The organism is Ruegeria sp. YKSF070 (assembly GCF_059612725.1).
Map to the genome: position 1 here is coordinate 110543 of NZ_JBXWRD010000003.1, position 56164 is coordinate 166706.

53 protein-coding genes and 2 pseudogenes (2 of these 55 cut by a window edge) are annotated in these 56164 nt (G+C 63.8%); 37 read left to right on the forward strand and 18 right to left on the reverse strand.

Going from position 1 to position 56164, the window contains the following annotated elements; translation table 11 throughout:
* Together AC2FL1_RS02575 and AC2FL1_RS02580 are read right to left on the reverse strand one after the other, a co-directional pair.
* Positions 1-85, reverse strand: the 5' end (the start) of a protein-coding gene (locus tag AC2FL1_RS02575; protein WP_496826558.1) for a benzoate/H(+) symporter BenE family transporter. Its footprint begins 1088 nt before the window's first position; 85 of the gene's 1173 nt are visible here — the first part of the coding sequence; the start codon lies at positions 83-85; its stop codon lies off the left edge, out of view.
* 88 nt (positions 86-173) lie between these two features.
* Positions 174-356: a DUF1674 domain-containing protein gene (locus tag AC2FL1_RS02580; protein WP_234144378.1), complete on the reverse strand. Its 183-nt coding sequence runs from the start codon at positions 354-356 to the stop codon at positions 174-176.
* A gap of 94 nt (positions 357-450) precedes the next feature.
* Between AC2FL1_RS02580 and AC2FL1_RS02585 the strand changes: the two genes are divergently transcribed.
* The 7 genes from AC2FL1_RS02585 to AC2FL1_RS02615 all read left to right on the forward strand — a co-directional run bounded on the left by AC2FL1_RS02585 (position 451) and on the right by AC2FL1_RS02615 (position 8914).
* A complete protein-coding gene (locus AC2FL1_RS02585) occupies positions 451-1722 on the forward strand; it encodes an RsmB/NOP family class I SAM-dependent RNA methyltransferase (protein ID WP_496875887.1) in 1272 nt (423 codons plus the stop codon).
* A gap of 87 nt (positions 1723-1809) precedes the next feature.
* Positions 1810-3531 (forward strand): heparinase II/III family protein, encoded by a 1722-nt coding sequence (locus AC2FL1_RS02590; protein ID WP_496875888.1) that lies wholly within the window; start codon positions 1810-1812, stop codon positions 3529-3531.
* A gap of 22 nt (positions 3532-3553) precedes the next feature.
* Complete coding sequence (gene purH, locus AC2FL1_RS02595) at positions 3554-5143, forward strand: bifunctional phosphoribosylaminoimidazolecarboxamide formyltransferase/IMP cyclohydrolase (protein ID WP_496875889.1); 1590 nt, start codon at positions 3554-3556, stop codon at positions 5141-5143.
* The gene (lspA, locus tag AC2FL1_RS02600; RefSeq protein WP_496875890.1) at positions 5143-5616 is read left to right on the forward strand and encodes a signal peptidase II; all 474 of its coding nucleotides are present in this window, start codon (positions 5143-5145) and stop codon (positions 5614-5616) included. Before purH ends, lspA begins: the two co-directional genes overlap by 1 nt.
* 50 nt (positions 5617-5666) lie before the next feature.
* The gene (locus AC2FL1_RS02605; RefSeq protein WP_496875891.1) at positions 5667-6185 is read left to right on the forward strand and encodes a DUF3035 domain-containing protein; all 519 of its coding nucleotides are present in this window, start codon (positions 5667-5669) and stop codon (positions 6183-6185) included.
* A 78-nt stretch (positions 6186-6263) separates the two neighbouring features.
* The gene (locus tag AC2FL1_RS02610; RefSeq protein ID WP_496875892.1) at positions 6264-7607 is read left to right on the forward strand and encodes a M16 family metallopeptidase; all 1344 of its coding nucleotides are present in this window, start codon (positions 6264-6266) and stop codon (positions 7605-7607) included.
* Positions 7604-8914, forward strand: a complete 1311-nt coding sequence (locus AC2FL1_RS02615) for a M16 family metallopeptidase (RefSeq protein ID WP_496826548.1) — start codon at positions 7604-7606, stop codon at positions 8912-8914. The genes AC2FL1_RS02610 and AC2FL1_RS02615 overlap by 4 nt, the downstream gene beginning before the upstream one ends.
* Positions 8915-9013: 99 nt before the next feature.
* On the opposite strand, the gene AC2FL1_RS02620 is transcribed toward AC2FL1_RS02615, so the two are convergent.
* The 3 genes from AC2FL1_RS02620 to deoC form a co-directional block, all read right to left on the reverse strand.
* Positions 9014-9826, reverse strand: coding sequence for an SDR family oxidoreductase (locus tag AC2FL1_RS02620; protein WP_496826546.1), 813 nt, complete (start codon positions 9824-9826; stop codon positions 9014-9016).
* Between the two features lie 27 nt (positions 9827-9853).
* A complete protein-coding gene (locus AC2FL1_RS02625; protein WP_496875893.1) occupies positions 9854-12187 on the reverse strand; it encodes an aldehyde dehydrogenase family protein in 2334 nt (777 codons plus the stop codon).
* Positions 12188-12273: 86 nt separating this feature from the next.
* A complete protein-coding gene (deoC, locus tag AC2FL1_RS02630) occupies positions 12274-13263 on the reverse strand; it encodes a deoxyribose-phosphate aldolase (RefSeq protein ID WP_496875894.1) in 990 nt (329 codons plus the stop codon).
* 200 nt (positions 13264-13463) lie between these two features.
* On the opposite strand from deoC, the gene AC2FL1_RS02635 reads away from it, so the two are divergent.
* The 8 genes from AC2FL1_RS02635 (at position 13464) to tdh (ending at position 23113) form a co-directional block, all read left to right on the forward strand.
* Positions 13464-14417 (forward strand): metal ABC transporter solute-binding protein, Zn/Mn family, encoded by a 954-nt coding sequence (locus tag AC2FL1_RS02635; RefSeq protein WP_496875895.1) that lies wholly within the window; start codon positions 13464-13466, stop codon positions 14415-14417.
* 3 nt (positions 14418-14420) lie between these two features.
* On the forward strand, positions 14421-15224 hold the full coding sequence (locus AC2FL1_RS02640; protein ID WP_496826539.1) for a metal ABC transporter ATP-binding protein: 804 nt from the start codon (positions 14421-14423) through the stop codon (positions 15222-15224).
* Positions 15225-15228: 4 nt separating this feature from the next.
* The gene (locus AC2FL1_RS02645) at positions 15229-16434 is read left to right on the forward strand and encodes a metal ABC transporter permease (RefSeq protein WP_496875923.1); all 1206 of its coding nucleotides are present in this window, start codon (positions 15229-15231) and stop codon (positions 16432-16434) included.
* A complete protein-coding gene (locus AC2FL1_RS02650) occupies positions 16431-17360 on the forward strand; it encodes a metal ABC transporter permease (protein WP_496875896.1) in 930 nt (309 codons plus the stop codon). Before AC2FL1_RS02645 ends, AC2FL1_RS02650 begins: the two co-directional genes overlap by 4 nt.
* 268 nt (positions 17361-17628) lie before the next feature.
* Positions 17629-19494, forward strand: a complete 1866-nt coding sequence (mutL, locus tag AC2FL1_RS02655) for a DNA mismatch repair endonuclease MutL (RefSeq protein ID WP_496875897.1) — start codon at positions 17629-17631, stop codon at positions 19492-19494.
* Positions 19495-19551: 57 nt separating this feature from the next.
* Positions 19552-20790 (forward strand): DNA recombination protein RmuC, encoded by a 1239-nt coding sequence (locus AC2FL1_RS02660; protein WP_496826534.1) that lies wholly within the window; start codon positions 19552-19554, stop codon positions 20788-20790.
* 95 nt (positions 20791-20885) lie between these two features.
* Positions 20886-22070 carry a glycine C-acetyltransferase gene (locus AC2FL1_RS02665; RefSeq protein ID WP_496875898.1) on the forward strand — a complete coding sequence of 395 codons (1185 nt, stop codon included), beginning with the start codon at positions 20886-20888 and terminating at the stop codon, positions 22068-22070.
* A gap of 14 nt (positions 22071-22084) precedes the next feature.
* On the forward strand, positions 22085-23113 hold the full coding sequence (gene tdh, locus AC2FL1_RS02670) for an L-threonine 3-dehydrogenase (RefSeq protein ID WP_496875924.1): 1029 nt from the start codon (positions 22085-22087) through the stop codon (positions 23111-23113).
* Between the two features lie 74 nt (positions 23114-23187).
* Here tdh and AC2FL1_RS02675 read toward each other — a convergent pair whose 3' ends face one another.
* Together AC2FL1_RS02675 and AC2FL1_RS02680 are read right to left on the reverse strand one after the other, a co-directional pair.
* Positions 23188-23922 (reverse strand): metallophosphoesterase family protein, encoded by a 735-nt coding sequence (locus tag AC2FL1_RS02675; RefSeq protein WP_496826530.1) that lies wholly within the window; start codon positions 23920-23922, stop codon positions 23188-23190.
* The gene (locus AC2FL1_RS02680) at positions 23919-24914 is read right to left on the reverse strand and encodes a LysR family transcriptional regulator (protein ID WP_496826528.1); all 996 of its coding nucleotides are present in this window, start codon (positions 24912-24914) and stop codon (positions 23919-23921) included. Before AC2FL1_RS02680 ends, AC2FL1_RS02675 begins: the two co-directional genes overlap by 4 nt.
* Before the next feature lie 105 nt (positions 24915-25019).
* Between AC2FL1_RS02680 and AC2FL1_RS02685 the strand changes: the two genes are divergently transcribed.
* Positions 25020-25403: a hypothetical protein gene (locus AC2FL1_RS02685; protein WP_496826526.1), complete on the forward strand. Its 384-nt coding sequence runs from the start codon at positions 25020-25022 to the stop codon at positions 25401-25403.
* A 52-nt stretch (positions 25404-25455) separates the two neighbouring features.
* Here AC2FL1_RS02685 and serA read toward each other — a convergent pair whose 3' ends face one another.
* Positions 25456-27051: a phosphoglycerate dehydrogenase gene (serA, locus tag AC2FL1_RS02690; protein ID WP_496826525.1), complete on the reverse strand. Its 1596-nt coding sequence runs from the start codon at positions 27049-27051 to the stop codon at positions 25456-25458.
* Between the two features lie 87 nt (positions 27052-27138).
* Positions 27139-28293, reverse strand: coding sequence for a phosphoserine transaminase (locus tag AC2FL1_RS02695; protein ID WP_496875899.1), 1155 nt, complete (start codon positions 28291-28293; stop codon positions 27139-27141).
* 362 nt (positions 28294-28655) lie between these two features.
* Here AC2FL1_RS02695 and serB point away from each other — a divergent pair, with 362 nt between their 5' ends.
* The 4 genes from serB to AC2FL1_RS02715 are packed head-to-tail and all read left to right on the forward strand — an operon-like array spanning position 28656 to position 30679.
* Positions 28656-29534, forward strand: coding sequence for a phosphoserine phosphatase SerB (gene serB, locus AC2FL1_RS02700; RefSeq protein WP_496875900.1), 879 nt, complete (start codon positions 28656-28658; stop codon positions 29532-29534).
* A 43-nt stretch (positions 29535-29577) separates the two neighbouring features.
* Positions 29578-29907, forward strand: a complete 330-nt coding sequence (locus AC2FL1_RS02705) for an ArsR/SmtB family transcription factor (protein ID WP_496875901.1) — start codon at positions 29578-29580, stop codon at positions 29905-29907.
* A complete protein-coding gene (locus AC2FL1_RS02710; RefSeq protein WP_496875902.1) occupies positions 29895-30329 on the forward strand; it encodes an SRPBCC family protein in 435 nt (144 codons plus the stop codon). The genes AC2FL1_RS02705 and AC2FL1_RS02710 overlap by 13 nt, the downstream gene beginning before the upstream one ends.
* Before the next feature lie 35 nt (positions 30330-30364).
* Entirely contained in the window at positions 30365-30679 is a 315-nt protein-coding gene (locus tag AC2FL1_RS02715; protein ID WP_496826519.1) for a YciI family protein, read from the forward strand.
* A gap of 6 nt (positions 30680-30685) precedes the next feature.
* Here the strand turns inward: AC2FL1_RS02715 and AC2FL1_RS02720 are convergent, their stop codons facing one another.
* Positions 30686-31684, reverse strand: coding sequence for an asparaginase (locus tag AC2FL1_RS02720; RefSeq protein WP_496875903.1), 999 nt, complete (start codon positions 31682-31684; stop codon positions 30686-30688).
* 180 nt (positions 31685-31864) lie between these two features.
* On the opposite strand from AC2FL1_RS02720, the gene AC2FL1_RS02725 reads away from it, so the two are divergent.
* The 4 genes from AC2FL1_RS02725 to AC2FL1_RS02740 all read left to right on the forward strand — a co-directional run bounded on the left by AC2FL1_RS02725 (position 31865) and on the right by AC2FL1_RS02740 (position 34644).
* Positions 31865-32404, forward strand: coding sequence for an invasion associated locus B family protein (locus AC2FL1_RS02725; protein ID WP_234144352.1), 540 nt, complete (start codon positions 31865-31867; stop codon positions 32402-32404).
* 35 nt (positions 32405-32439) lie between these two features.
* Complete coding sequence (locus tag AC2FL1_RS02730; RefSeq protein WP_496875904.1) at positions 32440-32826, forward strand: lysozyme inhibitor LprI family protein; 387 nt, start codon at positions 32440-32442, stop codon at positions 32824-32826.
* Positions 32827-33014: 188 nt separating this feature from the next.
* Positions 33015-34196 (forward strand): dual-specificity RNA methyltransferase RlmN, encoded by a 1182-nt coding sequence (gene rlmN, locus AC2FL1_RS02735; protein WP_496826516.1) that lies wholly within the window; start codon positions 33015-33017, stop codon positions 34194-34196.
* A 64-nt stretch (positions 34197-34260) separates the two neighbouring features.
* Complete coding sequence (locus tag AC2FL1_RS02740; protein ID WP_496826514.1) at positions 34261-34644, forward strand: hypothetical protein; 384 nt, start codon at positions 34261-34263, stop codon at positions 34642-34644.
* A gap of 2 nt (positions 34645-34646) precedes the next feature.
* Here the strand turns inward: AC2FL1_RS02740 and AC2FL1_RS02745 are convergent, their stop codons facing one another.
* Complete coding sequence (locus tag AC2FL1_RS02745; RefSeq protein ID WP_496875905.1) at positions 34647-35762, reverse strand: cystathionine gamma-lyase; 1116 nt, start codon at positions 35760-35762, stop codon at positions 34647-34649.
* 249 nt (positions 35763-36011) lie between these two features.
* On the opposite strand from AC2FL1_RS02745, the gene AC2FL1_RS02750 reads away from it, so the two are divergent.
* Positions 36012-36221, forward strand: a complete 210-nt coding sequence (locus tag AC2FL1_RS02750) for a hypothetical protein (protein WP_496826510.1) — start codon at positions 36012-36014, stop codon at positions 36219-36221.
* Between the two features lie 15 nt (positions 36222-36236).
* On the opposite strand, the gene AC2FL1_RS02755 is transcribed toward AC2FL1_RS02750, so the two are convergent.
* Positions 36237-37079 (reverse strand): LOG family protein, encoded by an 843-nt coding sequence (locus tag AC2FL1_RS02755; protein WP_234138607.1) that lies wholly within the window; start codon positions 37077-37079, stop codon positions 36237-36239.
* A gap of 88 nt (positions 37080-37167) precedes the next feature.
* Here AC2FL1_RS02755 and AC2FL1_RS02760 point away from each other — a divergent pair, with 88 nt between their 5' ends.
* The 4 genes and pseudogenes from AC2FL1_RS02760 to dapD all read left to right on the forward strand — a co-directional run bounded on the left by AC2FL1_RS02760 (position 37168) and on the right by dapD (position 39538).
* The gene (locus AC2FL1_RS02760; RefSeq protein ID WP_496875906.1) at positions 37168-38088 is read left to right on the forward strand and encodes a threonine/serine dehydratase; all 921 of its coding nucleotides are present in this window, start codon (positions 37168-37170) and stop codon (positions 38086-38088) included.
* A gap of 94 nt (positions 38089-38182) precedes the next feature.
* Positions 38183-38317 (forward strand): annotated as a pseudogene (locus AC2FL1_RS02765) (GntR family transcriptional regulator); the annotation flags it as partial.
* 6 nt (positions 38318-38323) lie between these two features.
* A pseudogene (locus AC2FL1_RS02770) lies at positions 38324-38536 on the forward strand (hypothetical protein); the annotation flags it as partial.
* A 174-nt stretch (positions 38537-38710) separates the two neighbouring features.
* Positions 38711-39538 (forward strand): 2,3,4,5-tetrahydropyridine-2,6-dicarboxylate N-succinyltransferase, encoded by an 828-nt coding sequence (dapD, locus tag AC2FL1_RS02775; RefSeq protein WP_496875925.1) that lies wholly within the window; start codon positions 38711-38713, stop codon positions 39536-39538.
* A 64-nt stretch (positions 39539-39602) separates the two neighbouring features.
* Here the strand turns inward: dapD and AC2FL1_RS02780 are convergent, their stop codons facing one another.
* Positions 39603-41174 (reverse strand): choice-of-anchor L domain-containing protein, encoded by a 1572-nt coding sequence (locus AC2FL1_RS02780; RefSeq protein ID WP_496875907.1) that lies wholly within the window; start codon positions 41172-41174, stop codon positions 39603-39605.
* Between the two features lie 155 nt (positions 41175-41329).
* Here AC2FL1_RS02780 and AC2FL1_RS02785 point away from each other — a divergent pair, with 155 nt between their 5' ends.
* Positions 41330-41677 carry a DUF8846 family protein gene (locus AC2FL1_RS02785; protein WP_234138622.1) on the forward strand — a complete coding sequence of 116 codons (348 nt, stop codon included), beginning with the start codon at positions 41330-41332 and terminating at the stop codon, positions 41675-41677.
* A gap of 6 nt (positions 41678-41683) precedes the next feature.
* Here AC2FL1_RS02785 and AC2FL1_RS02790 read toward each other — a convergent pair whose 3' ends face one another.
* From AC2FL1_RS02790 to AC2FL1_RS02800, 3 genes are all read right to left on the reverse strand, one after another.
* Positions 41684-42739, reverse strand: coding sequence for a transporter substrate-binding domain-containing protein (locus AC2FL1_RS02790; RefSeq protein ID WP_496875908.1), 1056 nt, complete (start codon positions 42737-42739; stop codon positions 41684-41686).
* 188 nt (positions 42740-42927) lie between these two features.
* On the reverse strand, positions 42928-44022 hold the full coding sequence (locus tag AC2FL1_RS02795) for a Hint domain-containing protein (RefSeq protein ID WP_496859605.1): 1095 nt from the start codon (positions 44020-44022) through the stop codon (positions 42928-42930).
* Position 44023: 1 nt separating this feature from the next.
* Entirely contained in the window at positions 44024-45598 is a 1575-nt protein-coding gene (locus tag AC2FL1_RS02800) for a Hint domain-containing protein (RefSeq protein ID WP_496875909.1), read from the reverse strand.
* A gap of 305 nt (positions 45599-45903) precedes the next feature.
* Here AC2FL1_RS02800 and dapE point away from each other — a divergent pair, with 305 nt between their 5' ends.
* The 4 genes from dapE (at position 45904) to AC2FL1_RS02820 (ending at position 50449) form a co-directional block, all read left to right on the forward strand.
* The gene (gene dapE / locus AC2FL1_RS02805; RefSeq protein WP_496875910.1) at positions 45904-47046 is read left to right on the forward strand and encodes a succinyl-diaminopimelate desuccinylase; all 1143 of its coding nucleotides are present in this window, start codon (positions 45904-45906) and stop codon (positions 47044-47046) included.
* Positions 47047-47055: 9 nt separating this feature from the next.
* Positions 47056-47655, forward strand: a complete 600-nt coding sequence (locus tag AC2FL1_RS02810) for a TIGR04282 family arsenosugar biosynthesis glycosyltransferase (RefSeq protein ID WP_496875911.1) — start codon at positions 47056-47058, stop codon at positions 47653-47655.
* Positions 47656-47686: 31 nt separating this feature from the next.
* Entirely contained in the window at positions 47687-49945 is a 2259-nt protein-coding gene (rnr, locus tag AC2FL1_RS02815; RefSeq protein WP_496875912.1) for a ribonuclease R, read from the forward strand.
* 102 nt (positions 49946-50047) lie between these two features.
* Complete coding sequence (locus AC2FL1_RS02820) at positions 50048-50449, forward strand: globin domain-containing protein (protein WP_496875913.1); 402 nt, start codon at positions 50048-50050, stop codon at positions 50447-50449.
* Positions 50450-50455: 6 nt separating this feature from the next.
* Here AC2FL1_RS02820 and AC2FL1_RS02825 read toward each other — a convergent pair whose 3' ends face one another.
* Entirely contained in the window at positions 50456-51931 is a 1476-nt protein-coding gene (locus AC2FL1_RS02825; RefSeq protein WP_496826490.1) for an NAD-dependent succinate-semialdehyde dehydrogenase, read from the reverse strand.
* Between the two features lie 257 nt (positions 51932-52188).
* On the opposite strand from AC2FL1_RS02825, the gene AC2FL1_RS02830 reads away from it, so the two are divergent.
* Positions 52189-53406, forward strand: coding sequence for an aminopeptidase P family protein (locus AC2FL1_RS02830; RefSeq protein WP_496875914.1), 1218 nt, complete (start codon positions 52189-52191; stop codon positions 53404-53406).
* Between the two features lie 60 nt (positions 53407-53466).
* On the opposite strand, the gene AC2FL1_RS02835 is transcribed toward AC2FL1_RS02830, so the two are convergent.
* Entirely contained in the window at positions 53467-53808 is a 342-nt protein-coding gene (locus AC2FL1_RS02835) for a cupin domain-containing protein (RefSeq protein ID WP_496875915.1), read from the reverse strand.
* Between the two features lie 190 nt (positions 53809-53998).
* On the opposite strand from AC2FL1_RS02835, the gene AC2FL1_RS02840 reads away from it, so the two are divergent.
* Positions 53999-55078: a hypothetical protein gene (locus AC2FL1_RS02840; RefSeq protein ID WP_496875916.1), complete on the forward strand. Its 1080-nt coding sequence runs from the start codon at positions 53999-54001 to the stop codon at positions 55076-55078.
* Positions 55079-55080: 2 nt separating this feature from the next.
* A protein-coding gene (locus tag AC2FL1_RS02845; protein WP_496875917.1) for a hypothetical protein crosses the window boundary here: on the forward strand, positions 55081-56164 show its 5' portion. It continues 35 nt past the right edge of the window; 1084 of the gene's 1119 nt are visible here — the first part of the coding sequence; the start codon lies at positions 55081-55083; the stop codon falls past the right edge of the window.

Here is a 56164-nt window from a genome sequence, read left to right on the forward strand (position 1 = left end):
AGACGATCGGAAACGAACTGAAAAAACCGACGATAGCCACGACGAGGCCGGTCGAGACGGTTTGCATCGGAGGTCTGGAGGTCATGGAAACTCTCTGTCGCCCTTTGGGCCAATCTTGCCTTGCGGCAGAGAGTGCGGTCTGGGTCGCCGGGTTGCAACCCGGAACGCGCTGGTCAGAAGTCGATGGCGATGCCCTTTTTCTCCCAGTCGCCGTAACGGGCCGGGTCGGGTCCGTCGCGCCCTCCCAGCTCCTTGGGCAGCGGCTTGGCCTCGGCCTCGGCCTTGCGGCGGCGTTCCTCGGCCTCGGCGAGGGCGCGTTGGGCGGCGGGGGGCAGGTCTGTGCGCGGCTCGCTCATGGCTTTGCTGTTCCTTTCGGTCTGGTATCCTGATACACGCCCGCGTCCGCCCTTGGCAATGCGGGCGGATGGTCACAACCGGACGAGGCACCCCATGGCGGACAGCGCGACCCAGGCGCGGCAGAGCGCGATCTATCTGCTCGACCAGATTTTGGGCGAGGGGCGGCTGTTGTCCGAATGCCTCGGCGCCGGTGCACTGGACCGGTTGCCGCCCGAGGAACGCGCGCGCGCCCAGCGGCTGACGCTTGACACCCTGCGCGGGCTGGAACGTGCCGACCGGCTGCTGAAACCGCACCTGCAAAAGGCGCCGCCGCTGAGCGTGCGCAATGCGCTGCGGTTGGGGACAGTTGAACTGGCCCATGGCGAGGCCGCTCATGGCGTGGTGCATTCCATGGTCGAGATTGTCGGCCGCTCGCGCCGGCACGGGCGGCTCAAGGGGCTGGTCAACGCGGTACTGCGCAAGGTGGCCGCTGATGCGCCAGCTAACTGGGCGCGGCTACGGGTCCCGCGCCTGCCGCGCTGGCTGCGCGATCCGCTGGTTCAGGCTTGGGGCGCACCTGCCGTCGCGGCGATGGAGGTCGCGCATTTCGCGGGCGCTCCACTTGACCTGACGTTGAAACCCGGGGCGTCCGCGCCGGGCGGAGAGGTGCTGCCGACCGGTTCGGTGCGCCTGCATGATGCGGGGCAGGTCTCGGCCCTGCCGGGCTTTGCCACCGGTGACTGGTGGGTGCAGGATGCCGCCGCCGCGCTGCCGGTACAGCTCCTCGATCCGCAACCGGGCGAGATCGTGCTGGACCTGTGTGCCGCTCCGGGCGGCAAGACCATGCAACTGGCCGCCGCGGGGGCGCGGGTCACCGCGCTCGATATCTCCGAAGGGCGGATGGCACGCGTGCGCGAGAACCTCGCCCGCACAGGGCTGAGCGCCGAAACCGTGGTGGGCGATGCGCTGGAGCAGGGCGGCCAGTATGACGCGGTGCTGCTGGACGCGCCCTGTTCGGCCACCGGCACCATCCGCCGTCACCCCGATCTGCCGCTGGCCAAGGACGGGTCCGAATTCGGCGCGCTGATCGAGTTGCAGGCACAGATGATCGCCCATGCATGGACGCTGGTCAAACCCGGCGGGCGCATGGTGTTCTGCACCTGTTCGCTGTTGCCGGACGAGGGCGAGGTGCAGGTCGAAGAGGCGCTGACGCTCTATCCCGATATGGCTGTTGACCGCGCTGCGCTGGACCTGCCCGGCATCGACCCGGCCTGGATCACCGAAGAGGGCGGTCTGCGCCTGCGCCCCGATTACTGGCCCGAAAGGGACGGTATGGACGGCTTCTACATGGCTGTTCTGCGCAAGGCAGCCGACGGTCCGGAATAAACGGTGACTTGCGGCGACGGTGCCGCTATCCTCCGCCACAAACGCCAAAGAGCGTGAGAGGCAGAGCGTATGTTCGGTTCGCATAGCATGGCCAGCAGGTGGGCACGGTTCCAGAACCGTCTCTATGCGCGCCTCAGTCAGCGGCACAAATCGGTCCGCGCCTTTGTCTCGCAACCCGAACCGCGCACCATCGGTTCATATGCCCGGGGGCGGCAGCTGGTGGCGGGCAATCTGCTGTTTGCCGGCTATCTGGTCGAATCCCAAAGCAGCGGCCTGTGGGAGGTCGAGGCGCCTAACGGGGCCTTTGACGACGAGCGTCAGGGCTTTGCCTGGCTCGACGATCTGGCCGCCGTGGGCGACGTGCGTGCGCGTGAAAAGGCGCAGCGCTGGCTGTTGGGGTGGATCGAGGCGCATGGGCGCGGGCGCGGTCCCGGCTGGACACCCGAGCTGACCGGGCGGCGCGTCATCCGCTGGATCAACCACGCCCCGTTCCTGCTTCGCGGCGTCGAGCCGGAGCAAAGTCATGCGTTCTTTCGCTCGCTGGGCCAACAGACCTGGTTCCTGTCAAAACGCTGGCCCGGCGCCAAGCCGGGTCTGGGCCGGTTCGAAGCGTTGACAGGGGTCATCTATGCCGGGCTTGCGCTGGAGGGGTTGGAGGAACTGGCCGACCCGGCGGTGCGGGCGCTGGCGCGCGATTGCAACAGCCAAATCGACAAGGAGGGTGGTCTGCCCACCCGCAATCCCGAGGAACTGCTTGAGGTGTTTACCCTGCTCAACTGGGCCACCGCAGCGCTGCACGAGGCAGGACGCGGCGCGCCGCATGCGCAGACCGAGGCAATCGAGCGGATCGCACCGACCCTGCGCGCCTTGCGCCATGCGGATGGGCAACTGGGTCGTTTTCACGGCGGTGGGCGCGGGCTTGAAGGGCGGTTGGATCACGCACTGGCGGCCAGCGGTGTGAAGCCGGTCCATGCCGAGGGGCTGTCGATGGGCTATGCCCGCCTGTCGGGTGGGCGCACCAGTGTCATCGTCGATGCCAGTGTGCCGCCACGCGGTGCCGCCTCCTATAACGCGCATGCCTCGACCCTGGCGTTCGAGCTGACTTCTGGCCGCCGTCCGCTGATCGTCAATTGCGGTTCGGGCATCAGTTTCGGGGTGGAATGGCGCCGGGCCGGGCGCGCCACGCCGTCTCATTCCACCCTTTGCCTCGACGGGTTCTCGAGCGCACGCCTGGCCGACCCCGAGCGCGGCACCGGGCTGGAGGCACTTATCGAAGGCCCGACACAAGTGCCGGTCGAGATTTCGGAAATGACCGACGGTATCCGCTTTCAGGGCGGTCATGATGGCTATGCCAAGGTTTTCGGCCTGACTCATGCCCGCACGCTGGAGTTGAGCCATGACGGGCGCGGTCTGGTGGGCGAGGACATGCTGCTGGCGATGGACGATGGCGCCAAGCGCCGGTTTGACAAGGCGATGGACGCCTCGGTGCTGGCAGGGGTCGGATTCGACCTGCGCCTGCATCTGCACCCTGAGGTGGACGCGGCGGTCGATCTGGGGGGCGCGGCGGTGTCGATGGCCCTCAAAAGCGGCGAGATCTGGGTTTTCCGCCATGATGGCAAATATAAATTGTCATTGGAGCCAAGCGTTTATCTTGAAAAGACCCGCCTGAAGCCGCGCGCGACAAAACAGATCGTTCTATCCGGGCGCGCAATGGAGTATGCGACCCGCATCCGGTGGACGCTGAGCAAGGCGCAGGACACCGCGATTGCCATTCGCGACCTGAACCGGGACGAACCCGAATTCGACTGATCCGCATAAGGACCCCGAGCAAATGACCGACCTTTCCCCCGTGCGCCGCGCGCTTCTTTCCGTTTCCGACAAGACCGGACTGATCGAGCTGGGCCAGGCCCTCGCCGCGCGCGGGGTCGAGCTGTTGTCGACGGGCGGTACCGCCAAGGCGCTGCGCGACGCGGGCCTGACGGTGCGCGACGTGGCCGAGGTGACGGGTTTCCCCGAGATGATGGATGGCCGGGTCAAGACCTTGCACCCGATGGTGCATGGCGGCCTGCTGGCGCTGCGCGACAATGCCGAGCATGTGGCGGCGATGGAGCAGCACGGCATTTCGGGCATCGACCTGCTGGTCGTCAATCTCTACCCGTTCGAGGCGACCGTGGCCAAGGGCGCCGAGTATGATGATTGTATCGAGAATATCGACATCGGCGGCCCGGCGATGATCCGTGCAGCGTCCAAGAACCACGCCTTTGTCAACGTGGTGGTGGATGTCGCGGATTATGACGCTCTGCTGGCCGAAATGGCGGCCAATGACGGCCAGACCTCTTATGCCTTCCGCCAGCGGCTGGCGCAGACCGCCTATGCCCGCACCGCCGCTTATGACGCCGCGGTCAGCAACTGGATGGCGGCTCAACTGGCGCTGGAGGCGCCGCGCCGCCGCGCCTTTGCCGGCGAGCTGAAACAGACCCTGCGCTATGGCGAGAACAGCCACCAGCAGGCGGCGTTCTATACCGATGGTTCGAACCGTCCGGGCGTGGCCACCGCGCGGCAGCTTCAGGGCAAGGAGCTGAGCTATAACAACATCAACGATACCGATGCCGCGTTCGAGCTGGTGGCCGAATTCGCGCCCAAAAACGGCCCGGCCTGCGCCATCATCAAGCATGCCAACCCCTGCGGTGTGGCGCTGGGGGCCACCCTGTCCGAGGCCTATCAGAAAGCGTTCGACTGCGACCGCACCAGCGCCTTTGGCGGGATAGTGGCGCTGAACCAACCGCTGGACGCCGAGACCGCTGGCAAGATCGTCGAGATCTTTACCGAGGTGGTGATCGCCCCAGGTGCATCGGAAGAGGCCATCGCGATCTTTGCCGGCAAGAAGAACCTGCGCCTGTTGCTGACCGACGGCCTGCCCGATCCGCGCCAGCCCATCGTGGCGATGAAACAGGTGGCCGGCGGCATGCTGGTGCAGGACAAGGATGTGGGCCATGTCGATCTGGCCGACCTCAAGGTGGTGACCAAGAAGGCCCCGTCTGACGCTCAGATGGCCGATCTGCTGTTTGCTTGGAAGGTCGGCAAACACGTCAAGTCTAACGCGATCGTCTATGTCAAGGACGGCGCCACCGTGGGTGTCGGCGCGGGTCAGATGAGCCGGCTGGACAGTGCCAATGTGGCCGCCGCCAAGGCGCAGCGCATGGCGACCGAACTGAGCCTGCCCGAAAGCCCGGCCAAGGGCTGTGTCGTGGCTTCGGATGCGTTTTTCCCGTTCCCCGACGGTTTGCTTGAGGCGGCCGCGGCAGGGGGCGCTTGCGTGATCCAGCCCGGCGGCTCGATGCGCGACGACGAGGTGATCAAGGCCGCGGACGAGGCGGGTCTGGCCATGGTCTTTACCGGCATGCGCCATTTCCGGCACTGATGCGCGCCCGGCTCCTCTTCTGGTCCGCCTTCTGGGCCTTTCTGATTGACCAGATCAGCAAATATCTGGTCGTGCACGTCATGGACGTTGCCCATCGCGGCAGCATCGAGGTGCTGCCGCCGTTCCTGACCTTTCGCTATGGCGAGAATCGTGGCATCAACTTTGGCCTGTTCCAAGGTGAGGGCGATGCCGCGCGCTGGATACTGATTGGCCTGTCGCTGGCGATCTGTGCGGTCGTTTTGGTCTGGTTGTCGAGGGGGCGCCCGTCGCGGTGGATGCTGATCGGAGGCGGGCTGCTGATTGGCGGTGCGCTCGGAAACGTGATCGACCGGTTGCTCTATGGCTATGTCCTCGATTTCCTCAACATGTCCTGCTGTGGTATCGACAACCCATATGTGTTCAACGTGGCCGATATCTTTATCTTTGCCGGTGCGGCGGCGCTGATCCTGATGGATGGCAAAAAGCCCTCGTGACGGGGGCGTGGATATGCGATAAAACCCGACGAAACAGGCAGGAGATGACCATGCGCGCGCCGCTGGCTTTGATCGTGATCGCGACCGCCCTGGCGGTATCGGGCTGCTCCAGCAAGGGGCTGCGCGATATCCGTTCGCAGGGGACCGGACCCGACGAGTTCGCCATCATGCCGGTGAAGCCCTTGACCCAGCCCAAGGATTTCAACGTGTTGCCCGCACCGACGCCGGGCGGCGCCAACCTGACCGATCCGACGCCCGCCGCCGATGCGGTGGTGGCGCTGGGTGGCCGGGAAACCGCGCTGCAGGCCGGTGGCGGCATTCCGGCCTCGGATCAGGCGCTGGTGAATGCTTCCAGCCGCTATGGCGTGCCCGCCAATACCCGCACCGCGCTGGCCACCGAAGACGCCGAATTCCGCAAGCGTCAGGGGCGCTGGACCCGTATCCGGTTGTTCCCGGTCGATCGCTATGAGCAGGCCTATCGCAAGGAAGCGATCAACCCGTTCAACCAGAACGAGCGCTTCCGCCGGGCCGGGGCCGCGACGCCCTCGGCGCCGCCGGAAAGTGAATAATCCTTAATTTTACGTCAGCGCGTCTTGAACCTTGCCGGGCCTGCCGTAGGTTGTCGGCTAGCGATACGGAGGATGCGCATGGTCCGAGCTTTTGCTCTTGTTGCCGCTTTTGTCTCGGCTGCGCCGCTCTGGGCGGCGCCCGAGGGGCGAGAGGCGGTCACCACTTTTACCCTGCAAAACGGTATGGATGTTGTCGTGATCGAAGATCACCGCGCCCCCGTGGTACAGCAGATGGTCTGGTACCGGGCCGGATCGGCGGACGAGCCGGTGGGCGCCTCGGGGGTGGCTCATTTCCTGGAACACCTGCTGTTCAAGGCGACCGACACGATGAAGGCCGGTGAACTCTCGGCCACCGTGGCGGCCAATGGCGGTGCCGACAACGCCTTTACCTCGTATGACTATACCGCCTATTTCCAGCGGGTCGCGTCCGATCGACTGGAACTGATGATGCGGATGGAGTCGGATCGTATGCGTAACATCCGCCTGACCGAACGCGATATCGAGACAGAGCGCGACGTGATCCTGGAGGAACGCAACCAGCGCACCGAGAACAACCCGCGCGCGTTGTTTGGTGAGCAAATGGATGCGGCCCAGTTCCTCAACCACCGCTACGGCGTCCCGGTGATCGGCTGGAAACACGAGATGGAAACGTTGGACATGCAGGATGCGCTGTCCTTCTACCAGACCTATTACGCGCCCAACAACGCCATCCTGATCGTGACCGGCGATGTCGAGCCCGATGAAGTGCGCGCGTTGGCCGAGACCTATTATGGCGTGATCCCGGCAAACCCCGACCTGCCCGAACGCTTCCGCAGCCAGGAGCCGCCGCAAACCGCTGCGCGGCGCCTGACCTTCAAGGATGCGCGGGTGGCTCAACCCTATGTTCACCGCTCTTATCTGGCACCCGAGCGTGATGCTGGCGCCCAGGAAACCGCGGCCGCGCTTTATCTGTTGGCCGAACTGCTGGGCGGTGGCACCACGTCCTACATGAACGAAAAGCTGCAATTCGACAGCCAGACCGCGATCTATACCGGCGCATTCTACAGCGGGCTTTCGCTGGACGACACCACCTTTGACATGATCGTGGTGCCGGCACAGGGCGTTTCCCTGTCCGAGGCCGAAGCGGCGATGGACAAGGTTTTGGCGGATTTTATTGCCGAAGGGGTGGATGCAGCCGATCTCGACCGGATCAAGATGAAACTGCGCGCGGCGCTGATCTATGAGCGCGACAATGTGGATGGGATTGGCAACCGCTATGGTGCCGCACTGGCCAGCGGTCTGACCATCGGTGATGTGCAGGCCTGGCCCGAGGTTTTGCAGGCGGTGACGGGCGACGAGATCATCGCTGCCGCAAGGTCGGTACTGCGGCCCGAGGTTTCGGTGACAGGCTGGCTGACCAATGTCGAGGAGGTGACCCAATGAAGGCGATCTTTGCTGCATTGACTGCCCTGATGCTGGCGTTGCCGGCCTGGGCCGAAGTCAAGATCCAGGAGGTCACCTCCCCCCAAGGCTACAATGCCTGGCTGGTCGAGGATCACGCGATCCCCTTTACCGCTTTGGAAATCTGGTTCCGTGGCGGTACCTCGCTCGATGCACCGGGCAAGCGGGGCGCGACCTATCTTATGACCGGCCTGATCGAGGAAGGGGCAGGAGAGCTGGATGCGCGTGCCTATGCCCGCAGGCTGGAAGAACTGGCCGCGAGCTTTGAATATGACGTGACCGACGACACGCTGTCGGTCTCGGCCCGATTCCTGACCGAGAACCGCGACGAGGTGATCGACCTATTGCGCACAACCCTGCACGCGCCGCGATTTGACCCCGAGGCCATCGAGCGGGTGCGCGCGCAGGTCCTGTCGGGACTGCGCTCGGACGAGACCGACCCGCACAGCATCGCTGGCGCCGCGCTCTCCGAGGCCGTCTATGGAGAACATCCCTACGCGACCGAGGGCAAGGGCACGGTGGACAGCGTCGCGGCGTTGACGCGCGACGATATATTGGCGGCCTTCAAGGGGGCCTTGGCACGTGACCGGGTCTATGTCGGCGCGGTGGGTGATATCACCGCCGAGGAACTGGGCGCGCTTCTCGATACGCTTCTCTCCGGCCTTCCGGAAACTGGCGCGCCGATCCCTGACCGGGCGCAGGTCAGCGTTCCCGGCCCGGTGCGGGTGGTCGATTTCGACACACCGCAGTCGGTGGCGCTGTTCATGCAGCCGGGGATCGACCGCGATGATCCTGATTTCTTTGCCGCCTATATTCTCAACCACATCATCGGCGGCGGCGGGTTCGAGAGCCGGCTGATGCAAGAGGTGCGCGAGAAGCGGGGACTGACCTACGGGGTCTATTCCTATCTGCTGCCCAAGGATCTGGCTTCGATTTACATGGGATCGGTGGCCTCGGCCAATGACCGGATCGCCGAGGCGGTGTCCGTCATACGCGATGTCTGGCGGGATGTGGCGGTTAATGGTGTGACGGCCAAGGAACTGGAGGATGCCAAGACTTATCTGACAGGTGCTTATCCGCTGCGTTTTGACGGCAATGGACGGATCGCCAATATCCTGGCCGGGATGCAGATACAGGGTCTGCCGATTGACTATATCGCCACCCGCAACGACCAGGTGAATGCGGTGACGCTGGAAGAGATCAACGCATTTGCCGCCGATTTCCTCGACCCCGATGGATTGAGCTTCACCGTGGTGGGCAAACCCGTGGGGCTGGAAGGAACCAACTGATCTCTGGCGCATCGGGTGCGGCGGGGCCGTTTTCCGATACGGAAAACGGGCCGGAAAACACATGTTTTCCGGCGCCCGCCCTGCGGGAGACGCGCCGGTTCAACCGCGCTTGGGCATCGCGCGCAGCATCTGGCCGATCATCTGACCCGCCCGGCCTGAGCCACGCTGATAGAGTGCACCGTCGACCGACAGAACCGTCCCGCTGATATAGGCGGCCATGTCCGAACTCAGGAACAGGCAGGCATTCGCCACATCTCGCGGCTCTCCCCAGCGGCCCAGCGGTACATCCGCCTTGAAGGTCTTCTCTGCTTCGGGGCTGGGGGCCAATCGCTTGGCGCCTTCGGTGCCTTCGATGAAGCCGGGCACGACCGAGTTCACCCGGATCCCCTCGGGTCCCCATTCCAGGCTCAGTGTGCGGGTGATCTGGTCGACACCTGCCTTCGCGGCGCAGACATGCGCCTGCCCCTCGTAGGGCAGCCAGGATTGCGGAGCCGAGATGTTGATGATGCTGGCGCCGGGGCGCTTGAGATGCGGATAGGCGCCTTTCATCACATGCACGGTACCCATCAGGTCGATGTCGATCACCGTCTTGAAGGCGTTGATCGACATGTCCGCCGTCAGCGCAGGAAAGTTGCCCGCCGCGCCAGAAACCAGCACATCGAATTCACCCAGTTGATCGCGGAACCCTTGCAGACCCTTGGCCACCGCCTCGGCATCGCGCACATCGAAGGATGCACCTATTGCCTCCTGCGCCCCTGCGGCGCGCAGTTCGGTCACGGTGTCGTCCACCTTGTCCTGGCTGCGGCTGGCAACCGCCAGCCGTGCACCGGCCTGAGCAAAGGCCAGCGCGATGCCGCGGTTGATGCCGCTGGTGCCGCCGATCACCACGACGGTCTTGCCGGTGAAATCCATGTAGAGCCTCCCTTGTGCAGGGATGCCCTATTCTCCGTAGGGCACCCAGATGTTCTTGATCTCGGTCGCAGCCTGAAGGAACCGCTTGCTGTGGTCCACGCCCCAGTCAAGGGACGTTGCGTTATTGACCCAGGTCCGTTTCAGGTTCCCTGCCGCCGCCTTTTCGATCTCGGCCGACAGGTCGGTCGACGAGAAGGACCAGACCGCATCCACGTTCAGGTGCGACGCCAGCGGTTTGGCCAGCTCCGCATGGCTGCCGGTCAGGATGTTGACCACGCCTGCCGGCACGTCCGAGGTGTCGAGGATCTGGTAGAAATCGGTGGCCGCCAGCGGATAGGGCTCGCTTGCCGCCAGCACAACGCGGTTGCCCATCGCAATCGCGGGCGCCATGACCGAGACAAGACCCAAGAGCGGCGCCTCGTCCGCGCAAAGCGCGCCGATCACGCCCACCGGTTCCTTCATCGCCAGCGCCACGCCCCGGATCGGCACGCCATGCACCTGCCCGTCATACTTGTCGGCCCAGGCGGCTGCGGTGAAGAGGCGCTGGATGCTGGCTTCAACTTCTTTTGCGCCACCGCGCTTGCCGGTCATCGCGTCGATATGATGGGCGAATTCGGCGGCGCGGACCGAAAGGTTTTCGCCGATGTAATAGAGGATCTGCGCGCGCAGATGCCCGGTGGTCTTTGCCCAACCCGAGGCGCCGGCGGCCGCCTCGACCGCGTTGCGCACGTCCTTGCGGTTGGCCAGCCCGACATGACCCAACAGGCCGGATTTACCCCAGACTGGTCGGGAATAGCCGCCATCGGGACGCGCCTGCTTGCCCCCGACATAAAGCTTCGCTGTCCGGTCGATCGGGTCAACCGGGGCGCCGTGGCCGGTGACGGGCTCGATCCTGGCCAGCGCCTTGCGCTTGCCCTTGGGCCGGGTATAGGCGGTCAGCCCCTCCCACCCGCCTTCACGGCCAAAGCCGCTTTCGCGGACACCGCCAAATCCGGCGGCGGCGTCAAACAGGTTGGTGGCATTCACCCAGACCACTCCCGCCACCAGCTTCGGTGCGATGTCGAGCGCCAGGTTTACATTCTCGGTCCAGACGGTGGCGGCCAGCCCATAGCGGGTGTTGTTGGCCAGTTCCACCGCCTCGGCCGGGGTGCGGAAGGTGGTCGAGACGAGGACGGGGCCAAAGATCTCTTCCTGCATCAGCGGGTCGCTGGTCGAAAGCCCGGTGATCAGGGTCGGTGGGTAATAGCAGCCGTTTTCGGGCAGGGTGCAAGCGGCATGGTGCACCGTGCCAGCCGTGTTGCTGGCGACCATTCGCTCTATGGTCTGCAACTGCACCGGATCCACCACCGCGCCCACGTCGATACACTTGTCGAGCGGATTGCCCAGCCGCAGCCCGTCCATCCGGCCGCGTAGCTTGGTGTGGAAGCGGTCGGCGATCCCCTCTTGCACCAACAGGCGCGACCCGGCGCAGCAGACCTGGCCCTGATTGAACCAGATCGCATCGACCAGCCCTTCGATGGCGCTGTCGATATCGGCATCGTCAAACACGATATAGGCCGACTTGCCCCCCAGTTCGAGCGTCAGCTCCAATCCGCGTCCGGCGGTGGCCTCGCGGATGCGGCGGCCCACTGCGGTTGAGCCGGTAAAGGCGATCTTCTCCACATCCGCCGCCACGATCATCTCGCCCACGGCGCCGTCACCGGTGACGATATTGACCACGCCCTTGGGCAGACCCGCCTGCTGGCAGATATCGGCAAACAAGAGCGCGCTGAGCGAGGTGTATTCTGCTGGTTTCAGCACCACGGTGTTGCCCATGGCGAGCGCCGGCGCGACCTTCCACGCCAACATCAACAGCGGGAAGTTCCAGGGGATGATCTGACCGCAGACGCCCAATGGTTCGGCATCGGGCAGCTCGCTCTCCATCAACTGGGCCATACCCGCATGATAATAGAAATGCCGCTGCGCCAGAGGGATGTCGATGTCGCGGCTTTCGCGGATCGGCTTGCCATTGTCGAGCGTTTCCAGCACCGCGAACAGACGGCTGTGTTTCTGCATCAGCCGAGCGATGGCATAGAGGTATCGCGCCCGGCCAGCGCCACCCAATGCGGCCCACTTGGGTTGCGCCTTGCGGGCGGCGGTAACGGCGGCATCCACATCGGTTTGGTTCGCCTGGGTCAGCGTGGCCAATACCTCGCCGGTGGCGGGGTTGCGGCTGTCGAACCCGTCGCCCGGCGTGGTAAAGGCTCCGTCGATGAAATGGCCGAACCGGTCACCCTGATCAACCAGCCAAGCCAGCGCCTCGGCGGCGCTTTCGGGGGCGGGACCGTATTCCATGGTGTTGAAGAGTTCCTTGATGCTCATAGCGGTGTCCTCGGTATCCGGGGGCCGTTTTCCGTCACGGAAAACGGGCCGGAATTTTTTCAAAATTCCGGCGCCTGTCGCGCCGGTCAGCCCATGGCATGGCGGTAGCCCGCCGAATAGGCGCCGGTCAGCTGATGTTCCAGCTGTCGCTCGATATCGCCCAGCAGCGACGAGGCGCCGAAGCGGAACAGGTCCGGTTGCAGCCAGCGGTCGCCCAGCTCGTCCTTGATCAGCGCCAGATAAACCAGCGCGTCCTTGGCCTTGGAGATGCCACCGGCCGGTTTGTATCCGACCCGGTATCCGGTGCGGTCGTAATAGTCGCGGATGGCGCGGATCATCACCAGCGAGACGGGCAGGGTGGCGTTGACGCTTTCCTTGCCGGTCGAGGTCTTGATGAAATCCGCCCCCGCCATCATGCAAACCAGGGAGGCGCGCGCTACGTTGCGCAACGACCCCAGCTCTCCGGTCGCCAGGATCGCCTTGACATGGGCATGGCCGCAGGCCGCGCGGAACGCCTTCATCTCGTCATAGAGCGCCTGCCAGTCGCCGGTCAGCACATGCCGCCGCGAGATCACGATGTCGATCTCTTCGGCGCCTGCTGCCACGCTTTCGCCGATCTCGGCCACCCGCAGGTGAAAGGGCGACAGGCCCGCCGGGAACCCGGTGCTGACGGCGGCCACCGGAATGCCGGTGCCCTTGAGCGCATCGACCGCGGTCTCGATCATGTCGTGATAGACGCAGACCGCGCCGGTGGTGATCGGCCCCATGCCGAGCGCCTCCAGCAGCGCGGGCGCCACCGGTTGCCGCGCCTTGGCGCAGAGGCGTCGCACCCGGCCCGCCGTGTCGTCGCCGGCCAGAGTGGTCAGGTCGATCATCGTGATCGCCTTCAACAGCCAGGCGGCCTGATAATCCTTTTTGACCGAGCGTCGTCCGGGCAGCGTCGCCGCCCGCCGCTCGATCGCCGAGGTATTGGCCTGCACCGCTCGGACCCAGTCGAGGTCCAGCTCCATGCCGGGGTTTCGCGGTTCGGTCACTTGCGGCAGATGCGCGGTGCGCTCAAGGCTCTGCGTTTCCATCGTCACTTCCTTTGGGAGGTTTGTGGCCAAGGTCGCATGACCTGCGACAGATTGGCAAGCGGAGGCAGGTGGGTCGCGACGTCAAGATTTTACCTTTCGGACAAATTTATCCTTTCTTGCGAATAATTCTCAATTGCGTTGACTTAGTTGAGAATGGTTCTCATATTCATCGGTATGAGAGTTGGATTTCGAGGTATGCGATGATTCGCCGTGGGTTCCTTGCTGTACTTGCCCTGACATGCAGCTTGCCTCTGGCCGTTTGGGCCGAGGCGCCGCTGCGTGTGGTGGCGACCACCGGCATGATTGCCGATGCCGCCCGCCAGGTCGGCGGCGATCTGGTCGAGGTGACCGGCCTGATGGGGCCGGGGGTCGACCCGCATGCCTATCGGCAGACCCGCAGCGATATTGTGGCCATGACCCGCGCTGATCTGGTGCTATGGCACGGGCTCTACCTCGAAGCGCAAATGGAAAGCTTTTTCCAGGATCTTGGGCGCAAGCGTCAGGTGGTTGCGGTGGCCGAGGGGATCGACCCCTCGCGCCTGCGCGCCCATGACGATTATGCCGACAAGTTCGACCCGCATGTCTGGATGACCCCGGATCTGTGGCGCGAGGTGGTGGCCGAGGTCGCGCGTGCCCTGACCGAGACCCGCCCCGAGGCCGCCGAGACATTTGCCGCCAATGCCGCCCGCCATATCGCCGATCTGGACCGGTTGTCGGGTTATGCCGAAACCGTTCTGGCCACGGTGCCCGAAAGCAAGCGGGTGCTGGTCACGGCGCATGACGCGTTTGGCTATTTCGGGCAGGCCTACGGGTTCGAGGTTCTGGGCGTTCAGGGCATCTCGACCCAGTCCGAGGCGGGGCTGAACCGCATCGCGGAACTGGTCGACACGCTGGTTTCGAGCAAGATCACGGCGGTCTTCGTCGAAAGCTCGGTCTCGGATCGCTCGGTCCGGGCGCTGATCGAAGGCGCCGCGGCGCAGGGGCATCAGGTACAGGTGGGGGGCGAGCTTTTCTCTGATGCGATGGGGCCTGACGGCTCTTATGAGGGGACCTATATGGGTATGCTCGATCACAACATCACCACCATCGCCGCCGCGCTGGGCGGACAGGTGCCGCCCCGTGGCATGGATGGCAAATTGTCGGCAGGGCTCTGAGCGATGATCGAACTGGCGGCAGATAAGGGTATCCGTCTGTCGGATGACACCATCGCCTCCAGCCCGCTGGCGGTGCGCGGGCTGACCGTGTCCTACGGGCAGAAGCCGGCCGTGTTTTCTGTGGACATGACAGTGCAGCCGGGCGCGATGACGGCGATCATCGGGCCGAACGGGGCGGGGAAGTCGACCCTGCTCAAGGCGGCGCTGGGCATCGTCAAACCGCTGTCGGGGCAGGTCACAGTGTTTGGCCGCCCGCTCGAGGAGCAGCGCGCCCGCATCGCCTATGTTCCGCAGCGCGCCAGTGTCGACTGGGATTTCCCGACCCGGGTGATCGACGTTGTTCTGATGGGGCTTTATCGCGAGCTTGGCCTGCTGGGCCGCTTGCGCGCGCGGCACAAGGCGCAGGCGCTCGATTGTCTGGCCCGTGTGGGCATGCGCGATTTCGCCGACCGCCAGATCGGCCAATTGTCGGGGGGGCAGCAGCAGCGGGTGTTCCTGGCCCGCGCCCTGGCGCAAGACGCCGATCTCTATCTGCTGGACGAACCCTTTGCCGGGGTCGATGCGGCGACGGAAAAGGCGATCATCTCGGTTCTGAAATCGCTGAAACAGGCCGGGCGCACCGTGGTCGTGGTGCATCACGATCTTGCCACGGTGACCGATTATTTCGACCATGTCTTCCTGATCAACACCCGCCGCGTGGCCGAAGGACCGGTGGCCGAGGCCTTTACCGCCGACAATTTGCAGACCGCCTATGGCGGACGGCTGGCAACCGCGCAGGTCGATCAGCTGGCGCGCGTGCTGGGCTGATCCGATGCTGCGCGACGCGCTTTTGCTGCAACTCGGGTATAACGCCACGCTGGTCGTGGTTGGTGCGACCTTGTTGGGTATCTCTGCCGGGGTGACCGGCACGTTCCTTTTCCTGCGCAAGCGGGCGCTGGTCAGCGACGCAATCAGCCATGCGACGCTGCCCGGCATCTGCCTGGCCTTTCTGCTGATGGTGGCGCTGGGCGGCGACGGGCGCAGCCTGCCCGGCCTCTTGGCTGGGTCTGCACTTTCGGCCTGGGTGGGGCTTTTGTGCCTCAACTGGTTGACACGTAACACAAGGCTGGCCGAGGACGCGGCGATCGGCGCGGTTCTATCGGTATTTTTCGGCTTCGGCATCGTGCTGCTCACCGTGATCCAGACGTTGGGCGCCGGGCGCCAGGCGGGGCTGGAGGGGTTCCTGCTGGGGTCGACCGCCGGGATGCTGTGGAACGATGCGCTGGTCATCGCGCTGGGCGGGGCGGGGGCCCTGGCGCTGATCCTGCTGATTCGCCGCCCGATGACGCTGGTGGCCTTCGATCCGGAATATGCCGCCGCGCGCGGGGTGCCCGTACATCGGATCGACTTGGCCATGATGGGGCTGGTGATGGCGGTTACCGTGGTCGGGCTGAAGATCGTTGGCCTGATCCTGATCGTCGCTCTGCTGATCATCCCGCCGGTCACCGCCCGGTTCTGGACCGAGCGGTCGGATCGCGTGGTGCTGCTGAGTGGCTTGACCGGGGGGCTCGCGGGGTATCTTGGCGCGGCGATCTCGGCCTCGGCCCCCAACCTGCCCACCGGGCCGATCATCGTGCTGGTGGCCTTTGCCTTTTTCGCCTTGTCGCTGCTGGTGGCGCCGGGGCGCGGCGTGCTGGCGGCGTTCCTGCGCCATACGCAATTCCAGCGCCGGGTGCATCTGAGGCAAGGACTGCTGGCGCTGGCACAAGGGCAACGGATTTACGAGCCACTGACATTGCGACTTTTGCGTCAGGCAGAACTGGTGCGCGCGGACGGGGTCGCAACCGACAGTGGCCGGGCACGCGCCGCCAAGGCGCTGCGGGACGAGAAGCGATGGGAAATCGTGCGCGCCGATCAGACACAAGAAGCCGCCGCCGCTCTCTATGACGGGTTGCGCGATATCGAAACTGTGCTCACCCGCGATCAGATTGCCGAGATTGACAGTCGCATCGCTAGCCCCCAGGAGGTCCCGGCATGAGCGGTTCCGAATTTGTCCCCCTGTCGCTGACGCCGCTCTTGATCGGCATCCTTTCCGCCGCGGCCTGTGCGCTGCCCGGCAACTTCTTGGTGCTGCGCCGGCAGGCGCTGATCGGCGATGCCATCAGTCATGTGGTGCTGCCGGGGATCGTGGTGGCGTTCCTCTTGACCGGCACCATTGCTGCCTGGCCGATGATGCTGGGCGCCGCCGGGGCCGCCGTGGTCGCCGTGGTGCTGATCGAGGCGATCCGCCGTCTGGGCCGGATCGAACCAGGGGCGGCAATGGGCGTCGTCTTTACCACCATGTTCGCCGCCGGGGTGCTGCTCTTGGAGCAGACCGATACCTCGACCGTGCATCTCGATGTGGAGCACGCGCTTTATGGCAATCTGGAAAGCCTGATCTGGCTTGATGCCACCGGTTGGGCCTCGCTGCTGGACCCGGTAGCCTTGGCCGGACTGCCGGTGGAGCTGCCGCGTATCCTGGTCACGCTGGCCGGGGTGTCCGGGTTCATCTGGTTGTTCTGGCGGCCCTTGAAGCTGTCGACATTTGATGAGGGGTTTGCCCGCACTCTTGGTATTCGCACCGGCCATTTGGGCCTTGCGCTGGTCATCGTCGCAGCGGTTGCGGCGGTTGCGGCTTTTGACGCGGTCGGCTCGATCATCGTCATCGCCATGTTCATCTGCCCACCCGCCGCCGCGCGGATGATGACCAACACGCTTGAAGGACAGGTTGGCTGGAGCGTCGTTTTTGCGATCCTTTCGGCGGTGCTGGGCTATGTGCTGGCGGGCTATGGGCCCCTGTGGCTGGGTGCGCGTGATGCGGTCAGCGCAGCGGGCATGATCGCCACCGTCTCGGGCGTCATCCTGGCGCTCGCCGCCCTATTCGGTCCCTGCCGCAGCCGCACCGGGGCGCCTGTTCAGGCTTGATTGGGCGAGAAATCGCCGGGACCGGGCGGCGCTGATGGCTTGTCTGTGCCCATTTCCCTGTCTTGCAAACCGCCAACTTGTGCAGCGCCGGCTGGCAGTGTTGAGATGACGAACCGGACAGAAACCGGTACTGACCACCACTCACCCGCCGCCCGGTTTTCGCGGCAGACCTACCCGCGCCGCCTTGGTGGACAGGGAAGGGAGACCGGGCGGTGCCGACCATCAAACCGGTGGCAGAATCGCCGGGCCTCATGCTAGGTCTAGCGGTATGGCATCGACAGACCCCAACATCATCCCCACGCAGCCGGAAATTCGCCAGTTGGACGAGACCGCGATCAACCAGATTGCGGCAGGCGAAGTGGTCGAACGCCCAGCTTCAGCGGTCAAGGAACTGGTCGAGAACGCGATTGATGCCGGGGCTACGCGCATCGCCATCGACCTCGCAGATGGCGGCAAGACGCTGATCCGGGTCACCGATGACGGCTGCGGCATGACGCCCGATCAATTGCCATTGGCATTGGCGCGGCATGCAACCTCCAAGATTGACGGGTCGGACCTTCTCAACATTCACACCTTCGGGTTCCGGGGTGAGGCGCTGCCTTCGCTGGGTTCGGTCGGGCGGCTGACCATCACCAGCCGAGCCCGGGGCGCCGAGGCGGCCAGTATCCGCGTTTCCGGTGGCCGGGTCGATCCGGTGAAGCCCGCCGCCCTGCGCGCGGGCACCGTGGTGGAGTTGCGCGATCTCTTTTTTGCCACGCCTGCGCGGCTCAAATTCATGCGTACCGACCGGGCAGAGGCGCAGGCGGTGGCCGATACGGTCAAGCGTCTTGCCATGGCCGAACCTTCGGTTTCCTTCACCCTGCGCGATGTGTCCGAGGGCGGCGAGGGCCGGCTGGTGTTCCGCGCCGATGCGGAAACCGGCGACCTCTTTGACGCGCTGCGCGACCGGCTGGGCCGGGTCATGGGGCGTGAGTTCACCGACAATGCCCTGCGCATCGACACGATGCGCGAGGGGTTGCGGCTCTATGGTTATGCGGCGCTGCCAACCTATTCGCGCGGTGCGGCGGTGGCACAGTATCTTTTCGTCAACGGGCGCCCGGTGCGGGACAAGGTGCTGACCGGGGCGCTGAGGGCGGCCTATTTCGATTTTCTCAGCCGCGACCGTCACCCGGCGGCAGCGCTGTTCATCGACTGCGATCCGACGCTGGTCGACGTGAACGTGCATCCGGCAAAATCCGAGGTGCGGTTTCGTGATCCCGGCGTGGCGCGGGGTCTGATCGTCTCGGCCTTGCGGCATGCGCTGGCCGAGGCGGGGCACCGCGCCTCGACCACCGTGGCCGGGGCGACGCTGGGGGCTATGCGGCCCGAACAGACCGGGGAGCACATCTACCAGATGGACCGGCCCTCACCCGCCGCGCGCGTGGCTTCCTATCAGGCGCAGGCGCCCGGCTTTGCCGAACTCTCCGGCAGCTATAGCGGCCGCATGGTCGAGGCCGCCCCCGGCGAGGACGCCCGCAGGGCGGAGGAGCCGCCCGCCGAAACCTCGCCCGAATCCCTGCCCCTGGGTGCGGCGCGCGGGCAGGTGCATGAAAATTACATCATCGCCCAGACCGCCGATGGCATGGTCATCGTCGACCAGCACGCGGCGCACGAGCGGCTGGTCTATGAGAAACTCAAACGCCAGATGGCCGAACATGGCGTCGCGGCGCAGGCGCTGCTGATCCCCGAGATCGTCGAACTCTCCAACGCCGATTGCGCGCGACTGCTCGACCTCTCCAATGATCTGGCACGCCTTGGCCTTACGATCGAACCCTTTGGCGGCGGTGCCGTCGCGGTGCGCGAGACTCCGGCAATCCTGGGTCCGGTGGATGCGGGCGCGATGCTCCGCGACATTCTTGACGAACTGGCCGATCAGGGCGAAAGCGCCACGCTCCAGGCCCGGATCGAGGCGATCCTGAGCCGGGTCGCCTGTCACGGCTCGATTCGGTCGGGCCGCCGCATGCGGGGCGAAGAGATGAATGCGCTCTTGCGCGAGATGGAGGCGACGCCCCATTCCGGCCAGTGCAACCATGGGCGCCCCACCTATGTGGAACTGAAACTTAGCGATATCGAGCGGCTGTTCGGACGCAGTTGATCCGGGTTGCGATCCCGGATAGGAGTTGAAAACAAAACAAGAACAGGCGAGCAGACCATGATTCAGATCGGCGATCAGAGCTATTCCTTGCAGGACCCCATCGTGATGGCGGTTCTGGGCGGCGGCGCTGTCTTGTTGCTGATCCTGCTGATGCTGTTTCTATCCCTTCGTGCCGCCAACCGCTCGGTCCGGACGACCGAACCCATGGCGCAGCAACTGGCCTTTCTGGGCCAGAACGTGCAACAGCTGAGCATGGGGCAGGAACAGTTGCGGGGCGGGCTGGCGCATGTCTCGGACACGCAGGCCAACGCGCAGGTGCAGATGATCCAAACGGTCGAGGCGCGGTTGTCCGCCGTGCAGCAGCATATGAACGACCGGCTGGCCGATAACGCCATGCGCGCGCAGCGGGCGCTGACCGAGATGCAGGAAAAGATGAGCACTACCCTGCATGGCAGCTCGAAACAGACCGCGACCTCGCTGACGCAATTGCAGGAGCGGCTGGCTGCCATCGACAAGGCGCAGGACAATATCACCAAGCTGTCAGGCGATGTTCTGTCGCTTCAGGACATCCTGTCCAACAAGCAGACGCGCGGCGCGTTTGGCGAAATCCAGCTTAACGATATCGTGTCCAAGGCGCTGCCCAGTGACAGCTATTCCCTGCAACATACGCTGTCGAACGGGCGGCGGGCCGACTGCCTGATCCACCTGCCCAACCCGCCCGGCCCGATCGTGATCGACAGCAAGTTCCCGCTGGAGGCCTATGAGGCGCTGCGCCGGGCCGAGACGCCGCCGCAACTGGCCGAGGCCGCGCGCCAGATGAAAACCGCCGTGCGCGCCCATATCAAAGCGATCTCCGAGAAATACATCATCGAGGGCGAAACCGCCGATGGCGCCCTGCTGTTCCTGCCGTCCGAGGCGGTCTATGCCGAGTTACACGCCAATTTCGCCGATATCGTGCGCGAGGGGTTCGCGGCGCGGGTCTGGATCGTGTCGCCCACCACCTGCATGGCCACGCTCAACACCATGCGCGCCATCCTCAAGGACGCGCGGATGCGCGAACAGGCGGGGGCCATCCGCAAGGAGCTGAGCCTGCTGCACAAGGATGTGGAGCGGCTGGGCGACCGGGTCGAGAACTTGGACCGCCATTTCGGGCAGGCGGCCAAGGATATCTCGGAGATCAAGATCAGCGCCGACAAGGCCGGGCGGCGGGCGCAACGGCTGGACAATTTCGATTTCGAGGAACTGGCCCCCGATCCGGTGCCCAATGTGGTCCCATTGGGCAAGCAAGAGCGTTGATGTCCAGTTTCACGGATTTTTGTCCAACATAGTGAATTCCCCTATTTCGGAATCGTATCCGTTATGATAGACATTGCGCCAAATCGGAGGTCGCAATGTCCCAATCCTTTCTGTCCCATCTCACCGACACATTGTCCCAGATCGAGGCCGAGGGCCTCTATAAGCGCGAGCGGCTGATCACCTCGCCCCAAGGGGGCGAAATCACCGTTGGCGACCGGCAGGTGATCAACCTGTGCGCCAACAACTATCTGGGCTTAGCCGATCACCCGGCGCTGATCGCCGCCGCGCGCGACGCGCTGGAGCCCAAGGGGTTCGGCATGGCCTCGGTCCGCTTTATCTGCGGCACGCAGGATATTCACCGAGAACTGGAACAGCGGCTGGCGCGGTTCCTGAACAAGGATGATGCGATCCTGTTCGCCGCCTGTTTCGATGCCAATGGCGGGCTGTTCGAGCCGCTTCTGGGGCCTGAGGACGCGATCGTCTCGGACGCGCTCAACCATGCCTCGATCATCGACGGGATCCGGCTCTGCAAGGCGAAACGCTATCGCTATGCCAACAGCGACATGGACGATCTGGAGGCGCAGTTGAAACAGGCCCGTGCCGATGGTGCGCGCCATGTGATGATCGCCACCGATGGCGTGTTCTCGATGGACGGCTACCTGGCCAATCTGCCGGAAATTACCCGGCTTGCCCGCGAGTATGACGCGGTGGTGATGGTCGATGACTGTCATGCCACCGGCTTCATGGGACCGCACGGGGCCGGTACGCCCGACCATTTCGGGCTGGACGTCGATATCCTGACCGGCACGCTGGGCAAGGCGCTGGGCGGAGCCATCGGCGGCTATATCGCCGGGCCGCAGCCGGTCATCGACCTGCTCCGCCAGCGGGCGCGGCCCTATCTGTTCTCGAACTCGCTGCCGCCCGCCATCGTGGCCGCCGGGATCGAGGCAATCCGGCTGATCGAGGAGGGCGTCGACCTGCGCGCGCGCCTGTTCGAAAACGCCCGTTATTGGCGGGCGGGGCTTACTGACCTGGGCTTTGACCTCTTGCCGGGCGAGCATCCGATCATCCCGGTGATGCTGGGCGAGGCCAAGCTGGCGCAGGACATGGCGGCGCGTCTGTTTGACGAGGGCGTCTATGTCTCGGGCTTCTTCTTTCCGGTGGTGCCGCGTGGGCAGGCGCGCATCCGCACCCAGATGAACGCCGCCCTGACACGCGACGAACTGGACCGCGCGCTGGCCGCATTTGCCACCGCAGGCAAGGCACTGGGAGTGATCTGATGCGACCCAACACGATGAAAGCGCTGGAGAAGTCCAAACCCGAAGAGGGGCTGTGGATGGTGCAGGCACCGGTGCCCGAAATCGGCCCCGACGATGTGCTGATCAAGATCAACAAGACCGGCATCTGCGGCACCGATATCCATATCTGGAACTGGGACGAATGGGCCGCGCACACGGTGCCGGTGCCGATGATCACCGGTCACGAATTCGCGGGCGAGATCGTCGAGCTGGGCCGTGATGTGACCGGCCTCAGCATCGGTCAGCGGGTCTCGGGCGAGGGGCATCTGATCGGCACCGACAGCCGCCAGAGCCGGGCGGGCAAGTTCCACCTGGATCCAGGTACGCGCGGGATTGGCGTCAACGTTCAGGGGGCCTTCGCGCAGTATCTGCGCCTGCCCGCCTTCAACGTAGTGCCGTTGCCCGACGATATTCCCGACGAGATCGGCGCCATCCTCGACCCGCTGGGCAACGCGGTGCACACGGCGCTGAGTTTCGACCTGTTGGGTGAGGATGTGCTGATCACCGGCGCGGGGCCGATCGGCATCATGGCGGCGGCGGTGGCCAAACATGCGGGCGCCCGCCATGTGGTGATCACCGATATCAACGCCGACCGGCTGAAACTGGCGCAGCATGTGGTGCCCAAGGCGCGTACGGTGGATGTGACCCGCGAGGATCTGGCAGACGTGAAGCATGAACTGGGCCTGAAACAGGGCTTTGATGTCGGGCTGGAAATGTCGGGATCGCAAGCGGCACTTGACCAGATGGTCGAGGCACTGGTGATGGGCGGCAAGATCGCGCTCTTGGGTATCCCGCCGGGCAAATCGCCGGTGGACTGGTCGCGCATCGTGTTCAAGGCGATCACCATCAAGGGCGTCTATGGCCGCGAGATGTTCGAGACCTGGTACAAGATGATTGCCATGTTGCAGAACGGGTTGGACGTCAGCCGGGTGATCACCCACCGCTTTGGCGTCGATGATTTTCGCGAGGGCTTTGCGGCGATGAGATCGGGCCTCAGCGGCAAGGTGGTGCTGGACTGGACCTGAGGAATGGGGGCGCTGCCCCCGTTGCCCTGCGGCCGACTCCCCCGAGGTATTTTGGAACAGAAGAAGGTGGGGGGTCAGGCCCGAGGGGCGAGCAGCTGGCGGCCGGTTTCGGTTAGCAGCCAGCATTGGTTGTTTTCGAACACCGCAGCGGCGAGCGGACGGCCATAACCGGCGCCAGCGTCGAGATTGACGCGATTGCCGTGATGCTCGGCCCGTTTGCCGGGGGTGTGGCCATGTACCACCAGCCAGGGATGCGGGCGCGGATCATCCAGGAATTCTTGGCGGATCCAGATCAGATCATTTTCCACCTGACGTTCAAGCGGCAGGCCGGGACGGATACCGGCGTGTACGAAGAGCAGCGCACCCTCCTGATGGTAGTTGGGTAAACCGACAAGAAAGTTCCGGTGTTCGGTGGGCACTGCCGCGCGCGCCTGGGCATGAACCTGATAGGTGCGAACGCCTTCGGGCACCGGGACACCGTACGAAGCGAGGGTTTCGACGCCGCCGATGCGATCGTGCAGCCAGTGATACCCGATCAGCAGCCGGTCATCCTGGGCGGGATGGTCGCGCAGGAACATTTCGAACATGCGGTCGTGATTGCCCTTGAGCGTGATCCAGTCGCGCCCCTGCGCCTGTCCCGCGACCAACCGGTCCAGCACCGCGCGACTGTCCGGCCCTCGGTCGGCATAATCGCCCAGAAAGACAATGCGGGCATCAGGACCGCCATCGGCCTCGATCCGAGCCAGCGCCGTTTCGAGTTGTTCGGCTTGGCCGTGAATATCGCCGACCGCGTAGATAGGGGTGCTCATGACGCCTGCTCCACTGTTTGCTGGCCCGGTTCTGCCGCAGCACCGCATCCGATGGAAGGGATCGTGTCGAGCTCGGCCATCAGCATGGCAATCTGGTCACGCAACCAGCGATGGGCCGGCGCGCTGCTGGCGCGCTTGTGCCAGACCAGTTCGATCTCGACCGGACCGACCGCGATGGGCGGATGATAGAGCGACAGGCCAAGGCGTGGCGCGACGCTTTCGGCCAGCTGATGCGGGATGAGGGCGATCAGGTCACTTTGCGAGACCGCGTTCAGCACACCGGAAAACACCGGCAGTGTCATGGTGACCTGCCGCGCGCGGCCGATGCGGGCGAGGGCGGCATCGCCCAGCCCGTGCAGTTTGCCCTCGGGCGAGAACAGCGCGTGCTGGAGACCGCAGAAGAGATCGAGCGGCAGGACCTCGCCCGGGGTATGGCCCGCCTTGGCGATCTCGGGATGGTCGGCGCGTGCGACGGCAAGGAAATGAGAACCGTGCAAATGCCGCCGTTCGACCCAGTCGGGCGTGTCGGTCGCAGGCAGGATGGCCATGTCGACCCCTGACTCGCCGACAGATTGCACGTAATTGTCCGGGACCAGATCGACCAGTTGCACGCGCATGCCCGGGGCTTCGCGGGACAGGTGGTGGGCCAGTCGAGGCATCAGAAGTTCGGCGTAGAAATCGCTGCCCGAAAGGGTCAGGCAGGCCGTTGAGGCGCCGGGGTCGAAATCGGGCTGCCCTGCCAGCAGGGTTTCGGTCTGCTCCAACAGGGCGCGCAGGGGCGCTTGCAGGCTCGTGGCGTAATCGCTGGGAACCAACTGCCGTCCCTGACGGATGAAGAGCGGATCACCCAGTGCATGCCGTAAACGGGCAAGCGCGGCCGAGACCGCCGGCTGTGACAGGGCGAGCCTCTGTCCTGCCAGCGTAGTGGAGCGGGTGGCAAGCAGCGCATCGAGAACACGCAACAGGTTCAGATCGAAGGTTTTGAAATTCATCAGGTTGATAGATATCATAATATCTATTGATTTCACATATTTTGATGATGTCCTCACACTCGACCCAGGTGGCGGTACGGCCACGAACAGGGAGAGGAAAGAGATATGAATGGAGTGGCGCGCGCGTTTTTTCTGGTCGCGATTCTGGCAGGGCTGTGTGGCATGGTCTGGGGTATCCAGATGTCAGCAAGTCAGGATCACACCCTGTCTCCGGCACATGGGCATCTGAACCTGCTGGGGTGGGTCAGCTGCTCGATCTTTGCCTTCTATTATCATCTGGTTCCGAGCGCCGCGGCGAACCCGCTGGCCCGGCTGCATTTCGGTCTGGTCGTGGTGGCGGTAGTCATGCTGGCGCCTGGCGTGGCGCTGGCGATCCAGGGCAAGACAGAGCTGTTGGCCAAGCTGGGCTCGGTCATCATGCTGGGGTCAATGCTGTTGTTCGGTTGGATCGTCCTGAAAGCCCCGGCACGGGTCGCCGCGACAGCCTGAAACGAAAAACGCCGCCCTCGCGGGGCGGCGTTTCCATCCGATAGGGCGCTGGTCAGGCGACGTCGAATTCCAGCGGTTTGATCTGATTGAAGAGGCCCGTTTCAGCCAGTTTCGCGCGAGCCTCGGCCGGTACAGGCTCATCCACATACAGAAGCGCGATTGCCTCACCGCCGGCGGCAGCCCGGCCAAGCGTGAAGTTGGCGATGTTGACGCCATTCTCACCCATGGTCTGGCCCAGCGTACCGATGATACCCGGTACGTCCTCGTTGGTGGTATAGAGCATATGCGCGCCGATTTCGGCATCGACATTGATGCCCTTGATCTGGATGAAACGCGGCTTGCCATCGCTGAACACGGTACCCGCGACTGAGCGTTCACGCTTGGCCGTCACTACGGTCACCTTGATATACCCGTCAAAAGCGCCCGATTTGTCCTGATTGGTAGTCGAGATCTGGATGCCGCGCTCTTTGGCGACAACAGGGGCCGAGACCATGTTCACCTCGGGGTTCGACTTTTTCATGATACCGGCCACTGTGGCGCAATTCAGCGCCGCCAGATTCATGGTCGATGCAGTCCCGTCATAGAGGATGTTGATGGCCTTGATCGGCTCGTCGGTCATCTGGCCGACAAAGCTGCCCAAATGGCCGGCCAGCTTGATCCAGGGGCCCATCACCTTGGCCTCTTCGGCGGTGACCGACGGCATGTTGAGCGCGTTTTCCACCGCGCCGGTCAGCAGATAGTTCGACATCTGCTCGGCCACCTGCAGGGCGACGTTTTCCTGTGCCTCGGTGGTGGCGGCTCCCAGATGCGGGGTGCAGACCACGTTGGGCAGGCCGAACAGCGGGTTTTCCTTGGCCGGTTCGACGCTGAACACGTCAAAGGCGGCGCCCGCCACGTGGCCCGATTGCAGCATCTCGGCCAGTGCTTCCTCGTCGACCAGACCACCGCGAGCGCAGTTGATGATACGGACGCCTTTCTTGGTCTTGGCCAGGTTCTCGCGGCCCAGGATGTCGCGGGTCTGATCGGTCAGCGGCACATGCAGGGTGATGAAATCGGCGCGTTTCAGCAGCTCGTCCAGCTCGACCTTTTCAACGCCCATCTTGTTGGCCTTTTCCTCGCCCAGGAAGGGATCATAGGCGATGACCTTCATCTTGAGGCCACGGGCACGGTCGCAGACGATACCGCCGATATTGCCCGCGCCGATCACGCCCAGGGTCTTGTTCGTGAGTTCGACACCCATGAACTTGGACTTTTCCCACTTGCCCGCATGGGTCGAGGCGCTGGCCTCGGGGATCTGGCGGGCCACGGCGAACATCATGGCGATGGCGTGTTCGGCGGTGGTGATCATGTTGCCAAAGGGCGTGTTCATGACGATCACCCCCTTTTTCGAGGCGGCGTCCTTGTCCACGTTGTCGGTGCCGATACCGGCGCGGCCGATAACCTTGAGGCTGGTCGCGTTCTCCAGGATCTTCTCGGTCACTTTGGTGGCCGAGCGGATGGCAAGGCCGTCATACTGGCCGATGACCTCGGCCAGCTTGTCCTTGTCCTTGCCAAGGTCGGGTTGGAAATCGACGTCAATCCCGCGATCGCGGAAGATCTGGACGGCAGCGTCGGAGAGTTTGTCGGAGATGAGTACTTTGGGGGCCATGTCTGCTGGTCCTTTGCAGGGGAATGGGGCGCTTATCGGTCCCTTGCGGGCCCTCTTCGCGAGGAGGCCCGCAAGGGCGGAAGAGCGTTATGCGGCTTGGGATTGTGCGTCGATCTCGGCTTGATAGGCCCAGGCGAGCCAGGGCAGCAGCGCGGCCACATCCGAGGTTTCTACCGTGCCGCCGCACCATATGCGTAAGCCTGCGGGCGCGTCGCGATAGGCGCCGATATCCAGCGCAACACCTTCGGCCTCCAGCCGCTTGGCAACCGCCTTGGCAAACGCTGCACCATCCTGAATGCGGGCATCGGTGAATTTCAGGCAGACGCTGGTATTGGACCGCGTGGCCGCATCCTCGGCCAGGTTGGCGATCCAGTCATGTGTGTCGCAGAAATCGAAGACCGCCTTCGCATTGGCATCGGCCCGTGCGATCAGACCCTTCAGGCCACCGACCGAGCGTGCCCAGTCGAGCGCCAGCAGATAATCCTCGACCGCCAGCATCGAGGGGGTGTTGATCGTTTCGCCCTTGAAGATGCCTTCGATCAGCTTGCCGCCCTTGGTCATGCGGAAGATCTTGGGCAGCGGCCATGCGGGAGTATAGCTTTCCAGCCGTTCCACCGCGCGAGGGCTTAGCACGATCATGCCATGTGCGGCCTCGCCGCCTAGCACTTTCTGCCAGCTGAACGTGGTCACATCCAGCTTATCCCAGGGCAGATCCATGGCAAAGGCGGCGCTGGTGGCGTCGCAGATGGTCAGGCCGTGTCGATCGGCAGCGATCCAGTCGCCATTCGGAACGCGCACGCCCGAGGTGGTGCCGTTCCAGGTGAACACGACATCATTGTCGAAATCCACCGAGGCGAGATCGACGATCTGGCCATAGTCGGCGGTCTTGACCTCGGCATCCAGTTTGAGCTGTTTCACCACATCAGTGACCCAGCCGGCGCCAAAGCTTTCCCAGGCCAGCATCTCGACCTTGCGGGCACCCAGCAGCGACCACAGCGCCATCTCAACGGCGCCGGTATCCGAGGCGGGAACGATGCCGATGCGATAGTCAGCGGGGATCCCCAGAATCTCGCGCGTGCCTTCGATGGCGGCCTTCAGCTTGTCCTTGCCGATGGCGGCACGATGCGAGCGGCCCAGCGCGGCACCGGCAAGCTTGGAGACATCGAAGACGGGGGGTTTGGCACAGGGGCCAGAGGAAAACCGCGGATTGACCGGCCGCGTTGCCGGTTGGTCGATAGTCATTGGTGTTACCCTTACAGATATACGCCCCTCGTTGGGGAGGGGTGTCCCGCCGCAACAGCTAGTCCGCCGCACTGCGGCGCGCAAGCGAAATAGATGTCGAAAATCGCCGCTTTGATATTTGATTGCGACCTTTGTGACTACGATCGGAAACTTGCGTTTCGTCTTAAGGAAATCGCGGCCTGGGGCAGGGTGTCTGGATGCGACATTCAGGGCGGGATGAGATATTCAAGTTTTTACAGGGGGTTAATGGATGCGCGCGCGCCGGATAAGGGCCGGGCTGTGGCGCGCGGCGTTAACTCGGGTGGGGCTGGCAGAGATTTCATGCCTGCGCTATGGCGGTTCCGAGCCAAAGGAGATACCCCATGTATGTCGCCACGCTGTTGACCAACCCTTCCAATGCCCGTCTAGACCCGGCGCTGGTCGATGCGCTGCGCAACGCCTGGGGCGGCGGCGATGCGGTCTGGCTGAGCCTCGATGAAGCAGCCGAATTCACGCTTTCAGCCCTTCCCGACAATCGCTGGCAGGTCTGGGACGATCTTCAGGCGTTGGGTGTCGATCTGGTGGTGCAACCCGCAGAAGGTCGCAAAAAGCGGATGCTGCTGGCGGATATGGACAGCACCATGATCCAGCAGGAGTGCATTGACGAACTGGCCGACGAGGCCGGGGTCGGCGAGCGGGTCAAGGAGATCACCGCCCGCGCGATGAACGGCGAACTGGATTTCGAGGGCGCGCTGCTGGAGCGTGTGGACCTGTTGCGCGGGCTGGACGAGGCGGTGATCGGCCATGTGCTCGATACTCGCATCACCCTGATGCCGGGTGGGCGCGCGCTGGTGGCGACCATGCGCGCCAATGGCGGCTATGCGGCGCTGGTCTCGGGCGGGTTCACCGCCTTTACCGCCCAAGTGGCCGCGCAACTGGGCTTTGACGAGAATCGCGCCAATACGCTGTTGGCCGCTGGTGGCAAGCTGACCGGCGATGTGGGGCGCCCGATCCTGGGCCGTCAGGCCAAGGTCGATGCGCTGGAGCAGATCACGGCACGGTTGGGCCTGTCCGAACAGGATGTGATCGCGGTGGGCGACGGCGCCAACGATCTGGGCATGCTGGGCCGCGCCGGAACCGGCGTTGCCCTGCACGCCAAACCTTCGGTCGCGGCACAATGCGAGGTACGCATCAACCACTGCGACCTGACCGCGCTGCTGTTTGTTCAGGGCTATGCAAAGGCGGATTTCGTCGCGGCTTGATCTGCCGCTTGCATTATTAACGTAAATGTTAAACAATGCGGTCATGACCCAACTTCTGGCCGCATTCTCGGCTTTGTCCGACCCGACCCGCTTCGCCATCGTCGAGCAACTGATGGCCGAGGGCGAATTGCCCGCGGGTGATCTGGTCGAGGGCAAGGGCATGTCGGGCGCCGCCGTGTCACGCCATCTGAAGCTGTTGCGCCAGGCCGGGTTGGTCCGCCAGCGCATCAATGGCACCCAGCGGCTTTATTCCGTGGCTCCCGAAGGGCTTCGCGCGATTGCCGACTGGACGATCTCGAAACGCACCTTTTGGGAGGGCAGCCTGGACCGTCTGGCCGCCGCAATCGAAAGCGACAAGACATGGCCGACCTGAGACTGGAACGAGAATTCGCCGTCACGCCCGAGGCCCTGTTCGCCTGGGTCAGCGATGGCGCGAAACTGTTGCAATGGTGGGGGCCCGAGGGGCTGCATGTGCCTGCTGATCAGCATGACCTCGATTTCACTCGGCTGGGGCCGTGGTTCTCGATCATGGTGAATGGCGCAGGCGACCGATACAAGGTCTCGGGGTATGTTACCCATGTGAAACCGCCCCATTCGGTGGGCTTTACCTGGGGCTGGCATGACGATGACGACCGGCGCGGGGCGGAAAGCCATGTAATGTTTATCGTCGAACCCTGCGCCAAGGGTGCGCGATTGATCCTGGACCACCGCGAACTGGGCGATGACGAGATGAGCCTGCGTCACGAGGCGGGCTGGACCTCGTCGTTGCGCAAGCTCGAGGCGGAACTCGCCTGACCATCTGTTTCGCGACCAAAGGAAAGGAAAGCGACATGCCTGATTTCATCTTTGCCTATCATGGCGGCAAGACGCCCGAAACGCCCGAGGAAGGCGCCGAGGTCATGGCCGCATGGCAGGCCTGGTTCGGTAGCATGGGTGATGCGGTCGTGATCCCCGGCAACCCGGTTGGCCTGTCCAAGACGGTCAGCGCCGCAGGCGTGGCCGACGATGGTGGCGCCAATCCGCTCTCGGGCTATACCGTGGTGCGCGCCGCCGATATCGGTGCCGCCACCGACATGGCCAAGGGTTGTCCGATGGTTGTGTCGGGCAACGGCACCGTCGAGGTGGCCGAGATCATCGAGATGTGATCGGCGTCAGAACCGCAGCTCGGCCGTGGCGCGGATGCTGCCGCAGTCGATGCCGCGCCGGTTCAGGATGGGTGCATCCAGCCGCTTGAGGGTGGCCGGATGTGCCCGGTCCAGCACGCCGAGACCGACCAGAATTGCCGCAATCGCGCATTCGCTGGCCCGGGTGGCACCATCGACGATCTTGAGCGCCACGCCCAGACGCTGCTCGGGCAGGATGGCGACGAACACCGCCTCGGCCCCGGTCTTGATCGCGGCGCGCCCACCCATGGCGCGCATCAACTCGGTGCAGGCGCGGCCTTCGCCCGCGACCAGTTCGGGATGTTTCATCATGGCTTCGGTGAGCTGCGCGGCCGCCTGGCTTTGCCGGTCAGAGCGGTCGCGGGCCGAGGCGAACCAAGCCATCGCACGCGCCAGTCCCGTCAGGCTGGTGGCAAAGTTGGGGGCGGAACAGCCGTCGATCCCGTAGCCCGGGCTGGATTCGCCCGTGACCTCTTCAAAAGCGGCCAAGGCGGCCTGCTGCACCGGGTGATCGATCTCGTGGTACTCGGGTCCGGCCTCCAGATGACGCCCCAGCGTCAGAAAGCCCGCATGCTTGCCGGAGCAATTGTTATGCAGTTGGCAGGGGGTCTCATAGGCGCGGATCAGCCGCTCATGCTCGGGCCGGTCATCGGGATCCTGCGGCCCGCAGCGCAGGTCGTCTTCGCCCAGCCCCAGCTGCCCAAGCCAATCATTCACCCGATGGGTATGGATCGCAGCACCGTTATGCGAGGCGCAGGCCAGCGCCATCTGTTCCGAATTCAGCCCATACTTGGCCGACGCACCCGAAGACAATAGCGGCAGCGCCTGGATCATCTTCGAGGACGAGCGTGGATACATCACCAGCCCCGGATCACCCCAGCTGCGCACCACCTGGCCGCTGCCGTCGCAGATCACCGCATGCCCCAGATGTACGCTTTCCAACAGCGCACCGCGCCAGACCTCGGCCATCGGTATCGGTCGCGTCATCCTGCCCCCATTAGAAATCTGCGCGAATTCTCGCCAATCGCCCTTTCGTCCGTGGCGAAACCTGCGCTATTGTGTCTATGTCGGCAATCGACAGGATGCGCAAGCCAGACGGATCGGCAAAACTCCGCAAATGCATCCTGTGATGGAATTGAGGTAAAGGTCAGCTGGAGGGCTGAACAGATGGGATCGAAACTTGTCCGCGCGATTGCGGGCCTGTGTCTGGCCGGAACGGCCGCCACCACCAGCGTATCCGCGCAGCAGAGCGAAAGCACCAACCGGGTCGCGTCCAAGACCGATTGGAGCGTCTTCGTCGAGGACAATCCGACCGAATGCTGGAGCGTGTCGGCGCCGAAGGAAACCGTGAACACCCGCGGGGGCAGCGTCGTTTCGGTGCGCCGCAGCGACATCCTGTTGATGGTGTTCTTTCGGCCCAAGGCCGGGGTCAAGGGGCAGGTCACCTTTACCGGCGGCTATCCTTTCGCGCCCGGATCGACGGTCAATCTCAACGTGGGCGGCACCGAGTTCGAACTGATCACCGAGGGCGAATGGGCCTGGCCGGCAACCGCCGCCGACGATGCCAAGATCGTGGCGGTAATGAAGCGCGGCACCGACGCGGTGCTGACTGCCCGTTCGGCGCGCGGCACCCAGACCAAGGATACCTTCTCGCTGCTGGGCTTTACAGCAGCTGTCGAAGATGCCGAGAAACGCTGCGGAGGGTAAGTGGCCCGCCGTCGGTCCGTGTATGAGGATGTGATATGCGACGGGTTCAATTCGCGTTTGTGCTTGCGCTGGCACCGCTGACGGCCGCCGCCGATCCTGCGCTCGAATGCAGCGATGCAGGCAGCCAGGTCGAGATTGGCGCCTGCGTTTCCGAAATGAGAGATCGTGTCGAGGGAGCGCTGGCCGTCGCGCTCGACATTGCCCGAGGTTCGGCGGGTGAACTTGATGAAGTCACCGGGCGCAAGGTCGCACTTCCCGCGCTTGAAACTGCGCAATTGGCCTGGGTCACCTATCGCGACGCGCATTGCGATGCGGTCGGTGCCAGCTTTAGCGGCGGATCGGGTACCGGCATCGCGATCACCTCGTGTCATGTCGAACTGGGCCGCGCCCGGACCCGTGACCTGATGGCGATGGTGCGGTAACCCCGGCTCTTCATTTCGCCGAAAATACTCCGGGGGGAGCGGCTCTGCCGCGATGGGGGCAGCGCCCCCTGCCGCATTATCCCAAACGACCAGCGGCAAAGAGGGCGCGAAATCTTTTGATCTTCGCGCGCTTTCCTATATAGAGGCGCATCCATCGCCTCAGACCCCATCAGCCGCCGAGTGCACCCATGTCCGTCAAAGCACCGATCACCCAGGATGTCGTCACCATCCCCCGCAAGCTGCCCGAAGGCCGGATCAACCTGGTCGGGCTGACCCGTGACCGGATGCGCGAGGTGTTGATCGAACACGGCACGCCCGAGAAACAGGCCAAGATGCGGGTGGGCCAGATCTGGCAGTGGATATATCAATGGGGTGTGCGCGATTTCGATGCGATGACCAACCTTGCCAAGGCCTATCGCGCGCAACTGGCCGAGCATTTCACCATCGAAATCCCCGAGGTGATCACCCGTCTGGTTTCCGAGGACGGCACCCGCAAATACCTGGTCCGCATTGCAGGCGGGCATGAGGTCGAGGTGGTCTATATCCCCGAAGAGGATCGCGGCACGCTATGCATCTCGTCGCAGGTGGGTTGCACGCTGACCTGCTCGTTCTGCCATACCGGCACCCAGAAACTGGTGCGCAACCTGACCGCCGCCGAGATCGTGGGCCAGGTGATGATGGCGCGCGACGATCTGGGCGAATGGCCCGTCCCCGGCGCGCCCAAGGACGAAACTCGCCTGCTGTCCAACATCGTTCTGATGGGCATGGGCGAGCCGCTCTATAATTTCGACAACGTGCGCGATGCGATGAAGATTGCGATGGACCCCGAAGGTATCCAGCTGTCGCGCCGCCGCATCACGCTGTCGACCAGCGGCGTGGTGCCAGAAATCGCGCGCACGGCCGAGGAAATCGGCTGTCTGCTGGCGATCTCGTTCCATGCCACCACGGACGAGACCCGCGATGTGCTGGTGCCGATCAACAAGCGTTGGAACATAGAGAAGCTGCTCTCTGCGCTGGCCGCATATCCGAATGCCTCGAACTCCGAGCGGATCACGTTCGAATACGTGATGCTGGACGGGGTGAATGACAGCGACGCGGATGCCCATCGTCTGCTCGACCATATCCGGCGGCACAAGATCCCGGCCAAGATCAACCTGATCCCGTTCAACGAATGGCCCGGAGCACCTTACAAGCGTTCGTCAAACAACCGCATTCGGGCATTTGCCAACATCATCTATCAGGCGGGCTATGCCGCGCCGATCCGCAAGACGCGCGGTGACGATATCATGGCTGCCTGTGGGCAGCTCAAATCGGCTACCGAACGGGCGCGCAAGTCGAAGAAGCAGATCGAGGCCGAGACCGGCCTTTGATTCCCTTGGTGATTTCGGGCTGGTGATAGGCTAGGCTCGGGTGAATAGCTTCAAGAGGTTCGCCATGTCCCGACGCCTGCTTTCGATCGCCGCGCTCCTGGCCGGCAATGCCATTGGACTGCTGCTTGCCGCGCTGCTGCTCGATGGTTTCTCCATCGCGCCGCTGTCGCTGGTTGTCGTGGTCATCGTCTTCAGTCTGATCCAGGCCCTGGCCGAGCCGCTGATCCGCCGCCTGAGCGCGCGCAACCTGCCCGCACTTCAGGGCGGTATCTCGTTGGTGGTCATCTTCGTCGGCCTTCTGGTCACCGAACTGGTGACCTCGGGCCTGGTGGTGGGCGGTATCTCGAACCTGCTGGCCGCGACCCTGCTCGTGTGGCTCGGCGCGCTGGCCGCAGGCATCCTGCTGCCGATCTATGTGTTCAAGAGCCTGCGAGAGCCGAAGGCCTGATCTCAGAGCGTATCGAGCGCATCGCGCAGGGACTGCCACAGTTCCTCGACCGGCTCGCAGCCGACTGACAGGCGCACGAATCCCGGCGCCACCGCGTCGCCCCAGCGCGCGCGCCGCTCGGCCGAACTGTGCACGCCGCCAAACGAGGTCGCCGGACGCAAAAGCGGGCAGCCATTGATGAAGCGTTCCGCCTTGTCCTCGCTGCCCAGATCCAGCGAAAGAAGAAAGCCGAACCGCCGCATTTGGGCCTGCGCCAGGTTATGCGCCGGATCACCCGGCAGACCGGGATAGCGAAGGGCGCTCACCGCCGGGTGTTCAGCCAATCGCGGCGCCAAGGCTTCGGCGTTTCGGCACATACGGTCGAATCTCACCTCCAGCGTCTCCAGCCCGCGATGCAGCAGCCAGGCCTCGTGCGGACCCGGGATCGCGCCCGAGATGCGGCGCCACTCCTCTACCGCCTGCATCAGCCCGGCATCGCGGCTGGTCACATGCCCCAGCAGCAGGTCGGAATGGCCGCCCATCGCCTTGGTATCCGATGCGACTACGATGTCGATGCCCAGATCCAGCGGCCGCTGGCCCAGAGGTGTCATCGTAGTGTTGTCGCAGATGGTGATGCCACCGGCTGCCCGCACCGCACCGGCGACGGCGGCAAGGTCGATCAGGTCCAGCCCCGGATTGGACGGCGTTTCCAGAAACACCACGTCGAAGCCACCAAATCCGCCCTCGGCAAAGCTGGCGGTGGGCCGTTCCTCGACAATCACCCCCAAAGGCCGCAGGTAACGGTCGGCCAGCAACCGGGTGACATAATAGCCATCCGCTGGGATCAAAAGGCGCTGTCCGGCCTTGATCGTGGCAAACAGCGCGGCCGAAATCGCGCCCATGCCCGAGGGAAACACCCGGCAGGGCGCCCCTTCAAGATGCTCGAGCGCATGTTCCAGCGCCACCCAGGTGGGATTGTCCGCACGGCCGTAGCTGTTGCTGCCATCGGGCGCGCCCGGCAGGTGATACATCGAGCTTTGCACCAGCGGCAGCGCCACCGGATCGCCCTTGTCGATCCCGTTGCCGCGCAAATGCAGAAAGGCACCCATCCGAGGTGTCCCGTGATCGCCATGTTCCATTGTCGCCCTCCCGCGTGCCAGTCAATCCGCGATCTAGCACCGCTGCGCGCACCGGCAAAGCAAAGAGATGACCACACCTTCATTTCGCCGGAAATACTCCGGGGGAGTCACCGTAGGTGACGGGGGCAGCGCCCCCCCCCCCCGCTTGCCAGCAAAGGGTTTGCCTCGAATTTTCCTCATTCACGATGAATTTCCGCCCCGATCAACAGTCAGTTTCGAAATCAGCAACAAAGCCATGGAGGACAGAAAATGGCACAGGCAGATATCGGTGGCGCAATGATCGAGGCGGGGGTTCTGGACCTGCTGCACCGCGAACGCGCCAAGGCGCTCAGCGCGCGCGAATGGAGATTCCGGCTGATGGGTTATGGCTATGCCATCAAGGACGTGCAGGGCGCGCAGGTGGTCACCCGGTTGCCGCAGGGCGTCGAGCTGGGCGTGCTGCCCGCAGAATTCGCCTGATCCGACCAGACCGCCCTATCGCCCCGGGATCGCATCGCGGGGCGGCGCGGGCTCCCAGTTGTCGATAATTTCGACCGCCTCCTGAGCGGTGTCGACAAAGCGGAACAGGTCCAGATCCTCGGCCGAGATGGTGCCGGCATCCGCCAGCGCCCGCCAGTTGATCACCCGTTCCCAGAAATCGCGCCCGAACAGCAGGAACGGCACCCGCTCCATGCGCCCGGTCTGGATCAGGGTCAGCGATTCAAACAGCTCGTCCAGCGTGCCGAAGCCGCCCGGGAAGATGGTGATCGCCCGCGCGCGCATCAGGAAATGCATTTTGCGGACGGCAAAGTAGTGAAAGTTGAAGCTGAGCTCGGGCGTCACGAACAGGTTTGGCGCCTGTTCATGCGGCAACACGATATTCAGCCCGATCGAGCAGCCGCCCGCGTCCTTGGCGCCCCGATTGCCGGCTTCCATCACGCCGGGGCCGCCGCCGGTTACAATCACCAGTTCCTTGCAGCCTGACTCCTTCGACTTCTCGGTGATCAGCCGGGCAAACTCGCGCGCCTCGTCGTAATATTCCGACAGCTCAGCCAGGGTCTGGGTGCGCGCGGTGTGCTTTTTCGCCGGTTCCGGGATCCGCGCCCCGCCGAACATCACCACGGTCGAGGTGATGCCGCGCTCGGCCATCATCATCTCGGGCTTGAGCAATTCCAGTTGCAGGCGTACCGGGCGCAGCTCGTCCCGGCACAGGAAATCCTCGTCGGCAAAGGCCAGCTTGTAGGCGGGCGAGCGCGTCTGCGGCGTATCGGGCACATGGCTGGCCGTCGAGCGGTCGGTATGGGCGTCACGAAACGGGCTCTGACGATCGTCTCTCATCTGCGGGCTTCCCTGCTTGCGTCTTTGCCCCACAGCTATAGGGTTCGCGGGGCAAGCGCCAGAGGCGGGTGGTGAAGAGGGTATGAGAATGGATTGGAAAGCGGATATCGCGGCGGCAGTGGATCGGATCGCCGGGCATGTGCAAGTGACACCGGTGATGGAGACGCACGGGTTCGCTCTGTCCTATCCGCTCAGCCTGAAGCTGGAGCAGATGCAGCATACCGGCAGTTTCAAGGCGCGCGGGGCCTTCAATACCCTGCTGTCCAGCGACGTGCCCGCGGCCGGGGTGGTGGCTGCCTCGGGTGGCAATCACGGTGCGGCGGTGGCCTTCGCCGCCCGCGCGCTTGGCCATCAGGCCAAGATCTTCGTGCCCGAGTTGGCAGGCCCCGCCAAGATTGCCCTGATCCGGGATACCGGCGCCGATCTTGCGGTGGTGCCGGGCGAATATGCCAATGCGTTGGCCCTTGCACAGGCGCATGAAGCTGCGACTGGTGCGATGCAGATCCATGCCTATGACGCGCCCGCGACCGTGGCGGGGCAGGGTACCTGTTTCGCCGAATGGGACGCGCAGGGGCTAGAGGCCGATACCGTTGTGATCGCGGTTGGTGGGGGTGGGCTCGTAGCTGGTGCGCTGGCCTGGTGGCAGGGCGCACGCAAGGTGGTCGCGGTCGAGCCCGAAACCTCCTGCGCCTTGAATGCCGCGCTGGCCGCCGGCCTGCCGGTCGATGTCGAGGTTTCGGGTATCGCCGCCAATGCGTTGGGCGCGCGGCGGATCGGCGAAATCTGTTTCGGTCTCGCGCAGGGGGGCGCCCAGTCGGTCCTGGTTCCGGATGCGGCCATCGCGACGGCCCAGCGCGCGCTCTGGTCCGAGCGGCGGGTTCTGGTCGAGCCAGCGGGCGCAACTGCGCTTGCGGCGCTGATGTGTGGCGCCTATCGGCCCGAACCGGGTGAACGTGTGGCCGTCCTGGTTTGCGGTGGCAATATCGCCCCGGATCCCTTTGCCGGGTGATGATTGCGGCTTGCGCTGGTTGTACCCGGGATCTTTATTAAGATTCCTGACGGCAACCATCGCCGACACGTTCTAAGCGCGGCTCAGCCAGCGGATTATATCCGGCGCCCTGCCAGCGGACGAGAAGCTGCGTCAGGACCATATCGCGCGTGCCTTTGATGCCAGTCATGTGCCGGCGCGCGAGGGGCTGCTGAGGCTCGAGGGGCCTGGGCTGGCGCAATTCGTACCGTCCGACATGCTGCTCACCTATGGCATGGCACCCTTTGTGGCCGATGTTGCTGGTTCTGGCGAATCTCGCTCCCCATTCCTAAAGCGTTCCGATCAATGCGTTGCTCCCGATGAAAGGCATGCGGCTGGCACATCGGTCGGCGGGCGTTCGGATTTCAGTGCAGCCGAGCCGGCACTGTGCTTTCTGGCGGGGGCCAATTCGGTGTTCTATGGCGACGTGTTGCTGACCGCGCCCAATGCCGGAACCGACGCCGATCCCGAGATGTTCGCCGCGCTGGGGGCGCTGGAAGACCCACAAGGCCGCAATCGGGCCCGGGCGCGTCGCATTGCGCCTTGGTCCGCGCTTGCGTATAGGCGAAACCAACGTGACGCATTCATCAGGGAGCAAGACCTCATGTCCAACCAAGAGCTGGAAGCCGCCATCGAGGCCGCGTGGGACGCGCGCGACAGCATCACACCCGCCACCACAGGCGCCACTCGCGAGGCGATCGAGGACACGCTGGCCGCGCTGGACAGCGGCGCGCTGCGGGTGGCCGAGAAACAGGCCGATGGCAGCTGGCACGTGAACCAATGGGCCAAGAAGGCGGTGCTGCTGGGCTTCCGCATCAAGGATATGGAAATCCAGTCGGGCGGCCCGCAGGGCGGCGGCTGGTGGGACAAGGTCGACAGCAAGTTTGCAGGCTGGGGCGAGAACCAGTGGAAGGCCGCCGGGTTCCGTGCCGTGCCCAACTGCGTGGTGCGCAAGTCGGCCTATATCGCACCGGGCGTGGTGCTGATGCCGTCCTTCGTCAACCTAGGGGCCTATGTGGACAGCGGCACCATGGTCGACACATGGGCCACGGTGGGCAGCTGTGCCCAGATCGGCAAGAACGTGCACCTGTCGGGCGGCGTCGGCATTGGCGGCGTGCTGGAGCCGATGCAGGCCGGTCCCACCATCATCGAGGACAATTGCTTCATTGGCGCCCGCTCCGAGGTGGTCGAGGGCGTGATCGTGCGCGAAGGCTCTGTGCTGGGCATGGGCGTCTATATCGGCCAGTCCACCAAGATCGTCGACCGCGAGACTGGCGAGGTCATGTATGGCGAGGTGCCGCCATATTCGGTGGTGGTCTCGGGTTCGATGCCGTCGACTGGCGGTGTCAGCCTCTATTGCGCGGTGATCGTCAAGCGGGTGGATGAGCGGACCCGGTCGAAAACCGGCATCAACGAGTTGCTGCGGGATTGACCTGCCGACAAGTCGCATCAGGTTCGGCCGTGGCGCAAAGGTGCCGCGGCCTTTTTGTTTTCCATCAGGCCCGCATGAGCGCGCGAACTTCATAGCTGCGTAATGCCGGGCGCGCGGCGGGACCGTAGCCGTAATCTGGCGCTGACAAATCGGGCATCAGTCGCAGGATTTCGCTGCGCGTGGCGGCATCGAAGGCCCCGATGGACATGTCGCCGGGATGATAGCTTTCGCTTTCCAGCCCGTTGGCCCAGATCACTTCGTGCCGGTCGAACAGAAGATGCACATAGGTCACCGGCAGCCCGTCCGAGCACCGTTTGATATCTCGTCCGTTCACAAGGTCCTTGGCCTTGACCAGAACCTCGCGAGACCCGAACAGCAGCTCGGAGCGCGACATCTCCAGCATCACGCGGTGGTTGGGTGAGACCGCGACCGGGCCATGCCGCCCCAGCGCGTTGCGCTGGATCAGAACCGGCGCGTCGATCCCCTTGGACAGGCGGGTCGTGCGACCGATCCAGCGCAATGGCTGGGGGCCGTTGTCGCGGGTCATCACGAGATCTCCGACCTCAAGCTTCTCGACCGGAACACGGCCATTGAGGACCCGGATAGGGGTGCCCGCGACGAAACAGGGTGTAGTCTTGACCGTGACGAAACCGGTATCTGTGTTCCCGGCTGAATCGGTCACCTCGTAAGAAAAGGAATTGCTGCTTTCCTCGGACCCATCGGAATCGATGGTGAATGTCCCGTCGGGGTTCAGCAGGATCGTCTCTCCCGTCGGCAGGGTCACAGTATCCCCCGCCGATACCGGCTGCCCGTTGATCTTGGTAATGGTCAGCGTGCCGCCCGCGGAAGAGCTGTCGTTGGCCAGAACGTCAACGGTTTCCGCATTGCCACCAGTGATTTCGACACTGTCATCCTCGGCGATCAGGGCGGTCTGGATCGAGTCGCCGGCAATCAGCAGGTTCGAATCATAGGCACCGTCGCCACTGTCCGCGATCGCGATCTTGATCGTGTTGACCTCGCCGGGATTGACCGGCGCCTTGAGCGTCAGGGTCACGGTGAACCCGTCCATCTCGGTATTGGCGATCTCGCCCGAGGCCGGATTGTCGACATAGAGATTTGAGTTCGACTGATCGTTGATACTGTCGATCGTGATGTCGCCGTCACCGACCGTCAGTTCGGCCTTCACGCCGTTCACCCAGATACCGACCGCATCGTTGAAACCGGACCCCACATATTCCAGATATTCCTCAGACGAGAACACCACCTGCATGGTCAGGGTCGATCCTTCGGGGATGAAGCTGGCCTCGAACACAGACGCGTCATAGGTCTGCGCGCCCGCCATCTCGGACAATTGCGCGTCACCTGCAAGGCCGTGATTGGTACTGGTGCCCGCCGACACGTTCGCGTCGCCCGAACTGTTGGTGATCGAGGTGGCGTTGCCGGTGGACAGGATCACCCCGCTGTCGGACGGTGTGATGTCGGGCGCGACGATATCTCCGTTCGAATAAATGCCTGAGGCTGACGTGGCCCCCGTATAGCTGGCTGTTACCACCTCTATCCCCGAGCCAAACATGGCATCGGCCATGTCCGTGGCAGATGCTGAAGTATCGATGGGAAGTTCACTGGCTGTAGGCATGTCGGGCGGGCCTTGCTGATTGTCGTCTCCCCGGCCTATCCCGTTGACCCTTTCCGTGCTCTTACCAACGGCTGGTGCGATGTCTGGTATTCTTGGAAAAATGTCCGCATCTGTCGGGCGTTGACCTGCCGATTGGCGCAGGCTAAGGCGGCAGCATGGAAAAGCCCGCCAAACAATCCCGCCAGCAAGTCTATACCCTTGTCGTCCAGATCGGGCGCAAGTCCGGTGACGGCCTGCCTGACGGGGCAACCGGCGCGGCGTTGATGTGTTATGCCAGCGGCGTGGACGAGGCCGAGGCGGTACGCGAAACGGTGGCGATTCTGAAACAGGCTGACACCGCGCCGCTGGATGTCACCGGATACGGCACGCTCGAAGAGCGCGAGGCGCAGGGTCACGAGATCGATACGGAAGAGCGCGCGCTGATGCAGCGGGCGCTGGACGAAAACGCCGTCATCGTGGCCCAGATGACACCGTTTTTCGACGACGACGAGGCGGCGGGCTGAGGCGGATCAGTTCCGGCGACCGAACCACTTGCGGTAAAGTTGGTCATACGTGCCGTCCTCGCGCAGGGCGAGCAGTGCCTGGTTGACGTCTTCAACCCGGCTTGATCCGGTTGGAAATGCGATCCCGTAGTTCTCGCGCAGAAACACCGAACCGGTGGTGACAGCCTTTCCCTTGCCCTGATGCGAAGCGTAATAGGACAGGATCGGCGCATCGAACACCAACGCGTCGAGTGCGCCTTGTTCAAAGGCAGTCAGCATCTCGTCAAGGTTCGAGAAAGCGGCAAATCCGATGTCACGACGATTGAGGAAGCCGGCGGCGGTGGAGCCTTCGATGGTGCCGACCTCTTGCCCGTAGAGGTCGTTGACCGAATTTACCGAGCCGCTGATCGCCTCGACCGTCATGACCGAGGTGATGCGCGCGGTGAAGACCGAAACCACGAAAAGCGAGGAGATCACCAGCACAACGCCGAACAGCCGGCCAAAGGCGGTGCGCGGCACCCGTTCCTCGAACCCGCCATTGACGACGAGGTTCAGCGCCCACCAGAAAGAGGGAAACCAGGCTTCGTGCAGTTTGCGATCGAAATAGGGCTGCGCGCGCCGCTCGAAATACCACATCAACATGCCGCCGGTCAGCAGGATGAAGAAGGCGGCGCCGATGGCCATGAACAGGTCTCGGGACAGCAGCGCCCTCAGAAGCGATGAACCGGCATTGCTCTCGGACGGCACCAGAATCTGGAGCCCGGATTCAAAGATCGGCTGGCTGAAATCCATCTCGGTCTCGCGCGCGGCGGTGATCGAGATATTGGCGATTGCCATATCCGCCTCTCCGTCGATAACGGCGGTCAGCATGTCCGAGAACCTGTCCTTGCGGTCCAGCGAGTAGGTCCAGCCAAGCTTGTCGGCCAACGCCGAGAGCAGATCGATCGAAAAACCGGTCTCTGTCCCATCCTCGACAAAAGAGAAGGGAGGACGCGTGACCGTGGCGACGTTCAGCGACTGCGCCAACAGCACTTGCGGCCACAATCCCAGGGCCAGGCAGACAGAGATGAGGAGCTTGTGCATCGGCAAAGTGTTTTCCGGTTTTTTGCCCCATACCCCAGCCGGGGCGTTCAAACAAGGCGACCCCAGGGTCAGCTTTGCTCATGGCAAGGGGAAAAGCCGGGCTTGCTTCCCGTCTGGCGTGCTATCAGCAGAATCCGCCCGCGCCCGTCATGCGCACGGGCCGGACCCTGAGCATCATCGGGTTCGGATCAGGCGACGCGTGCCTCGGCCAGGATGCGGGCGTCGAACGCGCGCAGGACATGATGGCTCGGGCGGCCATGATCGGGCAGGCGGCTGCGCTCGATCCCGGCGAGCACGCTGGCGGCCAGATGAAGCGGCTTGCGGTGCAGACGGCCGATGAACAGGCTTTCGGCCAGCGCCCCGGCCGTGACCATCGCCTCGTTGGTGGGCAGCAGCAATTGCGCATAGGTCGCCGTCAGCCCGGCGCGCGCGGGCAGAACCGAATGCCCGCCGGTCAGATGGCGGGCGGGGACCAGCACCGATTCTCGGCCAAACAGGTATTCCACCTCGGTTCCCGAGAGCAAAAGACGCTGCGCGGGCGCGGCCTGGATGTCCTGTCTCAGACCGAAATAGGGCCGGCGGATCGTCAGGGGCCGGGTGCTGCCGAAGGCTGGCATCGTGCGGCTGACCCGATGCAGGACCGGAACCGCCTCGCCGCTGGCGACGATCACCGTGTCGCCGCGCCGGATCCGCGACAGGGGCCGGTAGCCTTCTGGTGTGGCGATCGGCGTTTCCGGGTGCAGCGAGGGCATCGGGCCCACGGGCTCTATTTCGCTCGACAGCGCGAAATAGACCAGTTCGGGGGCGGTGAAACGGTGCGGGCCGTCCCGAAACAGCATCCGCAGATCACCGATGCGCAGCGGGCTGGGGGCCTCGACCTCGATCAGATGCGCATATTCGCGTTCGTCATGTTCCAGGGCCAGCCAGCCGGCACGGGCCGGTGCATCCCAGGCATAGCTGAGCCGCAAGGTGTCGATGCGCCCGGTATCGGCCACGTTCAGAACCTGATGCAGGACCGAGCCGCCCTGATTGACGATCAGTATCAGCCCGCCGCCCGGAATCGCCTGCAACGACAGGTGGAAGGGCCAGGCGCCGCCGCGGTCGAACTGCAACAGGATGCGGGGACGCTGGGCGTTGGGAAGCCGGGTTTCAAACACAAGGGTGCCGCGAACCATGAGGTCGTCTTCATGGGTGCCGACCAGACAAGGCGCATTTGTCGAGGCGCCAAGCCCCTCAGGGCGGAAATGTTCGTTCTCGGGGGCGGAAACGGCGATCCATCCCATGTCAGGCCACCTTTGCCGATGTGAGCAGCAGCTCGGTTTCGTATTTGCGCAGGACCCGACGGGCGGCAGGGCCATAGCCTTCGCCGGTGTCGGTGTCGAGTTCGGGGAAAAGCGTTCGGATCTCGGTCAAGGTCTCGGGCTCGAACAGATGCGTGGTTTGCGGGCCGGGTAGGAAGCTTTCGCTCGCCAGTCCCTTGGAGTAAATCACCTCGTGATTGTCGAACATCACGTGGACATAGGTGACGCGCCCGCCGGGCATGAAACGGATCCGGCGCCCATCCACCAGATCCTTGGCGGCGACCAGAACCTCGCGTTCGCCGAACAGCAGCTCGCTCAGGCTGTCGCTGATGAGGATGCGGTGCTGTGGCGAGACCAGGAGGTCACGTTGGGCGCCATAGGTTCCGGCGCGGATCAGGACGGGGGCGAAATCGCCCTCGGCGTCAACTGTACGCTCGCCGACCCAACGCACTTCTTGCGGGCCATTGTCGCGGGTGAGCACCTGGTCGCCCGGCGTCAGTCGCTCGACCAGGCGCTCGCCATAGGGGGTGTCGATCAGCGTCCCTGCCACGAAACAGGGGATCGCGTTGACGTTGACGATGCCGGTATCGGTCTGTGTGCCGTTGGTCACCGTGTAGGTGAAATTGAAATGCTCGACATCGCCATCGCCTGTCACGGTGATGGTGCCATCGGCGTTGAGCATTACGGTTTGCCCGGTGGCCAGCGTGATCGTGCTGCCCGTGGTGACGGGAATACCGTTCAGGTGGGTGATGGTCAGGGTGGCGCCCGAGTGGTTGATATCGTTGTCCAGGATATCCATCGTGACACTGCCGCCGGGATAGATCGTGCTGTGATCGGCGACCGCGACCAGCCGGGTTTGCACGCTGTTGGCGGCGATCAGCAGATTAGAATCGTAGTTGCTGTCGGACACGTCGGCGACCCCGATACGGATCGTGTTCACCTGTCCGGGGATCACGTTCATCGTCAGGGTCATGGTGACGGTAAGACCGTCCATCTCGGTATTGAACGCGTCGCCCGTGTTGTCCAGGAACAGGTTCTGGTTGTTGACCGAGTTGATGTTGCCGGGATCGGAATCGCCGTTGCCGACCTCTAATTGGGCCTGTTGCCCGTTGACCCAGACGCCGACGAAATCCTGATAGACCGAGTTCTGGAACTCGGGATACTCCTCGGACGAGAACACGAATTGCATCGTCATGACGCCGTGTTCCGGGATGAAGCTGACATCCAGATACGAGGCGTCATAGGTATTGGTGCCGGCTGCGGCGTTGAAATCGGGGTTGTTGTTTTCGCCCGATGTGTTGGTCGACGTATTGGTGGACCGGTTCGGGTCGCTGCCGTTGCGGGTAAAATGGCTGGCCCGCCCGGTGGACAGGATCACACCGGTATCGCCCGGGGTGGCCCCCGGCGCCAGCGCGTCACCGTTGGAATAGATTGCCGAAGACTGGCTCCAACCGGAATACGAGGCACCGACAACAGTAACGCCGTCGCCAAAGATTGTCTGCGCCATCTGCATTGCAGAGGCACCCTGATTATAGTTCAGCTCGGCGCCTGTTGCCATCTCCTGCCCCACGGTCTCACGATCCTGGGCAGGGAGGACGGGGCGGGCATTCGCCACGCACCACGTGAAACCGATCGCACCTGTCGTGCGCGTGCCGGTTTGGTTCAGCCGTCTTTGCGATTGTTACTGCTCGCTTTGCGGCCTTGCTGCTCGTAACCCTGCCTCGGGTCTTTTCTTTTCTACCTATAGGCTAGCATGGGTGTTCTGTCGCTGTTAAGTGAAAACGGGCAAATCCGAGGTGGCAACGCGACGTTTTCGTCACATTTCCCGTTCCGGACGATGCCCAAACCGCCAAGGAGACCTGAATGACACTCGACGCCGCGCGCCTGACCGCCGACCTGATCCGCTGCGCCTCGGTCACGCCCACCGATGACGGCGCGCTTGACGTGCTCGAGCGGGTGCTGTCGCAGGCGGGTTTTACCTGTACGCGGGTCGATCGCGGCGGCATCTGCAACCTGTTCGCTCGCTGGGGCGACAAGGGGCATGCGCGCAGCTTTGGGTTCAACGGCCATACGGATGTGGTGCCGGTGGGCGACACAGCGGCCTGGACCGTGGCGCCATTCGGGGCCGAGGAAAAGGACGGCTTCCTGTACGGGCGCGGCGCCACCGACATGAAATCGGGCGTTGCGGCCTTTGTCGCGGCGGCGGTTGACCTGGTCACCAGCACCCCGCCCGAGGGCGCGGTGATCATCACCATCACCGGGGATGAGGAGGGCGACGCGCTGGACGGTACCACCGCGCTCCTCGACTACATGGCTGCGTCGGGCGAGCGGATGTCGGTCTGCCTGGTGGGAGAGCCGACCTGCCCCGACCGCATGGGCGAGATGATGAAGATCGGGCGGCGCGGGTCGATGACCGCGTGGTTCACGGTGATGGGCGTGCAGGGGCATTCGGCCTATCCGCACCGGGCCAAGAACCCGTTGCCGGCGATTGCACGGCTGATGGACCGGTTGGCAAGCCACGAACTGGATCAGGGGACTGACCATTTTGACGCGTCTACGCTCGCAGTTGTGACCATCGACACCGGCAATACCGCGACCAACGTGATCCCGGCGCAATGCCGCGCGGCGGTCAACATCCGGTTCAACGACCTGCATTCGGGTGCCAGCCTGACCGAGTGGATGCAGGGCGAGGCGGACCGGGTGGCCGAGGAATTCGGCGTCACGGTCGAGATGAAGGTGAAGATTTCGGGCGAAAGCTTCCTCACCCCGCCCGGTGCGCTGTCCGATCTGGTGGCGGCCGCGGTCGAGGTGGAAACCGGCGTGGTGCCGGTGCTGTCGACCTCGGGCGGGACTTCGGATGCGCGGTTCGTCAAGGATCATTGTCCGGTGGTCGAGTTCGGGCTGGTGGGCCGCACCATGCATCAGGTGGATGAGCGGGTCGAGATTGCCCAGATCCATCAGCTCAAGGCGATCTATGGACGGATCCTGAGGGACTATTTCGCCTGAGCCGAAGCGATGCAGCGCACACTGGTCATCATGGTCAAGGAACCGTGCCCGGGCCGGGTGAAAACCCGGCTGGGGCGCGATATCGGCATGGTGGGCGCGGCCTGGTGGTTTCGCCATCAGACCCGGACACTGCTCCGGCGGTTGCGTGATCCGCGCTGGCGCATCGTGTTGGCGGTGTCGCCCGATGCCGAAGGTCTGGCCAGCCGGGTCTGGCCCACCGATCTGGCGCGCCGCCCGCAGGGGCGCGGCGATCTTGGCCAGCGCATGGCGCGGCAGTTGCGGCATGCGCCCAAGGGGCCGGTCTGTCTGATTGGCGCGGATATTCCCGGCGTCACCCGCGCACATGTTGCCCGCGCCTTTGCGGCGCTGGGTCGGGCCGATTACGTGTTTGGTCCGGCACCCGATGGCGGTTACTGGCTGGTGGGGGCTTCGCGGCGGTGCGCGTTACCGCCAAACCTGTTCGGCCATGTGCGCTGGTCCAGTGAGCACGCGCTGGACGACACGCTTACCGGGTTGCGCGGGCATCGGGTTGCCTTGGTCGACATGCTTCAAGATGTCGATACCGCCGCCGATCTGGGCGATGCCCCTATGCCGTCGCTTTTGCGGTGACGCCAACCGCGCCGCGTGCTACGGCGGGGGTATGACTCGCATCCCTACCAAGCAGGAAATCCTCGACTGGATTTCCGCGCATCCCACGCTCACCTCGAAACGCGATATCGCCAAGGCCTTTGGCATCAAGGGCTCGGACCGGATCGACCTGAAACGCGTCCTCAAGGAGCTGGAGGCCGAGGGTCATCTGGAGAAGCGCAAGCGCAGCTATGCCGACCCGGATCGGCTGCCGCCGGTCAGCGTGTTGCAGGTCAAGGAACCCGACGAGAACGGCGATCTCTTCGCGCGTCCATTGGAATGGCATGGCGAAGGGGTGGAACCTATCGTGTTGGTGCTGCCGCGCGCCAGCGACCCGGCGCTGGGGGCGGGGGATCGTATCCTTGCCCGCCTGACCGTGGTGCATGAAGAGGATCACAATTACGAGGCGCGGCTGATCCGCCGGATCGGCACCAACCCGCACAAGATCCTCGGCATCTTTCGCAAGGGAACCGAGGGCGGGCGTATCGTGCCCATCGACAAGGCGGGCCAGAACGAATGGCTGGTGGCCGAAGGCGCGGTGCATGGCGCCAAGGACGGCGAGCTGGTCGAGGCTGAACAGGCCGGGCCCAAGGGCCGCATGGGCCTGCCGCGCGCCCGCATCATCGAGCGGCTGGGCGATCCGAGCGCGCCCAAAGCGGTCTCGCTCATCGCCATTCATCAGCACGGCATCCCCGACGATTTCCCCGACAAGGTGATCGAAGAGGCGGACCGGACAAAACCTTTGGGCCTGTCGGGGCGGAAGGATCTGCGCGATATGCCGCTGATCACTATCGACCCTTCGGATGCGCGCGACCATGACGATGCCTGCTTCGCCCATGCCGATGATGATCCCAAGAACCCCGGCGGCCATGTGATCTGGGTCGCAATTGCCGATGTGGCGGCCTATGTCCGCGCGGGCAGCGCACTGGACCGCGAGGCGCGCAAGCGTGGAAACTCGACCTATTTCCCCGACCGGGTGGTGCCGATGCTGCCCGACCGGCTGTCGGGCGATCTGTGCTCGCTTCACGAAGGCGTGCCGCGCGCCTGTATCGCGGTGCGGATGCAGATCGACGCGCAAGGCAACAAGATCGGGCACCGGTTTGTGCGCGGGATGATGCGCTCGGTCGCCTCGCTGAACTATCAGGAGGTGCAGGACGCCATCGATGGCAGCCCCAACGACAAGACCGGGCCGCTGCTGGATGAGGTGCTGAAGCCGCTTTATGCCGCTTACAAAGCACTCGACGCGGAACGCAACCGGCGCCAGCCTCTCGACCTTGATCTGCCGGAACGCAAGATCGTGCTGAACGACAAGGGCCATGTGGACAGCGTGGCTTTCCGTGACCGGTTGGATGCGCACAAGCTGATCGAAGAGTTCATGATTCTCGCCAATGTGGCCGCCGCCGAGACGCTGATCGCCAAGCGCGTGCCGCTGTTGTTCCGGGTCCACGAGGAACCCGCGCCCGAAAAGCTGGAGGCGCTTCGCGAGACGGCACAGGCCTCCGGGCTGACGCTGGCCAAGGGGCAAGTGCTGCAAACCCGCCACCTGAACGCGCTCTTGCATCAGGCGGCGGGAACGGACGAGGCGGAACTGATCAATATGTCGACCCTGCGGTCGATGGCGCAGGCCTATTACAACCCCGAGAATTTCGGGCATTTCGGTCTGGCGCTCAGGAATTACGCGCATTTCACCTCGCCCATCCGGCGCTATTCCGACCTGATCGTGCATCGCGGTCTGATCAAGGCGCATGGTTGGGGTGATGACGGTTTGACGTCGGACGAGATCGAGCAGTTGGACCGGATCGCCACCCATATCTCGGACACCGAGCGCCGTTCGATGATGGCCGAGCGCGACACAACCGACCGCTATCTGGCGGCCTATCTGTCGGAACGGGTGGGCAATGAGTTCACCGGTCGGATCAGCGGCATCGCGCGGTTCGGCGCCTTTGTGAAGCTGGACGAGACCGGCGCCGACGGGCTGGTGCCGGTGCGTTCGCTGGGGCGCGAGTTTTTCCATTTCGACCGCGAGGCGGGGACGCTGATGGGATCGGAAACCGGGCTGCTCATCTCGATCGGGCAGCGCGTAACGGTGCGGCTGGCGCAGGCCTCGCCGGTGACCGGCGGGCTCGAGTTCGAGATGCTGAGCCTGGAAGACAGCGAGATGCCGCGCGGCGGCGCCCCGTCCAAGGGCAAGCGCGTGGTGCGTCGCAAGGCGGCCAAGGCCAAGCATAAGGCCGACAAGATCAAGCGCAAGCTGGACCGCAAGCGCCGGTGACGCCGGACAAGCCAGAGCCCCATTTTGCCGAAACGGAAACCCGTCGTTAACCGGCGGACTCCATACTCGCCGATGACGGACGGTAAGGCATGGTGAGGTGGCATGACAGACGATCAGATCCGGCTGGTACATTCCAGTTTTGCCCGGGTATTCGCGCGCAAAGCGGAACTGACCGAACGGTTCTATCACCATCTTTTCCGGGAGCTGCCCGACTCTCGCAGACTGTTCAAAGGCGATTTTCCGGCGCAAAAGGAAATGTTCGCCTCGATGCTGGCCGCCACCGTCCGCGGTATGAGCGACGCAAAGAGTTTCCAGCTTCTGGGGCGCGGTCTGGCCCAGTCACATGCGCGGTTCAATCTGAACCGTGACGACCTGAAAAAGGCGGCCCGCGCTTTGCAGACCGCCTTGTCCGATGTGATGGGTGGCGCGTTGTCGCCCGAGGAAACAGCCGCCTGGAACGAGGCGGTGGCGCAGCTGATGGAGATGCTGGCCGCGCCCGCCTGACCCCGGTCAGACCGACATGCAGATGTATTTCATCTCCAGATAGTCCTCGATCCCGTGATGGCTGCCTTCGCGGCCCAGGCCCGATTGCTTGATGCCGCCAAAGGGCGCGACCTCGGTCGAGATTATGCCGGTGTTGACGCCGACGATGCCATATTCCAGCGCCTCGGCCACCTTGTAGACCCGGCTCAGATCCTTGGCATAGAAATAGGCGGCAAGGCCAAAGATGGTGTCATTCGCCATATGGATCACCTCGTCCACGTCATCGAACTTGAACAGCGGTGCCAGCGGGCCAAAGGTTTCTTCCTTGGCAACCTTCATGTCTTGCGTGACGCCGGTCACCACGGTCGGTTCAAAGAAGGTGCCACCCAACGCATGCGGTTTGCCGCCGGTCAGGACCGCACCACCCTTGGCGGTGACATCGCCCAGATGTTCCAGCACCTTTTCAACCGCCTCGGCATTGATCAGCGGGCCGGTGGTTACCCCTTCGTTCAACCCGTCGCCGACATTCAGCTTGGCCACGGCGGCAGCGAGTTTCTCGGCAAAGGCATCATAGACGCCTGCCTGCACATAGATCCGGTTGGCGCAGACGCAGGTCTGGCCGTTGTTGCGGAACTTGCACAGCATCGCCCCTTCGACAGCGGCATCCAGATCGGCATCGTCGAACACGATGAAGGGCGCGTTGCCACCCAGTTCCATCGAGCATTTCATGACCTGATCAGCGGCCTGTTTGAGCAGGATGCGGCCCACCTCGGTCGAGCCGGTAAAGGTCAGCTTGCGCACGCCGGGGTTCTCGCAGAACTCCTTGCCGATCTCGCTGGCGCGCGACGAGGGGACCACGTTGAACACGCCTGCCGGGATGCCCGCCTGTTCGGCCAGCACCGCCAGAACCAGCGCCGACAGCGGGGTTTCCGCTGCAGGCCGCGCAACAAAGGCGCAGCCGGCCGCCAGTGCCGGGCCGGCTTTGCGGGTGATCATCGCGTTGGGGAAGTTCCACGGCGTGATCGACGCGGCCACCCCGATCGGCTGTTTCAGCACGGTGATCCGCTTGTCGCGCTGGTGGCCGGGAATGGTTTCGCCATAAATGCGCTTGGCCTCTTCGGCAAAGAACTCGATGAAGGATGCACCATAGGCGATCTCACCCACCGCTTCGGTCAGGGGCTTGCCCTGTTCGGCGGTCAGGATGCGGCCCAGATCCTCGGCGTTGGCCATCATCAGGTCGTACCAGCGGCGCAGGATCGCGGCGCGTTCCTTGCCCGTGTATTTGGCCCATTCCTTTTGTGCCGCCTCGGCCTGGGCGATGGCGCCCGCCACCTGGGCGCGGCTCAGGTCCGCGACCTCGGCGATCACGTCACCCCGCGCGGGGTTGGTCACGGCAAAGGTGCCGTTGTCGCCGTCAACCCATTGGCCGCCGATATAGGCCTTGGTCGCCAGCAGCTTCGGGTTCTTCAGGAGCGATTTCAGATCGGTCATTGCGTCCAGCATGGCTGAGTCTCCGCCTAGAATGTCTCGGGTGCACCCAATCAGGTGTGTCGCCTCTTGTCTATGTCCACTCGTGGGGCGGAATCAATCCAGATTTGATCAAATTATCGGTCGGGCCTTAGGAAAACTCCCACTTGATCGACTCGGGGGCTTGCGCCAATGTCCGTGCGGGCTCTGGCGATGGCGTCGCCTCATGCCGCGCGGCATGCGCCCACTCCCCGTCCTGAACGCCGGGACCTTTCTGCAAAGGAGGGTCAACCATGACCGCTGATTTGTCGCGTCCGGAATTCTATCGCTATCACAACGGAACCGAAGCCAGGCTGCCTTTCGAGGCCGCGGAATACGAAGCACGTCTTGCCGGGTTGCGCGCCCGGATGGAGGCGCTGGGCGCCGAGGCTGCCGTGTTCACCTCGATGCATAACATCGCTTATTACTCGGGCTTTCTCTATTGCGCCTTCGGTCGGCCCTATGCGCTGGTCGTCACACCGACCGAAAGCGTGACGATCAGTGCAGGTATCGACGCGGGCCAGCCCTGGCGCCGCTGCCATGGCGACAACATCACCTATACCGACTGGCAGCGCGACAACTACTGGCGCGCGATCCGTTCGGTCACTGGCGAGGGGCGGGTGATCGGCTATGAAAGCGATCATCTCAGCCTGTTGCAGAAGGGCAAGCTCGACGGCTTCCTGGCGCCGTCGAAAACCGTCGACCTGTTCGACACCACCATGCGTCAGCGGATGATGAAGTCACCCGCCGAGATCGCATTGATCCGGCAAGGCGCGCAGGTGGCCGATGTGGGCGGCTATGCCATCCGCGAGGCGGTCAAGGCCGGTGTGCGCGAGATCGACGTGGCCATGGCCGGGCGCGACGCGATGGAGCTGGAGATTGCCAAGCGGTTCCCCGATGCCGAATACCGCGACACATGGGTCTGGTTCCAGTCGGGGCTGAACACCGATGGCGCGCATAACCCGGTGACGGGCCGGGTACTGGAACGCGGCGATATCCTGTCGCTCAACACCTTTCCAATGATCTCGGGTTACTACACGGCGCTGGAACGCACCATGTTCGTGCAGGAGGTAGACGCCGCCAGCCTGAAGATCTGGGAGGCCAACGTCGCGGCGCATGAATACGGCATGTCGCTGCTGAGACCGGGGGCGAGCTGTGCCGAGGTAACCCACAAGATCAACGATTTCTTTGCCGAGCGTGACCTGCTGCAATACCGCACCTTTGGCTATGGTCACAGCTTTGGTGTGCTCAGCCATTACTATGGTCGCGAGGCAGGTCTGGAACTGCGCGAGGATATCGACACCGTGCTTGAACCGGGCATGGTGATCTCGATGGAACCGATGCTGACCATCGCCAATGACCAGCCCGGCGCTGGCGGATATCGTGAACACGATATCCTCGTGATCACCGAGGACGGCAACGAGAACATCACCGGCTATCCCTACGGGCCGGAATTCAACATCGTCGGTTGAGGCAGGCGAGATTTTTCGCCGAAAAATCTTCGCCCCCTGACGGGGGCGGAGCATCGCGCGTCACAACCGGATCACGTAATCCTTTGTGGTGGTCTCGATCACCTCCCACGTGCCGGAAAAACCGGGGCGCAGGATGAAACTGTCCCCGGCGCGCAACGTGATCTCGGTGCCCTCGGCATCGGTCAGTATCGAATGGCCTGACAGGATGCGGCAATACTCCCATTCATCGTAAGAGATGCGCCACTTGCCCGGGGTCGAGCGCCAGATGCCGCAATAAAGCCCGTCACTTTCTTCGAGGTTCCAGGTGGTAAAGACCGGATCGCCCGACAGCACCTTTTCGGGTGCGGGGCGCTCTGCCTCGCCTGTCCCTTCGGGGGTCACCGGTTGGTAATAGCTGCTCATTGCCTGCCTTCCTCTGAATGGTTCGCAGCGGAGCATCGCCTGAGGTGCGGCAGTCGACAAGGCAGATTCAACCGGCTTTCCTTTTGCGTCCGAGTTTGCCACAGTTTTTCCAATCCCGGCGCCCTGGGGGATGTAAATTCTTGTTACATACCCTATCTTTCAGATGTATTTGACCCAAAAGGATAAAGCCATGTCCGATACCGCATTCGAGGCAATGATCCTGGAGACCCAGCGCAAGGTGCGCGAAAGTCAGGCCCAGATTGAAGGTGTCACCAGCCGGATCGAGGCGGCCCGTGCCAAGATCGGCACCGCCGAGGCCGATATCGACATCGAGAACGCCACGCTGGAAGATGTGCACGCCCATACCGAGGTGATGAACGCCAATATCGCCGAGCTAATCATGGGGCTGGACGATGTGACCTCGGCTTTTTCCAAGGATTTCGACGAAATGCGCTCGAAAACCGGGTGGGAGAGCTTTGTCGGCATCTTCTCCAGCGGCAAATCGGAATCGATGCGGCAGGAGCGGATGCGCACCGCCAATATCGACGACAAGTTGCAGGATCTGATCGCCAAGTCGGATGTGATCGTCAAGCTGCTCGAAGGGCAGTTGGCGGTGCTTGAAGAGCAGCGCACCAAGGTGGAAACCAACCTGTCCGGCACGTTGGATGATCGCGAGGCGACCGTTGGCGTGTTGGAGGCCGTGCGAGCGGAAATCCTCGCCATGGATCCGCAGATCATCGCGCTGGAAAACAAGATCAGCGTCGAACAAGATGCCGCCGCGCGCACCAAGCTGGAAACCGAACTGGCCGAGCTGAACAAGGCCTATAACGCCAAGGTACGCGACGAGCAGGTGAAGCTGGCGAAAAGCCAGACGCTGGAACGCTACATCGAAAAGGGCAAGTCTTGGGTCGACAGCCTGCAAAACCAGGCTGCGACCCAGATGGTGCTGATCAACAAACTGCAAACGGACACGCAACAGCGGGTTGTGCTGTATGATGCGCTGACCAAATCGTTGAAAACCGCGCAGCAGCAGGACGTGGCCCACCGCATCAACGAGATCGGCGTGCAGACCGACCAGGAAGCGCAGACTGCCATGGCCGCCATCGGCACCGCGACCAACCAGAAAATGGCCGACATGCTCGAGGCGCATGAGGATCACATGGTCTTTGCCCGCGACGTGCTGGAGAAGAAGGCCAAGGCCGATGAGCGCTTTGCCCGCCGGTTCGCCGCGATCGTCGAGAAGCACGACAAGAACCTGTATGGGGGCTGATCTTGGCCGACCCCGCCCACGATCACGTCGGCCTGACCGACACATTCGCCTCGCGCCGGTATTTCCGCAAGTTCGAGACAATTACCACCCATCTGCTGCGGGTGGCCGCCAACATGGAGGCCGAGGGCGCGATTAGCCGCGATGAGGTGCGGATTGTCTCGCGCTATATCTCGGGGCTGCTCTTCAGCTTTCGTGCGCTCAGCATGAAGTATCTGCTGGTCGGGCGCGATACGGGGCGGTTCTTCGGCTCGCTCAACATGGACAAGCGCGACAGCGGCTTTCCGGTGGCGGCCGAGTTGATGACCATGGCCAACGACGCCCAGCAGGCGGCCAGCCATCTGGCCAACATGCCGTCCGAGGCGGCGCTCAAGGACGAGATGGTCCAGACCATCCTGGGCAATCGAGAGATCCCGACCAAGCTGCAATTCGCCCTGTCGCAGCGGCTCTACTACGAGGAACTGGTCAAGGGGCAGTTGTTCTGGGTGCGCAATGACCCCGAATGCCACTGGATTTCTACCGAGGGCGAGCGGCGCCGGTTCCTGCTGCATTGGGCGGTCTATGACAGCCAGATCAACCTGCCGGTGATCTATCTGATGCGGCTAGAGGATACCGGCAAACAGGCGCTGCCCAAGGACAGCCGCCGCTGGCCCGAAGTACAGGCGCATCTGATGGCGCAGTCGCTTGCCGGGCTGAAGCTGTTGACCATCGCCAAGGGGTTTGACGAGGATTTCGACGACCTGCACCCCAAGCATCTGCGCCGCATCCATGTGGGGCCGATGTATTCCTCGGCCTTTACCGAACAATCCGGTCCGCTGCGCGCGGTGCTGGAGGACGCGCAGGCGCCCGCCGGGCAGGACTGGGCGCTGGCCTGGACCAGCGAGGAGCTGGAAAGCGAGGAGGTGCGCGAGGAGCGCGTGGGTTGGTTCGGTACCGTCGAGCGCGAGGTCTTTGCGCTTGACCCGTTTGGCGGGCAGGGGGCCGAGACCGGGGCAACCCGTACCAGCCGGTCGATCATCCTGCCGCAGCGCCCGTTCCAGGTGCTGGCTGAACGCAATCCACCGGGTTTTGCCGATGTGCGCAAATTCG

Coding starts and splice junctions, on each gene's coding strand:
- dapD (WP_496875925.1), top strand. CDS start 38,711: ATGTCCAACCAAGAGCTGGAAGCCGCCATCGAGGCCGCGTGGGACGCG.
- AC2FL1_RS02795 (WP_496859605.1), bottom strand. CDS start 44,022: ATGGGATGGATCGCCGTTTCCGCCCCCGAGAACGAACATTTCCGCCCT.
- deoC (WP_496875894.1), bottom strand. CDS start 13,263: ATGGAAACGCAGAGCCTTGAGCGCACCGCGCATCTGCCGCAAGTGACC.
- AC2FL1_RS02720 (WP_496875903.1), bottom strand. CDS start 31,684: ATGACGCGACCGATACCGATGGCCGAGGTCTGGCGCGGTGCGCTGTTG.
- AC2FL1_RS02710 (WP_496875902.1), top strand. CDS start 29,895: ATGGCCGACCTGAGACTGGAACGAGAATTCGCCGTCACGCCCGAGGCC.
- AC2FL1_RS02650 (WP_496875896.1), top strand. CDS start 16,431: ATGAGCGGTTCCGAATTTGTCCCCCTGTCGCTGACGCCGCTCTTGATC.
- AC2FL1_RS02745 (WP_496875905.1), bottom strand. CDS start 35,762: ATGGAACATGGCGATCACGGGACACCTCGGATGGGTGCCTTTCTGCAT.
- AC2FL1_RS02750 (WP_496826510.1), top strand. CDS start 36,012: ATGGCACAGGCAGATATCGGTGGCGCAATGATCGAGGCGGGGGTTCTG.
- purH (WP_496875889.1), top strand. CDS start 3,554: ATGACCGACCTTTCCCCCGTGCGCCGCGCGCTTCTTTCCGTTTCCGAC.
- AC2FL1_RS02675 (WP_496826530.1), bottom strand. CDS start 23,922: ATGAGCACCCCTATCTACGCGGTCGGCGATATTCACGGCCAAGCCGAA.
- AC2FL1_RS02665 (WP_496875898.1), top strand. CDS start 20,886: ATGTCCCAATCCTTTCTGTCCCATCTCACCGACACATTGTCCCAGATC.
- AC2FL1_RS02705 (WP_496875901.1), top strand. CDS start 29,578: ATGACCCAACTTCTGGCCGCATTCTCGGCTTTGTCCGACCCGACCCGC.
- AC2FL1_RS02635 (WP_496875895.1), top strand. CDS start 13,464: ATGATTCGCCGTGGGTTCCTTGCTGTACTTGCCCTGACATGCAGCTTG.
- AC2FL1_RS02760 (WP_496875906.1), top strand. CDS start 37,168: ATGGATTGGAAAGCGGATATCGCGGCGGCAGTGGATCGGATCGCCGGG.
- AC2FL1_RS02625 (WP_496875893.1), bottom strand. CDS start 12,187: ATGAGCATCAAGGAACTCTTCAACACCATGGAATACGGTCCCGCCCCC.
- AC2FL1_RS02610 (WP_496875892.1), top strand. CDS start 6,264: ATGGTCCGAGCTTTTGCTCTTGTTGCCGCTTTTGTCTCGGCTGCGCCG.
- serB (WP_496875900.1), top strand. CDS start 28,656: ATGTATGTCGCCACGCTGTTGACCAACCCTTCCAATGCCCGTCTAGAC.
- rlmN (WP_496826516.1), top strand. CDS start 33,015: ATGTCCGTCAAAGCACCGATCACCCAGGATGTCGTCACCATCCCCCGC.
- AC2FL1_RS02585 (WP_496875887.1), top strand. CDS start 451: ATGGCGGACAGCGCGACCCAGGCGCGGCAGAGCGCGATCTATCTGCTC.
- serA (WP_496826525.1), bottom strand. CDS start 27,051: ATGGCCCCCAAAGTACTCATCTCCGACAAACTCTCCGACGCTGCCGTC.
- AC2FL1_RS02640 (WP_496826539.1), top strand. CDS start 14,421: ATGATCGAACTGGCGGCAGATAAGGGTATCCGTCTGTCGGATGACACC.
- AC2FL1_RS02825 (WP_496826490.1), bottom strand. CDS start 51,931: ATGCTGGACGCAATGACCGATCTGAAATCGCTCCTGAAGAACCCGAAG.
- AC2FL1_RS02835 (WP_496875915.1), bottom strand. CDS start 53,808: ATGAGCAGCTATTACCAACCGGTGACCCCCGAAGGGACAGGCGAGGCA.
- AC2FL1_RS02790 (WP_496875908.1), bottom strand. CDS start 42,739: ATGCACAAGCTCCTCATCTCTGTCTGCCTGGCCCTGGGATTGTGGCCG.
- AC2FL1_RS02680 (WP_496826528.1), bottom strand. CDS start 24,914: ATGAATTTCAAAACCTTCGATCTGAACCTGTTGCGTGTTCTCGATGCG.
- AC2FL1_RS02645 (WP_496875923.1), top strand. CDS start 15,229: ATGCTGCGCGACGCGCTTTTGCTGCAACTCGGGTATAACGCCACGCTG.
- AC2FL1_RS02780 (WP_496875907.1), bottom strand. CDS start 41,174: ATGCCTACAGCCAGTGAACTTCCCATCGATACTTCAGCATCTGCCACG.
- AC2FL1_RS02615 (WP_496826548.1), top strand. CDS start 7,604: ATGAAGGCGATCTTTGCTGCATTGACTGCCCTGATGCTGGCGTTGCCG.
- AC2FL1_RS02605 (WP_496875891.1), top strand. CDS start 5,667: ATGCGCGCGCCGCTGGCTTTGATCGTGATCGCGACCGCCCTGGCGGTA.
- AC2FL1_RS02840 (WP_496875916.1), top strand. CDS start 53,999: ATGTCCGATACCGCATTCGAGGCAATGATCCTGGAGACCCAGCGCAAG.
- AC2FL1_RS02660 (WP_496826534.1), top strand. CDS start 19,552: ATGATTCAGATCGGCGATCAGAGCTATTCCTTGCAGGACCCCATCGTG.
- AC2FL1_RS02830 (WP_496875914.1), top strand. CDS start 52,189: ATGACCGCTGATTTGTCGCGTCCGGAATTCTATCGCTATCACAACGGA.
- AC2FL1_RS02620 (WP_496826546.1), bottom strand. CDS start 9,826: ATGGATTTCACCGGCAAGACCGTCGTGGTGATCGGCGGCACCAGCGGC.
- AC2FL1_RS02800 (WP_496875909.1), bottom strand. CDS start 45,598: ATGGCAACAGGCGCCGAGCTGAACTATAATCAGGGTGCCTCTGCAATG.
- AC2FL1_RS02755 (WP_234138607.1), bottom strand. CDS start 37,079: ATGAGAGACGATCGTCAGAGCCCGTTTCGTGACGCCCATACCGACCGC.
- AC2FL1_RS02685 (WP_496826526.1), top strand. CDS start 25,020: ATGAATGGAGTGGCGCGCGCGTTTTTTCTGGTCGCGATTCTGGCAGGG.
- lspA (WP_496875890.1), top strand. CDS start 5,143: ATGCGCGCCCGGCTCCTCTTCTGGTCCGCCTTCTGGGCCTTTCTGATT.
- AC2FL1_RS02580 (WP_234144378.1), bottom strand. CDS start 356: ATGAGCGAGCCGCGCACAGACCTGCCCCCCGCCGCCCAACGCGCCCTC.
- AC2FL1_RS02810 (WP_496875911.1), top strand. CDS start 47,056: ATGCAGCGCACACTGGTCATCATGGTCAAGGAACCGTGCCCGGGCCGG.
- AC2FL1_RS02590 (WP_496875888.1), top strand. CDS start 1,810: ATGGCCAGCAGGTGGGCACGGTTCCAGAACCGTCTCTATGCGCGCCTC.
- mutL (WP_496875897.1), top strand. CDS start 17,629: ATGGCATCGACAGACCCCAACATCATCCCCACGCAGCCGGAAATTCGC.
- AC2FL1_RS02820 (WP_496875913.1), top strand. CDS start 50,048: ATGACAGACGATCAGATCCGGCTGGTACATTCCAGTTTTGCCCGGGTA.
- AC2FL1_RS02740 (WP_496826514.1), top strand. CDS start 34,261: ATGTCCCGACGCCTGCTTTCGATCGCCGCGCTCCTGGCCGGCAATGCC.
- dapE (WP_496875910.1), top strand. CDS start 45,904: ATGACACTCGACGCCGCGCGCCTGACCGCCGACCTGATCCGCTGCGCC.
- AC2FL1_RS02730 (WP_496875904.1), top strand. CDS start 32,440: ATGCGACGGGTTCAATTCGCGTTTGTGCTTGCGCTGGCACCGCTGACG.
- tdh (WP_496875924.1), top strand. CDS start 22,085: ATGAAAGCGCTGGAGAAGTCCAAACCCGAAGAGGGGCTGTGGATGGTG.
- AC2FL1_RS02715 (WP_496826519.1), top strand. CDS start 30,365: ATGCCTGATTTCATCTTTGCCTATCATGGCGGCAAGACGCCCGAAACG.
- AC2FL1_RS02695 (WP_496875899.1), bottom strand. CDS start 28,293: ATGACTATCGACCAACCGGCAACGCGGCCGGTCAATCCGCGGTTTTCC.
- rnr (WP_496875912.1), top strand. CDS start 47,687: ATGACTCGCATCCCTACCAAGCAGGAAATCCTCGACTGGATTTCCGCG.
- AC2FL1_RS02785 (WP_234138622.1), top strand. CDS start 41,330: ATGGAAAAGCCCGCCAAACAATCCCGCCAGCAAGTCTATACCCTTGTC.
- AC2FL1_RS02725 (WP_234144352.1), top strand. CDS start 31,865: ATGGGATCGAAACTTGTCCGCGCGATTGCGGGCCTGTGTCTGGCCGGA.